37 protein-coding genes and 1 pseudogene (1 of these 38 running past the window's edge) are annotated in these 57,671 nt (G+C 69.8%); 28 read left to right on the top strand and 10 right to left on the bottom strand.

Features of this window, described 5'->3' with window-relative positions; translation table 11 throughout:
* A pseudogene (locus GT045_RS38900) lies at nt 1–438 on the top strand (tyrosine-type recombinase/integrase) (it extends 860 nt beyond the left edge of the window).
* Between the two features lie 585 nt (nt 439–1,023).
* Here GT045_RS38900 and GT045_RS14835 read toward each other — a convergent pair.
* From GT045_RS14835 to GT045_RS14825, 3 genes are all read right to left on the bottom strand, one after another.
* Nucleotides 1,024–7,956, bottom strand: coding sequence for a polymorphic toxin-type HINT domain-containing protein (locus tag GT045_RS14835; RefSeq protein WP_237538587.1), 6,933 nt, complete (start codon nt 7,954–7,956; stop codon nt 1,024–1,026).
* A gap of 133 nt (nt 7,957–8,089) precedes the next feature.
* Nucleotides 8,090–12,331, bottom strand: coding sequence for a LamG-like jellyroll fold domain-containing protein (locus GT045_RS14830; RefSeq protein ID WP_345942653.1), 4,242 nt, complete (start codon nt 12,329–12,331; stop codon nt 8,090–8,092).
* Between the two features lie 480 nt (nt 12,332–12,811).
* Nucleotides 12,812–16,612: a GH92 family glycosyl hydrolase gene (locus tag GT045_RS14825; RefSeq protein WP_202528089.1), complete on the bottom strand. Its 3,801-nt coding sequence runs from the start codon at nt 16,610–16,612 to the stop codon at nt 12,812–12,814.
* Between the two features lie 352 nt (nt 16,613–16,964).
* On the opposite strand from GT045_RS14825, the gene ngcE reads away from it, so the two are divergent.
* The 10 genes from ngcE to GT045_RS14775 all read left to right on the top strand — a co-directional run bounded on the left by ngcE (nt 16,965) and on the right by GT045_RS14775 (nt 30,677).
* Complete coding sequence (gene ngcE, locus GT045_RS14820; protein WP_161294059.1) at nt 16,965–18,410, top strand: N-acetylglucosamine/diacetylchitobiose ABC transporter substrate-binding protein; 1,446 nt, start codon at nt 16,965–16,967, stop codon at nt 18,408–18,410.
* A 30-nt stretch (nt 18,411–18,440) separates the two neighbouring features.
* Nucleotides 18,441–19,367 carry a sugar ABC transporter permease gene (locus tag GT045_RS14815; protein WP_161294061.1) on the top strand — a complete coding sequence of 309 codons (927 nt, stop codon included), beginning with the start codon at nt 18,441–18,443 and terminating at the stop codon, nt 19,365–19,367.
* 5 nt (nt 19,368–19,372) lie between these two features.
* Complete coding sequence (locus GT045_RS14810; protein ID WP_161294063.1) at nt 19,373–20,296, top strand: carbohydrate ABC transporter permease; 924 nt, start codon at nt 19,373–19,375, stop codon at nt 20,294–20,296.
* 204 nt (nt 20,297–20,500) lie between these two features.
* On the top strand, nt 20,501–21,700 hold the full coding sequence (locus GT045_RS14805) for an ROK family transcriptional regulator (RefSeq protein ID WP_161294064.1): 1,200 nt from the start codon (nt 20,501–20,503) through the stop codon (nt 21,698–21,700).
* Between the two features lie 133 nt (nt 21,701–21,833).
* Complete coding sequence (locus GT045_RS14800; RefSeq protein WP_202528097.1) at nt 21,834–22,940, top strand: sugar ABC transporter substrate-binding protein; 1,107 nt, start codon at nt 21,834–21,836, stop codon at nt 22,938–22,940.
* Between the two features lie 199 nt (nt 22,941–23,139).
* Nucleotides 23,140–23,931 carry an ATP-binding cassette domain-containing protein gene (locus GT045_RS14795; protein ID WP_161294068.1) on the top strand — a complete coding sequence of 264 codons (792 nt, stop codon included), beginning with the start codon at nt 23,140–23,142 and terminating at the stop codon, nt 23,929–23,931.
* Nucleotides 23,928–25,208, top strand: coding sequence for a sugar ABC transporter permease (locus tag GT045_RS14790; protein ID WP_161294070.1), 1,281 nt, complete (start codon nt 23,928–23,930; stop codon nt 25,206–25,208). The genes GT045_RS14795 and GT045_RS14790 overlap by 4 nt, the downstream gene beginning before the upstream one ends.
* 198 nt (nt 25,209–25,406) lie before the next feature.
* Nucleotides 25,407–27,335, top strand: coding sequence for a 1-deoxy-D-xylulose-5-phosphate synthase (dxs, locus tag GT045_RS14785; RefSeq protein WP_161334439.1), 1,929 nt, complete (start codon nt 25,407–25,409; stop codon nt 27,333–27,335).
* A gap of 160 nt (nt 27,336–27,495) precedes the next feature.
* Nucleotides 27,496–29,019: an amino acid permease gene (locus GT045_RS14780; RefSeq protein WP_161334438.1), complete on the top strand. Its 1,524-nt coding sequence runs from the start codon at nt 27,496–27,498 to the stop codon at nt 29,017–29,019.
* A 206-nt stretch (nt 29,020–29,225) separates the two neighbouring features.
* A complete protein-coding gene (locus tag GT045_RS14775; protein WP_161295855.1) occupies nt 29,226–30,677 on the top strand; it encodes a glycosyltransferase family 39 protein in 1,452 nt (483 codons plus the stop codon).
* Nucleotides 30,678–31,008: 331 nt separating this feature from the next.
* On the opposite strand, the gene GT045_RS14770 is transcribed toward GT045_RS14775, so the two are convergent.
* Nucleotides 31,009–31,401 (bottom strand): NTP pyrophosphohydrolase, encoded by a 393-nt coding sequence (locus tag GT045_RS14770; RefSeq protein ID WP_161334437.1) that lies wholly within the window; start codon nt 31,399–31,401, stop codon nt 31,009–31,011.
* A gap of 74 nt (nt 31,402–31,475) precedes the next feature.
* Between GT045_RS14770 and GT045_RS14765 the strand changes: the two genes are divergently transcribed.
* On the top strand, nt 31,476–32,492 hold the full coding sequence (locus GT045_RS14765; RefSeq protein ID WP_161290727.1) for a hypothetical protein: 1,017 nt from the start codon (nt 31,476–31,478) through the stop codon (nt 32,490–32,492).
* A gap of 136 nt (nt 32,493–32,628) precedes the next feature.
* Here GT045_RS14765 and GT045_RS14760 read toward each other — a convergent pair whose 3' ends face one another.
* From GT045_RS14760 to GT045_RS14740, 5 genes are all read right to left on the bottom strand, one after another.
* Nucleotides 32,629–34,758 (bottom strand): 3-hydroxyacyl-CoA dehydrogenase NAD-binding domain-containing protein, encoded by a 2,130-nt coding sequence (locus GT045_RS14760; protein WP_161290725.1) that lies wholly within the window; start codon nt 34,756–34,758, stop codon nt 32,629–32,631.
* Entirely contained in the window at nt 34,755–35,972 is a 1,218-nt protein-coding gene (locus GT045_RS14755; RefSeq protein ID WP_161290723.1) for an acetyl-CoA C-acyltransferase, read from the bottom strand. Before GT045_RS14755 ends, GT045_RS14760 begins: the two co-directional genes overlap by 4 nt.
* Nucleotides 35,973–36,421: 449 nt before the next feature.
* Nucleotides 36,422–37,711 carry a ribonuclease D gene (locus tag GT045_RS14750; protein WP_161334436.1) on the bottom strand — a complete coding sequence of 430 codons (1,290 nt, stop codon included), beginning with the start codon at nt 37,709–37,711 and terminating at the stop codon, nt 36,422–36,424.
* A 146-nt stretch (nt 37,712–37,857) separates the two neighbouring features.
* Entirely contained in the window at nt 37,858–38,517 is a 660-nt protein-coding gene (locus GT045_RS14745) for a response regulator transcription factor (RefSeq protein ID WP_161290719.1), read from the bottom strand.
* 511 nt (nt 38,518–39,028) lie between these two features.
* The gene (locus GT045_RS14740) at nt 39,029–39,706 is read right to left on the bottom strand and encodes a DUF3000 domain-containing protein (protein WP_161290717.1); all 678 of its coding nucleotides are present in this window, start codon (nt 39,704–39,706) and stop codon (nt 39,029–39,031) included.
* A 265-nt stretch (nt 39,707–39,971) separates the two neighbouring features.
* Between GT045_RS14740 and GT045_RS14735 the strand changes: the two genes are divergently transcribed.
* From GT045_RS14735 to nusB, 3 genes are read left to right on the top strand one after another with little or no spacing between them, the layout of a single operon-like run.
* Entirely contained in the window at nt 39,972–41,078 is a 1,107-nt protein-coding gene (locus GT045_RS14735; protein WP_161298009.1) for an aminopeptidase P family protein, read from the top strand.
* Between the two features lie 50 nt (nt 41,079–41,128).
* Nucleotides 41,129–41,695 carry an elongation factor P gene (efp, locus tag GT045_RS14730; protein WP_037742222.1) on the top strand — a complete coding sequence of 189 codons (567 nt, stop codon included), beginning with the start codon at nt 41,129–41,131 and terminating at the stop codon, nt 41,693–41,695.
* A 2-nt stretch (nt 41,696–41,697) separates the two neighbouring features.
* Nucleotides 41,698–42,126, top strand: a complete 429-nt coding sequence (gene nusB, locus GT045_RS14725; RefSeq protein ID WP_161298010.1) for a transcription antitermination factor NusB — start codon at nt 41,698–41,700, stop codon at nt 42,124–42,126.
* Nucleotides 42,127–42,430: 304 nt separating this feature from the next.
* Here the strand turns inward: nusB and bldD are convergent, their stop codons facing one another.
* A complete protein-coding gene (gene bldD / locus GT045_RS14720; protein WP_018570201.1) occupies nt 42,431–42,934 on the bottom strand; it encodes a transcriptional regulator BldD in 504 nt (167 codons plus the stop codon).
* A 263-nt stretch (nt 42,935–43,197) separates the two neighbouring features.
* On the opposite strand from bldD, the gene pyrR reads away from it, so the two are divergent.
* The 13 genes from pyrR (at nt 43,198) to metK (ending at nt 57,533) form a co-directional block, all read left to right on the top strand.
* Nucleotides 43,198–43,797: a bifunctional pyr operon transcriptional regulator/uracil phosphoribosyltransferase PyrR gene (pyrR, locus tag GT045_RS14715; protein WP_161298011.1), complete on the top strand. Its 600-nt coding sequence runs from the start codon at nt 43,198–43,200 to the stop codon at nt 43,795–43,797.
* A 90-nt stretch (nt 43,798–43,887) separates the two neighbouring features.
* The gene (locus tag GT045_RS14710; RefSeq protein WP_161298012.1) at nt 43,888–44,865 is read left to right on the top strand and encodes an aspartate carbamoyltransferase catalytic subunit; all 978 of its coding nucleotides are present in this window, start codon (nt 43,888–43,890) and stop codon (nt 44,863–44,865) included.
* A gap of 7 nt (nt 44,866–44,872) precedes the next feature.
* Nucleotides 44,873–46,159 carry a dihydroorotase gene (locus GT045_RS14705; protein WP_161298013.1) on the top strand — a complete coding sequence of 429 codons (1,287 nt, stop codon included), beginning with the start codon at nt 44,873–44,875 and terminating at the stop codon, nt 46,157–46,159.
* Nucleotides 46,156–46,716 (top strand): hypothetical protein, encoded by a 561-nt coding sequence (locus tag GT045_RS14700; RefSeq protein ID WP_161298014.1) that lies wholly within the window; start codon nt 46,156–46,158, stop codon nt 46,714–46,716. The genes GT045_RS14705 and GT045_RS14700 overlap by 4 nt, the downstream gene beginning before the upstream one ends.
* A complete protein-coding gene (gene carA / locus GT045_RS14695) occupies nt 46,713–47,855 on the top strand; it encodes a glutamine-hydrolyzing carbamoyl-phosphate synthase small subunit (RefSeq protein WP_161333164.1) in 1,143 nt (380 codons plus the stop codon). The genes GT045_RS14700 and carA overlap by 4 nt, the downstream gene beginning before the upstream one ends.
* Nucleotides 47,848–51,156, top strand: a complete 3,309-nt coding sequence (gene carB / locus GT045_RS14690; RefSeq protein ID WP_161333165.1) for a carbamoyl-phosphate synthase large subunit — start codon at nt 47,848–47,850, stop codon at nt 51,154–51,156. The genes carA and carB overlap by 8 nt, the downstream gene beginning before the upstream one ends.
* Nucleotides 51,157–51,207: 51 nt before the next feature.
* Nucleotides 51,208–52,314: a quinone-dependent dihydroorotate dehydrogenase gene (locus tag GT045_RS14685; RefSeq protein ID WP_161298017.1), complete on the top strand. Its 1,107-nt coding sequence runs from the start codon at nt 51,208–51,210 to the stop codon at nt 52,312–52,314.
* Complete coding sequence (gene pyrF, locus GT045_RS14680) at nt 52,311–53,156, top strand: orotidine-5'-phosphate decarboxylase (RefSeq protein WP_161333166.1); 846 nt, start codon at nt 52,311–52,313, stop codon at nt 53,154–53,156. The genes GT045_RS14685 and pyrF overlap by 4 nt, the downstream gene beginning before the upstream one ends.
* 299 nt (nt 53,157–53,455) lie before the next feature.
* Entirely contained in the window at nt 53,456–53,779 is a 324-nt protein-coding gene (locus tag GT045_RS14675) for an integration host factor (RefSeq protein WP_003977346.1), read from the top strand.
* Nucleotides 53,780–53,839: 60 nt separating this feature from the next.
* Nucleotides 53,840–54,433 carry a guanylate kinase gene (gene gmk, locus GT045_RS14670; protein WP_161298019.1) on the top strand — a complete coding sequence of 198 codons (594 nt, stop codon included), beginning with the start codon at nt 53,840–53,842 and terminating at the stop codon, nt 54,431–54,433.
* Between the two features lie 53 nt (nt 54,434–54,486).
* A complete protein-coding gene (rpoZ, locus tag GT045_RS14665) occupies nt 54,487–54,759 on the top strand; it encodes a DNA-directed RNA polymerase subunit omega (protein WP_005319902.1) in 273 nt (90 codons plus the stop codon).
* A 114-nt stretch (nt 54,760–54,873) separates the two neighbouring features.
* Complete coding sequence (coaBC, locus tag GT045_RS14660) at nt 54,874–56,076, top strand: bifunctional phosphopantothenoylcysteine decarboxylase/phosphopantothenate--cysteine ligase CoaBC (protein WP_161298020.1); 1,203 nt, start codon at nt 54,874–54,876, stop codon at nt 56,074–56,076.
* Between the two features lie 248 nt (nt 56,077–56,324).
* The gene (metK, locus tag GT045_RS14655) at nt 56,325–57,533 is read left to right on the top strand and encodes a methionine adenosyltransferase (protein ID WP_161298021.1); all 1,209 of its coding nucleotides are present in this window, start codon (nt 56,325–56,327) and stop codon (nt 57,531–57,533) included.
* The last annotated feature ends 138 nt before the right edge of the window (nt 57,534–57,671 follow it).

The following is a 57,671-nucleotide window of genomic DNA, read 5'->3' as shown; positions in this document are numbered from 1 at the left end:
CTTCCCAGCCGTTGCCTCCACTCGCTGAAGCTTCACCACGAACAGCAGCAGCAAGAGTGGGAGGCCGCAGACGCCTCGTGGTAACCCGGCGAACACGTGTTCACCGCAGCGCAGGGTCGACCCATCGACCCGACCAACCTCACCCGTGCCCTCGCCACGCTTCTCCGCAAGGTCGGCCTCCGCCGCATCCGCTTCCACGACCTCAGGCACTCGACCGCCACCCTGCTCCTGGAACAGGGCGTCGAGCTCGTCGTGATCAAGGAACTCCTCGGCCACGCCCAGGTAGGCGTCACCGCCACCGTCTGCGCCCATGTGAGGCTCCGCCTCCAGCGCCAGGCCATCGACACCCTCAGCACCGCCCTCGACGGCCCGACGGTCGCCACGACGGTCAGCGCCGACGGCGGCGAACCACCACCCTGCGTCGCAGCCGTCCGCTGACGTTGCCGTCGACTACTGCCGTCATCCCATGCAGAAGCCCCGCCAGGGCCCACCTGACGGGGCTTCATTTTGCAGTTCGGAATTGCGCGGGAAGGTCGACACCCTCTGGCGGAGCAACGCCCTCACGCCTCCTGCGAGAAACAGGCGAGGCCCCCCGAGTAGAGCTTCGCCTGTTCCTGCGGGCGTCAAGGAGCTACTTACCTTCTCCCCTCAGCAGGATCTGAACCTTTGACGGAAATTGCGGATCATCCACCATTACCGAACAGATCACAGAGTCACGGAACCCCGCGAATTGCATTCGGGCGTATTCATTTGGGTCGTGCAGTACGAGCCACCCGGATGGACACGGGAGTGACACCTCAAAGAGGTTCGCAGGAAGCATCGCAGGTGGAGTCGACTTCCATACCTCGCATTCGACAGGACCGTCGACACTGGCCTGGACGCCGAAGATGAGTGAACTACCCTCTCGATACCAACTGCTTGACGTCGGGTCCCAGTCGCTGACGTCGTCGTCACTTCCCGCGTCCCGCAAGATCAGGCAGCCGTGATCGATTTTCGCCAGGAATGCAACCACAGGGCTATTAGCTACCATTCCTTCTTACTCTTTCCTTGTGAAAGTTGCGAGACAACCCCACCCTGCCGCCTAGCACAGGGCAGACAGTGAGGATACGCCGTCTGAGGAGATCCTGGAGCGACGAGACTGGACGGCGGCTGGTGATCTGGAATCCAGTCCCCGTCCTTGGTGCCGGGGGTCGTGGCATCGCAAGTGTGGCAGCCGTACTTATTTCCGGCTTCGTTGATCAGGTCTCGAACGCCATCTGCTTCAATGTCGCCGTTCTCCAGCCCTACTCCCTCTCGGGCATTCGGACCAGCACCCAGCGTCAGATCGCACTTCTGACCTGGCGATGCATTGTGAACGAGTACCGGCGTAGCCCCCGCCAGCACATAGTACGTGTGGAGGTCGCTGACGGTGAGGTTGTACATGTCCGCGGCGCCGGTGCGCACCGTGACTGCGGTGATCCGTACGTGTTCGTCGGAAGCGGTGATGAGCAGGTGCCCGGGCTTGAGTCTGCCGGCCCGTACCCAGTCATGGGTGGTGTCGTTCCAGAAGGGGTGTAGGGACGTGGTGTGGAGCGTCCGGGTCTTTCCGTCGTGCCCTTGGACACGGACGTTGATCAAGTCGTCGTCATGGTTGACGAAGGAGGCAGTGACCTTGCGCGGACCGCGGTGCTTCCCGTTCGCGGGGTCGGCGCTCTCGACTTGGTCGCCAGGCTTCACCTTGCCGATGGGCTTGGATTTGCCATCTGCCAGGAGGACGAGGGTGCCCGGGTCGAAGCTACAGGGGCCGCCACCCTCTGCCCGCGCGCCTCTCCCGGCCCCACGGCCGGCCACCCGGCCCGCTTGTCCGTTGCCGCCTACCAGGCCGCCTTCGACGCCGGCTCTGATCGCATCGGTAGGGCTGGCCCAGTTTTTCCCGCAATTCCAGTCCTTCTTGCAGGAGTACAACATGCCCATGACTCGCGTGTAGTCCTGAACACCGCTGGTGCCGTCCTCGTTGGGCGCCAGACAATAGAAGTCGGAGTCCTGACAGGTGTAGTCGACCCAGCGGTTGAACTCTGCGGCGACTTCGTTGACATGGGGATTGTCGGCCGGAAAGTAGACGCCCGGGTAGAGCTTGACGTGCCACTCGCCTTGCAACTTGACCATGTTACGAGAGTCGCCATTGGCGGCGGCCGGCAAGGTGTCCGGATAGGCGGCCCCGGGGTTGGCCGGAGCATCTGCTCCTCCCGCACCACGAGGGGCCTTCTTGACGTATTCCTTCTTGCGGCCTCCTGAGCCGGTGCCGCCGATGGGGTAGCCGATCCCGCACTGGTCGGCCATGCATAGGCCGGAAGGGTCGCTGCTGGTGACGGGACTGTTGTTGGCGTAAGCGTACGCGTTCAGACTCTGCGGGTCGGCAGGGGTCATGAGCGGGTCGACGCTGATGAACCGGCCGGTCGTTGGGTCGTACTCACGGGCGCCGAGATGAGTGAGGCCGGTCTCCTTCGAGTCGTCGGTGCCTCCGACAAAGCCCTTGGTCCCGGGCCAGGCGGCCGGCTGGGCTCCGCGGATGCCACCGAAGGGCAGGGTGCGTCGCTGACTGAGTTTCTGCGTGTCCCCTGCGACGGCGAGCTGAGCGGTGCCGTGGTGATCGGCGAGCGTGAAGGAGACGGTGCCGTCATCCTGCTGGACGGCCTGGTTGCCACCACCGAGGTCGAAGTAACGGGTGACCTTCGGCGTGGTGCTGCCCTTTGCCAGCGTGATCTCGGTAGCCCCGAGGTAGAGGGTGGTCTCGGTGGGCGTACGGGCGATCAGCCGGTTGCCGTCCGCGTCGTAGAAGTACGCGGTGCTCTGGCCTGCGGCGGTCACCTTGGCGAGGTGGCCTTCCGGATCCCACGTGAGGTTCTGGTCGTCCCCGTTCAGAGAGCGGGTGGTGGTGTTGCCGGTCTCGTCGTACTCATAACTGTCCAGGACCGTACTGGTGGGACCGGTGGTGGTCACCGAGGACAGGGCGTGCGGCAGAGCCTTCCCGGGATCGGGGTAGGTGTAGGTCCGCTTGGTGTCCTTGGCCGCGTCGCCTGTGGGGTCGTGGATGGTCTCGGTGCGGCGGTTGCCGACCAGATCGTAGGCGTAGGACTGCCAGTAGGGGGCGGGTCCGCCCAGGACGCTGCCGCTGGGAGTGGTGGCGCAGGACGTGGTGTTCTGGGCCCAGGCCTCGGTAAGGCGGAGCAGGTAGTCGTAGGTGAAGCACTGGGTGTCGGTGCCGTCGCGTGAAACGTCCGACACGGACAGGACGTTGCCCGTCTCGTCGTAGTGGTAGCTGTTGCTCTGGTCGACGCCGGCGATCTCCTCCCGGTCCACGCGCGAGGAGGCCAGGCGCTGGGTGCCCCATTCATAGGTGTTGGTGGCCCAGACCTTCTTGCCGCCGCTCTTGGACAGCTCGTACTGCAGGGGCTTGCCGGTGAGGCTGTAGCTCGTCGTCGCCTTTATCCCCTGGCTGCCAGTGACGGCGGTGGGCCGCAAGGTGGCGTCGTCATAGGTGAAGACGGCGGTTGCAGCGGACAGGGCACCGGCCTTCGGGAAGCCGACGCCGCTGGTGAGCCCCGACACGTTGTACGACGTGGTGGAGATATAGGTGCCGGCCAGTTCCTTCTCTGCGGCCGGGATGGTGACCGAGGTGCTCTGCGGCCGGTAGAGGCGGTCGTAAGCGATGATCTTGTTGGTGTAGGCGTTGGTGCCGTCGTAGCGGATGGATGCGGCGAGCTGGCCCTTGGCGCCGCTGACGGTGTCGTACACCCACGCCGCGCGCAGGGTGCCGGTGGAGGACTTCTCCCTCACCTCTGTCTTGCGGCCGAGGTTGTCGTAGCCGTACCACAGGCGGGGTGTGTCGGGACGGTCGTCGGTGGTGCTGTCGGGTCGGGCGTCGTCGGTGGTGGTGAGTTGACCGCGGTCGTCGTAGGTGTTGAGTGTGGTGCCCTTGTCCGGATCGACGGTCTTCGTCTGCCGGCCGAGCTGGTCGTAGGCGTACGACCAGTTGTTGCCGGCAGGGTCGGTGATCTTCTTCAGTTCGCCGCGGGGTGTGTAGTCGTAGCTGGTGGTGTCGTAGGCGGCCTCGACGTTGCGGGCGTGGAGCTGGCGCAGCGCCGTGGTACGGCCTCGTGCGTCGACGAGGGTGGTGGTGGCGGTGCCGCCCTCAGGCGGGATGACGGTGGTGCGGTCGCCGTCGTAGATGGTCCTGGTGGTGGACAGCACGGGCCCGCCGTCGCCGTTGCCGGCAAGTTGCTTGGCTTCGATCCGTCGGCCGAGACCGTCGTAGGAGTAGCGGTTCTGAGTCTCGACGTCGAGCGCGTCTTCCGGTTTGGCCAGGACGGTCGTAGGCGGCTTCACCGAGTAATAGGAACCGAACTCCTTGGCTACCAGGCCGCGTTCGTCGTAGAAGGTGTCGCTCAGCAGGCTGCCGCCGTCAGGACCGGGGGCCTGGCTCTGGCGCGGCCGCAGGAATCCGTCATAGAGGGTGTATGAGGTCAGCTGCGCGCCGTTGTTGCCAAGTGTTCTGGTGGCGATGGCGACCGGCTTGCCGTCGCCGGCGGTGTAGGTGAACTCGTAGGTGGGCGTCTGGCCGGTGAGGCGGTCGGCGAGCCAGACCTTGGTGGAGCGGCCCAGCGCGTCATAGTCGAAGTTGGTCACCTTGCCGTTGGTGTCGGTCTGGCTCTTCGGCAGGTTGCGCAGGGGGTCGTAGGTGACGCTGGAGGTCTGGGCGGTGGTGGCGTCGCCGGGCTTGGCCGGTGGAGTGGTGATGCTGACCTTGGTCGCGAAGCCGGTGGTGGGGTCGGGGGCCGTGGTGGTGGTCCGGCCGTCGGCACGCGCGGTACGCGTGACGGTGCCAGTGGCCGTGACCTTGACGTCCGCGGTCAGGTCGGTGGTGGTGCGCTGGCGTCCGTAGCTGTCGTAGGTGGTGCCGGACTCCAGGTAGACGGCGGTGGTGCCGTCGTACTGCTTGAGCACCGCGGTGCTCGTCGGATCCCCCTTGGTCGGAGCCGCCTCATAAGCGCCACCGTCGTATGCGGACCGCACATCCGAGATCACGTCGTCCGGGCGATTGACCGCGTCGGCACAGGACTTGGCCACCGCCTCTACGCGGGAGGGCAGGGTGAGGATGTTGGCGGTGGAGTTGGTGACGTAGGTGGTGCGGGTGCAAGTGTCGTCGGTCTTGGTGCCGCTGTCCCCGAAGTCGTCGACCTGCGTGGCACGTCCGGCGACGGTGTCATAGGTCGTGGCCGTGGACGTGGTGCGCCAGGAGGTGCCTGCGCCGTCGTCCAGGGAGGTCCAGGTCCTGGAGCCGGCGGTGCCGGTGAAGTTGGCGGTGACGGTGCCCCAGTCCCTCACCTTCTTCGCCGTCTCGTGGTGCCAGGGGCGGTTGACGTTCTTGGCGAGGATCTTGCCGTCGGGACCGGAGTAGGTGACCGTCTTGTAGGTGAAGCCGGTCGACGCTGACTCGTCCGTGATCGGGTCGCCCTCGCCATCGCCGAGAGCGATGCTGACGCTCTTGGCGCCTCCGGCGGTGGTCTTGCGGTCGCCGTCCATGCCGCGCAGGAAGAAGCTGTCCTGCTGGCTCTTCATCGCGGTGTCGCCGCCCTGGCCGCCGGTGCGGACTCGGACGTGCCCGTAACCACGCCACTGGGACCAGGTTTTTTCCTTCTCCTTGGTCAACCCGTCGTCATCGTCGTAGTGCCAGGCCGCGCCGTCCAGGTAGTCGTACCGGGTGACCTGGTCGGGGGCGCCGCCGGTGCGGTCGGTGGCGGTGACGGAGGTGACGACGTACTTGTTGAACCACTTCTGTTCGGCGTCGTCCGTAGAACTGCCGCCGATGTACTGGGGGAAGCAGCGGGTGGTGTTGGTCTCGGGTGTGGGCAGTGTGTCCCAGTGGCATGCCGGGGCCGAGTAGTTGACGTCGATCTGCCCACCGAACTCGTCGGCGACGGTGGACAGACGGTCCTTGATGAACGGCGGGAAGCCGTCACCGGTCTTGTCCAGTCTGTTCGCCAGCTGGGTGTACGCGAAGGTGGCCTTCGGCAGGGCGATCGCCGGTGCGGCGCTGCGGCCCGTGTGCTGAACGGAGTCGAGCAGCAGCTGGTAGTCGGTGTCGGCTGTTCCCCAGCGGTGGTTCAGATGCCAGGAGTCGACATCGTGGTACGCGGTGCCGTTGTAGACCTGGGTGGTGACATCGGTGAGCCGCTTGCGGGTGAAGAAGGTCGGAGAGAAGCGGCCCTTGTCGCAGTCCTTTCCGGCGTCACAGTTCAGGTCCCAGGGCGTGTCGTACCAGTAGAAGGCGTCGGTGGAGATGTCCGTGCACTTGGTACGGGTGTCCGGCAGGCAGCGCTCATCGCTGGTGAAGTCGACCTTGGCCAGGGCCTTGGTGCTGTACACGGACGAGGACGTCAACCCGTATTCGATGCGGTCCAGAGTCCCGCCACGCACATAGGGGGTGTCGTCCTTGGCCTCAAGGTTACGACCGTAGGAGTTGCCCTCTTTGTCGTAGTAATAGGCGATGGCGTCGCCATGCACGTCGACGACGTAGTCGAGGTTCCACCGCCAGGCCTGCTGGCAGTACGAGGCAGCGAAGCTGGAGGCGTGGCAGGGCTCGTCGACGTCGTCACCGAAGACGGGGGCGGTCCAGGTGGAGTCGGTGGTCTCTTTGCCTGCGGCCCAGCCAGGCAGGTGACTGTATCCGAAGTAGTACTGCGTACCGTCCGGTGTGATGAGGCGCCAGTACTCGTTGTCGTTGTCGCCGTTGTCCCGGTCGCTGGACGTCAGGTGGTCGATCTTCGTTCCGTCGTCGTCCTTGAGCTTCCAGGAGTCTTTGCCGGTGGGGACGAGTTCCCCGCCCTTGCCGTTGAAGGTGATGAAGGCGTTGTCGTAGCCCCAGCACAGGTCGCCAGGCTTGCTGCCGTCCGCGTGCTTGACGCCGTCGTCGGCACACGGCTTGTAGCGGCGCTCGATGTATCCGGACCACAGGTCGAAGCCGTCGCCCACCCAGGACGACTGATTGTTGGTGTTGGCCGTGCGCCCGTCGACCGAGCCGGAGGAGTAGGACAGACCCACCTTGGGTGCCAGACCCCCGGGGACCTCGGGAGCAGGCATTTCGTAGGACCAGGTGAAGTCGCCGGTGTTGAGGTTGGTGTTCCAGGTCGCCGAGGGAGAAAGAGACGTCGCCTTGTAGTCGCTCTGGGAGCTTCCAGCACCGGAGACAGCCGCGAGCACCGTGGCGGAGCCGGCGTCGAGGCCCACGCTCTGGGCGGTCAGGGTCTGCCTTTCCGCATCGTTGACCGTGGGGACCGGCTTGCTCGAGCGGCAGCCAGCCTTGTCCGGTGTCGTGAGTGCGCAGGCGGGCAACTCGACCATGGTGAGGCGGGAGGCGTAGCCGCCGCCGTAGGCTCCGGCGAAGGCGGAGTAGTCGAGGTGAGCCTGGACGCGGCCCAAATGTCCGGTCCTCGTAACGGCCTTGGAGGTGGGCTTCGTGACGGGCTTCAGGGTGAGCAGTGTGCCGTCGACGCCCGCCTTCTGCGCCGCGGAGCGGCTGAGCAGGCGTGCCTCGACGTCCCCGCGGAAGGGATTCTTGCGCGCAGTGCCCTGTGTGTCGAGGACCAGCGGCATGCCCTTGGCGCGGACGGCTGGCGCGGCGTTCTCCTCGGCGGCAGCCGGCATGTGCACGACCGTGGATGCTGCCTTGGGCCATGCAGCATCGGGTATCGCCTGCGGGGTCCTCGGCCCCTTCATCAGGGTGCGTGGCTTGACCTTGCCGGTCGTGGTGGCAACCGGGCGCTCGGAGGCGGGCAGGGAGGGCCGTCCCTTGCCGCTGTCCGCGGCAAGAGCGGGCTGCGTGACTCCTTGCAGGAGCGTGCCCACCATGACAGTGGCCGAAGCCAGTGCCAGACGTCGCCGGAAGCCCTGGAAACGTCTGCTCGATCTGCCGTTCATCGTGTCCTTCGTCCTTCGTCCTTCGACTGCGGTGCTCCGCGTGCGTACCGAGCGCACAGTGGGCTGAAGTGAGTGGGATTGCCGGGCAAAGACTTCCGGGGCGGGCCCTCACGCTGTGAGGGCCCGCCGACTGTCAGTCGACGCCGGGTACTTCGGTTGCCATCCCGGGCTGCCCCATGGCCACCGATCTGATCTGCTCGTCCGACAGTGCGCCTTGGAAGGCCCACACGTCGGCGATGGCGCCCGGCCAGTACTCGCTGCCGGTGTTCGTTCCGGTCTTGAGCCTGCCGAGTTGCATCGGCTGCGCAGCCTTGAAGGCCAGTACGTCGTCCGCCCACGAGAACTTGTCCGTGCAGGCGGCGTCGTCGGCGGCGCCGTCACCGTCGTCGTCCTTGCAGGCGACTTCTTCCTGTTCACCGTTGACGTACAGGGTCAGGTGCTTGGAGAAACCGTCATAGACGAGGGCCAGGTGCGTCCAGTCGGTGGGCCAGTAGAACTGGCTGTTGTCGACTTGGGCGACGGTGGCGTTGTCGGCGTCGGTTGAGGCCATCGCGATCCGCCACCGTCCGGGGTCAGACCCTGGCGTGGTGGGTGGTTCGTAGCGGACCGTGAAGGCGCTCTTTTTCGTGCCTGGGACGCTCAGCAGGGTGACGCCCTTGGCGGGGGCCGCTGCCGCTTGTGCCCATGCGGTGACAGTGAAGCTGCTACTGGTGTCCACCGGCACCGTGGCAGTCGTGCCGTAGTCGTTGATGCCGTCAAGAGTCACGCCACCGTCGGCCCTGCCGCCGTCGGCCAGGCCACCGTTGAGGTGATCGACGCCGTACAAGGTCATGTCGTTGTTCGACGAGGACGCGTCCGGAGTGACGAGCGGCAAGCCGGTCGCCTGCTCGAACGTCCAGCGTCCCTTGACCAGAGGCCGCTGTTTGAACAGCTGCTGGACTTCTTGGGCGGACGCGGGCCGGTCGAAGAGCCGGACGTCGTCGATCTGGCCGGGGAAGAACCAGCTGGGTCGGCTTTCGTTGGAGCCGGCGCCGATCTGTAGCGAGCCGCCGGCGTACCAGCTTGCCTGCAGGTCTGTTTCACCTGCTTTGGTGCCGTTGACGTACAGGGTCAGTTTGTTGGCGACGGTGTCGTGCACGCCGACGAGGTGTGTCCAGGTGTCGCCGTAAGCGGTCTGGCCGTCGGCCTGCATGGCGCGGATCGGGGTGGCGGTTGCGGAGTCGTCCGAGAACTCGCTGATCACCCACCGGTCGGAGGTGTTGGAGTAGTAAAGCTCCATACCCGAGCGGTGGGCGCCCGCCTGGGTGGCGACGACCGCCGCATGGTTCGGTCTGGTCTTCGGCAGCTTGGCCCACGCGGAGATGGTGTAGCTGCTGAGGTTGTTCAGAATCGGTCGGCTGGTGGTGGCGTAGTCGTCGACTCCGTCCAGTGTCAGCGCCTTGCCGGCGATGCCCGGCTGTCCGGGCTTGGCCCCGTTCATGAGGGTGGCGTCCGGGACCTCGGCCCTGCCGGTCAGCTCGGTGGCGGTGTCCGGCTCGTCCATCGTGAACACGGCCCGTGCGGGCCGGCCGAGGGTGGAGGACGACTTGCCGTACAGCTGGGTCACCTCGGCCGCGGTGAGGGGCTTGTCGAAGATCTGCACCTCGTCGATCGCGCCGGGGAAGTAGTTCGTCCTCTTGCCGTTGAGGCTCGCCGCACCGAACTGCAGGCCGCGCCGCGCGTCCCAGGGGGTGCTGTAACCGGTCGTGCCCACGAGTTGATTGTCGACGTACAGCTTCAGTTCATCGCTGCCCGCGCTGTAGGTGCCCACCAGGTGGGTCCATTCGCCGGCCTTCACGCCTCCCGGGGTGGAGGCCTTGACCGTGACACTGCCCGAGTTGAGCGTGTCCGAGGTGTGCTGGCTGAACACCCATCGGTCCAGGCCCGCGGAGTAGTAGAGCTCGAACCCGGGTGAATTGTCGCCGGGTTGGGTGAGCGCGACGGCCGCGTGGTCGGGGAGGGTATCGAGCTTGACCCAGGTGGAGACCGAGAAGCTCGTTGAGGTGTCGATGACGGGGATGTCGCTGACGGCGTAGTCGTCCACGCCGTCGAACGACACTGCTGTGCCCTTGGCACCGGCGACTTGCGGCGTGGCGCCTCCGTTCAGACGCACCGTTCGTTGCGGTGCCGTGCCCGAAGCGCTGGATACGCCGGCATCGTCGTCCAGTTGCCACATCGCGCGTTCAGGCTGTCCTGCCTTGACGCGGAACTGGTAGGTGCGGATCTCGCTGGCGTTTCCTGCTGCGTCGAACGCCTTGGCGGTCACGCGGTTCAGTCCCGGCTTGGCCGGAAGAAGTCTCGCGATCCTCGCCGCCCCTCCTGAGGTGGTGAGGGTGTTCTTGGACGACGGATCTTCGTTGATGCCGAAGTAGTACTTCACGACGTCGCTGTTGGCACCCTTGAACTCGAAGGTGCCGTACTTGCCCATACCGTCGAGCCATGGGTCATCGGGATTGCTGTCATCCGGCTGCGGATACTCGCCTGAGGTGATCGTCGGTGCTGCCGGCACGGAGGTGTCGTAGACGAAGTAGCAACTGGTCGCGCCCCCGGCGTACGACCAAGGCGAGTACTGGGCGCCGTCGTAGGAACGGACGTACCAGTTCACCGATCTTTGAGGCGGAATCGACGAGGGCAACGACACCACGAAGCGCTCACCGGACCGCTTGTACGTGGTCAGCGCCGGCTTCCAACGCGCGATCAGACCCTTGCCGTCTCCTGCGTCCCACTTCGCCTGGAACTGGACAGCGATGTTGTCACCATCAGGATCAGTCACGTCGTTCGCGTAGATCTTGCCCAGGGTGCGCACCCTGGGTGCAGCCGACGGCGACTTGCACGAGCCGCCGTATTCCATCTCCAGCTGTGACGCCCTGATCTGCTGCGGCGGACGGTTGTACTTCACCCGCAGATAGGCGTCGTCGGAGAACCGTTTCCAGCCGTAGGCGTCGGATTCGTCGTCGGCGCGCAGACCGAACGTCATGGTCGACCACTTCGCGTCCGCTGCCCGCTGCACGGCCGACTTCACGTCGAACTCGGCGTCCCTCGCCGCGCACCCCTCGAAGCCGTAGGCGAACGGCGTCGTCCTCAGATGGTCGATCCAGAAACCGGACGCGTTCTGGGAGTCCCAAGTGGTCGAGGAGGAAATCGCTTTGGTCCGCCACAGCTCCACACCTCGCGCGTTGCAGGACGCCGACCACGTGTTGCGCACGACGAACTCGGCGGACAGGACGTCCTTGCCGGCGTACTTCGAGACCGGGATCTGGTAGAAGAGGCGCTTGGTGTCGTAGGGCTTGCAGTAGTACCAGGCGCAGTAGCCCAGGCCGGCGTCCGGGTCACCGTTGAACTTCCACTGTGGGGATGACGCCCAGTACTTCGACGCCACGGTCCAGGCCGTGGCCTTGGGGGTGTCCCACTTCGGGTCGATGTACACCGGATACACCGTGTCCTTGCCGTGCAAGACCTCGGTGTCCGGCGTCAGCACCAGCTCGTCCTGGCCGGCGGCGACCTCCACTCCGACCGGCGCCAGCTTGCCCGACTCCGCCGCGCCGGGCTCTCCCTCATCGCCGGCCCTGCCCACCGCTTCCGAGGCAGCCTGACGTGGCGCAGTCGCTGTCTTCTGCGCCGAGGCGCCGGCGCTGGAGTCCCACATCAATGGCTGCGCCGCCTCGAACACCGTGCCACCCGCGCCGTTGTCTACGGCCCGAAGACCTCCGGCACCGGTTTCCTTCACCTCCATGCCGCTCGCGTCCAGCTTGAGGCGAAGTTGCGTCAGTTCCTTGCTGGAAGCGGCCTCGGCCGACTTCACGACGAGGAGCTGGGTGAAGCCGTCCTGCTGTGCGCCCAACCGCAGATCGACTCCTGGGAGCACGTCTGCGTAGGTCGCGGTGTCGTCCCGCAGCTGCGGGGCAGGCAGCTGCCCCGGCCAGGAGAGAGACAGTTCGCGTCCCGCCTTCGTCATTCTGACCATCGGACCGTCGCCGCCTCCGGAGAATTCCAGGCCGACGGTCGTGGCCTTCGGTGCCACCATCCCGTTCCCTGCTGGGGCCAGGTCGGTGTCGATGGCTTTCCACATCCCGTCGACACGCACCCGGACGGGGCGCAGATGCTCGCGTGCCTCCAACTTGCCGTCGGGAGTAGCGAAGACCTCGCTGCTCTCCGCTCTCAGGGAGGCGACCTCGACGGACCGGCCCAGTTGCTTGGCCCGGGCTACTGCTTCCGCCTCTGTGGCTGCGGAGGCGGTGCCGGCGGCGTCCGTACCTGCGACCTGCGACGCCGGGACGGCCGCTTCGGTGCTGTCGGCTGCCAGCGCGTCGGATGGTGGGAGAAGGCCCAGCGTCACTGCGGCGCACACCACCGCTGTAGTGACGCCCCATCGTCTACCCACAGGCATGACACACCCTCCCCCCAGGGCCTCCCCAGGCCCTGTCCCCGCTGTAACCGACCCTTTACCGTTTGTGCACATGACCGTAAACGGGGGGCCAAGCGCAGGTCTAGGCAGTGAAAAACGGACATCGCGCGTCAGGGAGACCAAAGGGAGTCAGAGCAACCAGTGACAAGAAACACACGGGCTGTGACTCTGGATGGGGATCACGTTCAGCGGTGACGCCCTGACCGACTTGGACACTGAAAGAGATCCCAGCCGGACGGGCCAAGCCGCTCCTGCACTCCGTCAGAGACGCCGGCCACTCACCGGCCCCCGCAGGGCCTCCACCCGGATCAGCCCCGTCGTGGCTTTCCGCCCTGCCGGACCACATCCAGCAGGGCGGAATCGCCCGGCCGCACCCGACGTCCGGGTGCGGGCCGCCTCCGTACCGTCCCGTCAGGCCAGCAGTTCCACCTCCGCCAGGGTCGACTCGCCGTCCAGGAGCAGCCGGTACTTCGCGTACGTTCCCGGGGCGGCGACGGTGAAGGCCCGGGTCTGGCGGTCCCAGGCGAACGTCTCACCGGAGCGGCGGTCCAGGGTGTGCCAGGTCGTGCCGTCGGCGGAGCCCTGGAGGGTCCAGCCGGTCGGTGCCCTGGTGTGGTCGGCGCCCGACGTCAGGGTGTACTGGACCGGCCGCACGCCGTCCGGGGCCGGCAGGCCGGCCGAGGTGAGCGTCGCGCTCGTCGCCGAGGTGTCGTCGAAGAGCGCGCCCTCACCCTTCAGGACGTCCGCGCGGGGTGTCGGCACCCGGTCGTCCTGGGTGACGGAGACCGGTGCCGCGTCCGGGCCCGTGCCCCACGCCGACGGCCTGGAGCCCATGAAGAAGTCCAGCACCCCGCCCTTGGACAGCAGTGAGTGCGGCAGCGAGGTCGACGTCCACGGGCGTCCGTCGAGCATCACGCCCTGGACATAGACGTTCTTCGCGCTGTTGTGCGGCGCCCGCACCACCAGGTCCCGGCCGTTCTCCAGGTGCACGGTCACCTTCTTGAACAGCGGGGAGCCGATGGAGTACTCACCGCTGCCCATGACCAGCGGGTAGAAGCCGAGCGCGGAGAAGAGGTACCAGGCCGACTGCTCGCCGTTGTCCTCGTCGCCGTGGTAGCCCTGCCCGATCTCGCTGCCCGTGTAGAGCCGGGAGAGCGCCTCCCGGACATGTGCCTGCGCCTTCCAGGGCTCGCCGGCCGCGTCGTACATGTAGATGACGTGGTGCGCGACCTGGTTGGAGTGGCCGTACATGCCCATCCGGACGTCCCGGGCCTCCGTCATCTCGTGGATGACGCCGCCGTAGGAGCCCACGTAGTCGGGGGAGGCCGTCTCGGGGGTGGCGAAGTACTCGTCGAGCTTGTCGGCGAGACCCTGCCGGCCGCCGTACAGGTTCGCCAGGCCCCGGCTGTCCTGCGGGGCGGTGAAGGCGTAACCCCAGCCGTTGGTCTCCGTGTAGTCGTAGCCCCACACGCGCGGGTCGTACCGCGTGGACGCCACGCGCCAGTCACCCTCGGCGTCCCGGCCCTGGAAGAAACCGGCCTTGGCGTCGAACAGCCGCACGTAGTCCCGCGCCCGGTTGAGGAAGTACGCCGACTCCTCCTTGTAGCGTTTCTCGCCCGTCTTGCGGTAGAGCGCCTCGCCCATCCTGGCGATGCCGTAGTCGTTGACGTATCCCTCCATCGCCCACGACAGGCCCTCGCCCGTGTCGGTGGAGGTGTACCCGAGGAACGGCGAGGTGCTCATGCCCTTGCGGCCCACGCCCGAGGAGGGCGGGACGACGGTGGCGTTCTTCACGGCCGCGTCGTACGCCGCCTTCGCGTCGAACTTCACGCCCTTCACGTAGGCGTCGGCGAACGCCACGTCCGAGGACGTGCCGGTCATCAGGTCGGCGTATCCGGGGGAGGACCAGCGGGAGGTCCAGCCGCCGTCCTTGTACTGCTGCACGAACCCGTCGACCATCTCGCCCGCCTGGGACGGGGTCAGCAGCGAGTACGCCGGCCATGTGGTCCGGTAGGTGTCCCAGAAGCCGTTGTTGACGTACACCTTGCCGTCGACGATCTTCGCGCCGGTGTGGGTCGGGGTGTCCGGGCCCGGCATGGCGGAGAACGGCGAGGCGTACCGGTCCCGGCCGCCGACCTTCTCGAAGCCGGAGTTCGGGTAGAGGTACAGCCGGTAGAGGCCGGAGTAGAGCGTGGTCAGCTGGTCGGTGGTCGCGCCCTCCACCTCGACCTTGCCCAGCAGCCTGTCCCAGGCGCGCAGGGCACGCGCCTCGACGGTGTCGAAGGAGGCACCGCCGACCTCCTGGCGCAGGTTGTCCTTCGCCTGGTCGACGCCGATGAGCGAGGTCGCGAGGCGCAGGGTGACCGTGCGGTCGGCGCCCGCGGCGAACCGCAGATAGCCCTTCACCCCGCTCGCCGTACCGTCCGTGACCGGCTTGTCGAACTCGCCGTACACGAACAGCCGGGTGGCGCCCGTGGACAGGCCCGACTTCACGTCCGAGTAGCCGGTGACGGTCCCGTGCTCCTTGTCCAGGGTCAGGCCGGCCTGCTCGGTGACGTTGTCGAACAGCACGCTCGCGTCGTCGCCGGGGTACGTGAAGCGCAGCACCGCCGCGTGATCGGTCGGCGTCATCTCCGCCTTGAGGCCGTTCTCGAACCGCACCCCGTAGTAGTACGGCCGCGCGGTCTCGTTCTCGTGCCGGAAGGGCATCTCCCGGGCCGCACGGGCGGTGTCCGGGGTACCGGACGCGGCCGACGGCATCACCTGGAACGTCTGCCGGTCGCCCATCCACGGGCTCGGCTCGTGGCTCGCGCTGAACGCCTGGATCGTCGGCAGGTTGTCGGCGTTGTTCGCACGTGCGTACTCGTACAGCCAGCTCAGCGAGGACGCGTTGGTCACCGGCGTCCAGAAGTTGAAGCCGTGCGGCAGGGCCGTCGCCGGGAAGTCGTTGCCGCGCGAGAAGCTGCCGCTGGAGTTGGTGCCGCGGGTGGTCAGCGCGTAGTCCGCCAGGTGCGCCTTCGGCTTCTCCGGCGCCAGCGGCCGGAGCGAGACGTCGTCGAGCCAGCCGCGGAACTTCGCGGGGCCGTCGGGGGAGTCGTAGGCCACCAGGATCCGGTCGACGGTCCGGCCCGCCGCCACCGAGCCGATGCGCGCCGCCACGTTGTTCCACTGGTTGACGTACAGGGCCTTCGAGTCGCCCTGCCCGCGCGGGGACAGCGGGAAGCCGTGCTGGTCGACGGCGCCCAGGCCGCTCAGGTAGGTGCCGTCGGTGAAGGCCAGGTCGACGGAGACGTACGTCGCGTCGTAGTCGCGGTCGCCGTCCGCCATCGACGGGAAGACGCGGTACGACAGCGCGGTGTCGCGGCCGACCCGCACGTTCACGTCGAAGACCTTGTTGAACGAGTACGCGCGGCCGTCCGCCGTGTGCCGGCCGGCGTAGCGCAGCGCACGCCTCCCGGTGAACCCGGCGCCCGACTTGGCGGTCGGGGAGCCGCTCGGGCCCTTGTCGACGAGGGTCAGCATGTCCTGCGGCACCGGTCCGCCGCCGCCCCCGGTGGAGAACTGCACGTCGGCGAGTTGCAGGATGTCCGGGGCGCCGTTGTTCTCCGTCACCTCCAGCCGGAAGTGCTGGTACTCCACCGGTTCGGTGAGGTCGTACGCCTTCGTCTGGAAGCGCTCGGAGAAGTTCTCGCCCGACCGGCTGTCGACCGGCTTCCAGTCCTTGCCGTCGGCGGAGCCCTCCAGGGTCCAGGCCCTGGGGTCGCGCGCGTCGAAGTCGTTGGCCGAGGTGAGCGCGTACGTCGCTATCCTGACGGGCTTGTCCAGGTCGAACTCCACCCAGCCGGTGGTCGCGAACGCCAGCCACTTGGTCCCCGGCTCGCCGTCGACCAGGTTCTCCTTGACCTCGCCCGCGCCCGGGTTCTCCGCGCTCGCCCGGACTTCGGTGACATGGTCGGTGACGTTGCCCGGGATGCCGGTGCTGTAGCCGCCGTCGACGCCCGAGGCGCGCTTGCCGCCGTCCGGGCCGGTGTCCACGGTGTTGAGCCAGTCCGGCGCCGGCTCGCCCGCCTCGAACGAGGATGCGAACTCCCGGTCGGCCGCCGGAGCCCTGGCCGGCAGGGCGACCGCGGCGCCCTGCGCGCCGACGGCCATGACAAAGGCGGCCGTGAGGACGGCCGCCGTACCCCATCTGTGCCGAGTTCTCCGCTGCATCTACGGATTTCCCCTCCTGCGCCACCTGCGGACAACGTTGTCAAATACTGGGCGCAGGAACCAGTAGGTGGTCAAGTGGCCCGTGATGTCAAGGGTGTTGGGTATGGCATTCAGGGAGTTATGTCGCGAATTCTTCCGTCGGCCTGTTCTCGGGGCCTCCATATTTCCGCGAGGTCTCAACTCGGAAAAGACCCATCCCGAACCATGCATTCGATCTTGCTCAGGCGCCGGAAAGTGGACTATACCTGTCGGCACTTCCAGCACGACCCTGCACGGCCCAGCACTACCCGACAGCGGTGCCGGGGAGGATCCGGTTCACCGCCTGAGTCCTGGAGAGGGCGAGGACTTGAGCATGGGATCCACCTCGAACCACGGTGCCGAAGGCGTCGGCCGGCGTGATCTGATCAAGCGGTCCGCGGCACTCGGTCTGGTCGCCACCCCGGCGATGGGCCTGCTGTCCGCGTGCGCCAGCAGCGGCGGCGACGGTCAGGAGAAGGCGAAGACGGGGAAGAAGTCGGCCAAGAACCCGCTCGGCGTCAACGACACGGCCAAGATGGAGTTCGTCCTCTTCGACGGCGGCTTCGGCAAGGAGTACGCCGAGGACGCCGTGAAGATCTACCAGAACGCCTTCCCCAAGGCCACGGTGAAGTTCTCCGCCACCCAGAAGATCCAGTCCACCCTCCAGCCCCGCTTCAACCAGGGCAACCCGCCCGACCTCATCGACAACTCGGGTGCCGAACAGATGGACATGGGGGTGCTCGTCGGCAAGAACCAGCTGGCCGACCTCACCCCCCTGCTGGACGCGCCGTCGTACGACGACCCGGCCAAGAAGGTCCGCGACACCCTGCGTCCCGGCATCGTGGAGATGGGCCAGTTCGACGGCGATCCGGTCTGGATCCTCTACTACGCCTACACGGTGTACGGCGTCTGGTACTCGCAGAAGGCCCTGGACTCGCTCGACGCGGAGTACCCGAAGACCTGGGACGAGATGCTCCAGGTCTGCGCCAAGGCCAAGAAGCAGGGCATCGCGGGCTGGACGTACGCCGGCAAGTACCCGTACTACGTCCCCTTCTCGCTCTACCCGATGATCGGCAAGGTCGGCGGCCGGGAGGTGCTCGACGCCATCGACAACCTGGAGCCGAACGCCTGGAAGCACCCTGCCGTCAAGGCGTGCTTCGAGGCGTACTACGAGCTGTACAAGAAGGGCTACATCCTCCAGGGCACCCCGGGGCTGGACCACATCCAGTCGCAGACGGCCTGGGCTAAGGGCAAGGCGCTGTTCATCCCGAACGGCTCCTGGGTGGAGAACGAGTCCGCCAACGTCATCCCGAAGGACTTCGACCTGGCCGTCTCCGCCCCCACCGGGCTCGACGGCAGCGACAAGCTGCCGTTCGGCACGATCTGGGCCAGCGGCGGTGAGCCGTTCGTCGTCCCGGCGAAGGCCGCGAACACCGAGGGCGGGATGGAGCAGCTGCGCATCATGCTCTCCGAGGCGTCCTCGAAGAACTTCACCGCCAAGGTCAAGTCGCTGACCGCGTACAACGGCGGCACCTCCGGCATCGCCCTCACGCCGGGCCTGAAGTCGGGCGTGGCGGCGCTGAAGCTGGCCGGGTCCAACGTGGTGAACCCGCGGCTCCAGGACTGGTACGTGCAGCTGCAGAAGGAGAAGATCGGCGTCGCCGGTCTCGGCGAGATGATGGCGGGCCGGCTCGCCCCGGCCGAGGCCATCAAGAAGATCCAGGGCTTCGCCGACGAGGCGGCCAAGGACAGCTCGATCAAGCACTACAAGCACCAGTAACCAGCACCCTTACAACGCACCGGAGTGGCGATGCAGCACGGCAAGTACCGGTTCATCGTGGGGTTTCTGGTCCTGCCCCTGGGACTGTACGCGCTCTTCGTGGTGTGGCCGTTCATCCAGTCCATCTATTACTCGTTCACGGACTGGACCGGCCTGAGCCCCGAATTCAAGATGGTCGGCTTCGACAACTACAAGAGGATGCTCGACGACGACATCTTCTGGAAGTCGTTGCAGCACAGTCTGCTGTTCGCCCTGGTGCTCCCACTGGTGACGATCAGTCTGGCGCTGTTCTTCGCCTTCATGATCAATGTGGGCGGGCGCCGGAGGAGGGGCGGGCCCGTGATCTCAGGGGTCCGGGGCTCGTCCTTCTACAAGATCGTCTACTTCTTCCCGCAGGTCCTCTCGATCGCCATCGTCTCGCTGCTGTTCGCCTTCGCGTACAACCCGGACAGCGGCGCGATCAACTCGGTCCTGCGCGGCGTCGGCCTCGACCACCTCCAGCCCCTGTGGCTGGGAGACCCCGGTCTCGCCCTGTGGTGCGTGATGGCGGTCCTGGTGTGGTCCACCGTCGGCTTCTTCGTGGTCCTGTTCTCGGCCGGCATGGCCTCCATCCCGGCCGAGATGTACGAGGCGGCCCTGCTCGACGGCGCCAGCCGCCTCACCACCTTCTTCCGCATCACCCTGCCGCTGCTGTGGGACACCGTCCAGTCCGGCTGGGTGTACATGGGCATCCTCGCGCTGGGCGCCGAATCGTTCGCGGTCGTACAGATCATGACGACCGGCCCGGGCGGCCCCGACTACTCGACCACGGTGATGGTCCTGTACGTGTACCAGAAGGCGTTCCGGGACGGTCAGGCCGCCTACGCCACGACCATCGGCGTCGCCCTGCTCGTCGTCACGCTCGCCTTCGCGGCGGTCGTGATGCGGCTGGGCCGTCGCGAGCGGCTGGAGTTCTGAAAGCGATGAAGACGACCGACACCCCCGCCCCGCCGCCGGCCGAGCCCGGCGCCGCCGTCTCGAAGATCGACCTGCCGGCCCCCGGGCCCGGCCGGCGGAAGAAGGAAGGCGGCGTCCTCAACGTCTTCTCCCACGGCGTGCTGGTCATCTGGGCGATCATGGTGGTCATGCCGCTGCTGTGGGCGGTGATGACGTCCTTCAAGGACGACAGCTCCATCTTCGGCTCGCCCTGGTCGCTGCCGGACAGGCTGCACTTCGACAACTGGTCGCGGGCCTGGACCCAGGCCAACATGAGCGACTACTTCCTGAACACCGTCCTGGTGGTCGGGGGCTCGCTCATCGGCACCCTGGTGCTCGGTTCCATGGCGGCCTACGTCCTCGCCCGCTTCGACTTCCCGGGCAACCGCTTCATCTACTACCTGTTCGTCGGCGGCATGAGCTTCCCGATCATGCTGGCGCTGGTCCCGCTGTTCTACGTCGTGAACAACATGGGCCTGCTGAACACGATCCACGGCCTGATCCTGGTCTACATCGCCTACTCGCTGCCGTTCACGGTCTTCTTCCTCACGGCCTTCTTCCGCACCCTTCCCACCTCGGTCGCGGAGGCGGCCTTCGTGGACGGCGCTTCGCACACGCGTACGTTCTTCCAGATCATGCTCCCGATGGCCAAGCCGGGCCTGATCAGCGTGGGCATCTTCAATTTCCTCGGGCAGTGGAACCAGTACATGCTGCCCACGGTCCTGAACACCGACCCCGACAAGCGCGTCCTGACCCAGGGACTGGTGCAGCTGGCGGTCAGCCAGGGGTACAAGGGCGACTGGTCCGGACTGTTCGCCGGCCTGGTCATGGCCATGCTGCCGGTGCTCGCCGCCTACGTCGTCTTCCAGCGGCAGGTGGTCCAGGGCCTCACCGCGGGGGCGCTGAAGTAGCGGCGCGGGCCCGGGCGGGGCACGCCCCGCACGCGTACGGACGCACACCCTCCCGGTCGCCGGGAAGGTGTGCGTTCCTGTGTCGTGGGACCCGGAAACGGTTCAACCTCTTGACGTGAGTCACCCCGAACGGCTCAGCTTAGAGTTCACTAGTTGGACATACACGGGGCCTCGCCGAAGCGGCCCCGCGCTCAGGAGGTCGTCGTGGAGACTCCAGGGTCGCAGTCGTCACTGCACCGGGCCAACCTGGAGCGGGTCGTCCGGGCCGTACGCCTGGCCGGGTCCCTCACGCAAGCGGAGATCGCGCGGACGACCGGTCTGTCGGCCGCGACCGTCTCCAACATCGTGCGGGAACTGAAGGACGGCGGAACCGTCGAGGTCACACCCACCTCGGCCGGCGGGCGGCGGGCCCGCAGCGTCAGTCTGAGCGGGGACGCCGGCATCGTGATCGGCGTGGACTTCGGGCACACCCACCTGCGCGTCGCGATCGGGAACCTCGCCCATCAGGTACTGGCCGAGGAGGCCGAGCCGCTGGACGTCGACGCCTCCGCCGACCAGGGCTTCGACCGGGCCGAAGAGCTGGTCAACCGCCTGGTCGCGGCCACCGGCGTGGACCGGACCAAGGTGGCGGGCGTGGGGCTCGGCGTGCCGGGCCCGATCGACGTGGAGTCCGGGACCCTGGGATCCACCGCGATCCTGCCCGGCTGGGGCGGCACCAAGCCCGCCGAGGAGCTGCGCGAGCGGCTCGGCGTGCCCGTCCACGTGGACAACGACGCCAACCTCGGCGCCCTCGGCGAACTGGTCTGGGGTAGCGGCAAGGGCGTGCGCGACCTGGCGTACATCAAGGTCGCGAGCGGTGTCGGCGCCGGCCTGGTGATCGACGGGAAGATCTACCGCGGGCCCGGCGGCACGGCCGGGGAGATCGGGCACATCACCCTCGACGAGTCCGGCCCGGTCTGCCGCTGCGGCAACCGGGGCTGTCTGGAGACGTTCACCGCGGCGCGGTACGTGCTCCCGCTGCTGCAGCCCGGCCACGGCCCCGACCTGACCATGGAGGGCGTCGTACGGCTGGCCAGGGACGGCGACCCGGGCTGCCGCCGGGTGATCGCCGACGTCGGCCGCCACATCGGCAGCGGGGTGGCCAATCTCTGCAACCTGCTGAATCCGAGCCGGGTGGTCCTCGGCGGCGATCTCGCCGAGGCGGGTGAGCTGGTCCTCGGGCCCATCAGGGAGTCCGTGGGCCGCTACGCCATCCCCAGCGCCGCCCGTCAACTGTCCGTGCTTCCGGGGGCCCTTGGGGGCCGCGCCGAGGTGCTCGGGGCACTCGCCCTCGCCCTCAGCGAGATGGGCGATTCGACCCTTTTGGAGGGGGCGCTGCCGGTGGCGGCCCCTGCCTTCACTTAGAGAACGGATGGCACCGTTGCCATCTCGTTAAGGATTTACTTCTTGACGTCGCACGTGTGGCCGAGTTGACTTCCAGCCACCTCGGCCGCAACGACGCGGCCTCGTCAGGGAGGTTTCCAGAGTGAACACGCGCATGCGTCGTGCCGCCTTTGCTTTCTGTGCCACCGCCATGGCCGCCTCGCTCGCCGCTTGCGGCAGCGCCAAGGAGTCCGGCGACAAGAGCGACGGCGGGACCAAGACCGCCAAGGGTGACGACATCACCGTCGGTCTGCTCCTGCCGGAGAACCAGACCGCTCGCTACGAGAAGTTCGACAAGCCGATCATCGAGAAGCAGATCTCGGAGCTGACGAACGGCAAGGGCAAGGTCGAGTACCTCAACGCCAAGCAGGACGCGACCCTCCAGTCGCAGCAGATCGACACGATGATCACCAAGAAGGTCGACGTGCTGATCCTGGACGCGGTCGACTACAAGGCCGTCGCGCAGGGCGTCAAGAAGGCGAAGGAGGCCGGCATCCCGGTCGTCGCCTACGACCGCCTCGCCGAGGGCCCGATCTCCGCCTACACCTCCTTCGACAACGAGGAGGTCGGCAAGACGCAGGGCGAGGCCCTGCTGAAGGCCCTGGGCGCCAAGGCCAAGTCCGGCAAGGTCGTCATGATGAACGGCTCCGTCACCGACCCGAACGCCGCCCAGTTCAAGAAGGGCGCCCACGACGTCCTCGACGGCAAGGTGAGCATCGGCAAGGAGTACGACACCAAGGAGTGGAAGCCGGAGAACGCCAACGCCAACATGCAGGGCGCGATCTCCTCCCTCGGCAAGGACAAGATCGTCGGCGTCTACTCCGCCAACGACGGCATGGCGGGCGGCATCATCACCGCGCTCAAGGGCGCGGGCCTCAAGACGCTTCCCCCGGTCACCGGCCAGGACGCGGAGCTGGCGGGCGTGCAGCGCATCGTGGCGGGCGAGCAGTACATGAGCGTCTTCAAGTCGTACCCGCAGGAGGCCGAGACCGTCGCCAAGATGGCCGTCTCCATCGCCAAGACCGGCAAGGTCGACGGCTCGCTCAAGACCACCACGGTCGACAGCGGCACCGAGAAGGGCGTCCCGGCCGTCATCGTCCCCGTCGTCTCCCTGACGAAGGACAACATCAAGGACACGGTCGTCAAGGAGGGCTACTACACGGTCGGTGACATCTGCACCGGCAAGTACAAGGCCGCCTGCGACAAGATCGGTCTGAAGTAACACTCCCGGGGCCGCCCCTCGCGACGGCCCCGACAGACCTGCGCGGGAGCCGCGCGCCCACCCGGCGCCCGACCCGTGTCAGCACGTCCGGCGCCCCGCCGCCGACAGCCCCGCAGCACAACGGCGGGGCGCCGGACGAACGCCCCCTCACTTCTTATGTTCAACCTCCCGCCGGGGTCAGGCTCAGGCGGCGAAGGAGATGGTTCACGTGTCCGCTACGCCCGTGCTGGCGTTGCGCGGGGTCTCCAAGCGATTCGGTGCCGTCCAGGCGCTCACCGACGTAGAGCTTGAGGTCCACGCCGGAGAGGTGGTCGCCCTCGTCGGCGACAACGGCGCCGGTAAGTCCACCCTTGTCAAGACGATCGCCGGCGTGCACCCCATCGATGACGGTGTCATCGAGTGGGAGGGCCGCAAGGTCACGGTCAACCGGCCGCACGACGCCCAGAACCTGGGCATCGCGACCGTCTACCAGGACCTCGCCCTGTGCGACAACATCGACGTCGTCGGCAACCTGTTCCTCGGCCGTGAGATCAAGCGCCGCGGTGTCCTGGACGAGGTCGAGATGGAGCGCCGCTCGCGCGAGCTGCTCCAGACCCTGTCCATCCGCATCCCCAGCGTGCGCATCCCGATCGCCTCGCTCTCCGGCGGTCAGCGCCAGGTCGTGGCCATCGCCCGCTCCATGCTCGGCGAGCCCAAGCTGGTCATCCTCGACGAGCCGACGGCCGCCCTCGGCGTCGAGCAGACCGCGCAGGTCCTCGACCTGGTCGAGCGGCTGCGCGAGCGCGGTCACGCGGTCATCCTCATCAGCCACAACATGGCCGACGTGAAGGCCGTCGCGGACAAGGTCGCCGTCCTCCGGCTCGGCCGCAACAACGGCGTGTTCGAGGTCAAGACCACCTCGCAGGAAGAGATCATCTCCGCCATCACCGGAGCCACGGACAACGCCGTGACCCGTCGTGCGGCGCGCACCAACGCGGAGGCTCAGCAGTGAGCATCGACAAGTCCCAGGCCGCGCCCGTCGACGCGCCCGCCGTGGCGGCCGACGCCGCCCCCGCCGTCGACCCCCGCCTGCTCGTGCGCGAGCAGGGCTTCGCGGGCTACCTGACCGAGTTCAAGCGCAAGATGCGCGCCGGCGACCTCGGCGCCCTGCCGGTCGTGGTCGGCCTCATCGCCATCTGCGCGATCTTCCAGAGCCTCGACTCGGCCTTCCTCGGCGCGGAGAACCTCAACAACATCTTCGTCGCCATGGTGGCGACCGGCATGATGTCGGTCGGCATCATCTTCGTGCTGCTGCTCGGCGAGATCGACCTCTCCGTCGGCTCCGTCTCCGGTGTCTCCTCGGCCATCACCGCCGTGATGAGCGTCACCCACGGTGTCAACGAGTGGGTCGCCGTGCTCGCCGCCCTCGCGGCCGGCGCGGTCATCGGCGCCCTGCACGGCTTCTTCTTCGCCCGCATCGGCGCCCCCGCGTTCGCGGTCACCCTGGCCGGCCTGCTGTTCTGGAACGGCTTCATGCTCCAGATCCTGGGCTCCAACGGCACCATCAACATCGACGACGACGGCGTGGTCGGCAAGCTCACCACGTACTACTTCTCGGACGTGGCCGCCGCCTACCTGCTGGCCGTCGTCGCGGTCGCCGGGTACTTCCTGTCGGCCTTCCTCGGCAACCGCCGTCGCGCGCTCGCGGGCATCCCGTCCCGCCCGCTGAGCGACATCGTGCTGCGCACCGTGCTGCTCGCGGTCGCCGTGTTCGCCGTCGCGGTCATGTTCAACCAGTACAAGGGCCTGCCGCTCGCGGTGCTGCTCTTCGCGATCGTGCTGGTCGGGAGCGACTTCGTGCTGCGCCGCACCGCGTACGGCCGCAAGGTCTTCGCGCTCGGCGGCAGCGTCGAGGCGTCCCGCCGTGCCGGTATCAACGTCACCCTGGTGCGCGTCTCGGTCTTCGCCATCGCGGGCTTCTTCGCCGCGGTCGGCGGACTGTTCTGGGCCTCCAAGATCGCCGCCGCCAACCAGAGCGCCGGCTCCGGCGACCTGCTGATGAACGTCATCGCCGCGGCCGTCATCGGCGGCACCAGCCTCTTCGGCGGCCGGGGCCGCACCTGGAACGCGCTGCTCGGTGTCCTCGTGATCACCTCGATCCAGTACGGCCTCGCCCTGCGGGGCATCGCCACCCCGATCCAGTACATGATCACCGGTGGGGTGCTGCTCGCCACGGTCATCATCGACTCGGTGACCCGCAAGACCCAGAAGTCGGCCGGCCGCGCCTGAGCGCAGCCCGACCCGCACCGGCCGTGCCCGGCACCGTCCCACGGTGCCGGGCACGGCCGTGTCCGACCCGGGGCCCGCAGGGGTACAGCCGTTCGCGTGAGCCCGCATCCACCGCCCGGCCGTCGGAGGCGCGGGCGGAACATTAGACTCGTCCAAGCCCGGCAACAGCTCGATCAGCTCTACTGCAAGGAGGCACGGGTGCCGCTGCTGACCCGTATCACGGGACCGCGCGATCTGGACCGGCTCAGCCTGGAGGAGCTGGACCAGCTGGCCGGGGAGATCCGGACCTTCCTCGTCGACGCGGTCTCCAAGACCGGCGGCCACCTCGGCCCGAACCTCGGTGTGGTGGAGCTGACCATCGCCCTGCACCGGGTCTTCCACTCGCCGAAGGACAAGGTGCTGTGGGACACCGGCCACCAGTCCTACGTGCACAAGCTGCTCACCGGCCGGCAGGACTTCTCGAAGCTGAAGATGAAGGGCGGCCTGTCGGGCTACCCCGCGCAGAGCGAGTCCGAGCACGACGTCATCGAGAACAGCCACGCCTCGACCGTGCTCGGCTGGGCCGACGGCATCGCCAAGGCCAACCAGCTGCACGAGCGCGACAGCCGCGTCGTCGCCGTGATCGGCGACGGGGCCCTGACCGGCGGCATGGCCTGGGAGGCGCTGAACAACATCGCCGAGGCCAAGGACCGCCCGCTCGTCATCGTCGTCAACGACAACGAGCGCTCCTACGCACCCACCATCGGCGGCCTCGCCAACCACCTGGCCACCCTGCGCACGACCGACGGCTACGAGCGCTTCCTCGCCCGGACCAAGGACATCCTCGACCGCACCCCGGTCGTCGGCAGGCCGCTGTACGAGACGCTGCACGGCGCCAAGAAGGGCCTGAAGGACTTCATCGCCCCGCAGGGCATGTTCGAGGACCTGGGCCTGAAGTACGTCGGTCCGATCGACGGCCACGACATCGAGGCGCTGGAGTCGGCGCTGGCCCGCGCCAAGCGGTTCGGCGGGCCGGTCATCGTGCACTGCCTGACCGAGAAGGGCCGGGGCTACCAGCCCGCCCTCCAGGACGAGGCCGACCGCTTCCACGCCGTGGGCAAGATCCACCCCGACACCGGGCTGCCGATCGCCTCCTCCGGCGCCGACTGGACCTCCGTGTTCGGCGAGGAGATGGTCAAGCTGGGCGAGGAGCGCGAGGACATCGTCGCGATCACCGCGGCCATGCTCCAGCCGGTCGGCCTGGACAGGTTCGCCAAGCGCTTCCCCGAACGCGTGTACGACGTCGGCATCGCCGAGCAGCACGGCGCGGTCTCCGCGGCGGGCCTCGCCTACGGCGGGACGCACCCGGTCTTCGCCGTGTACGCCACCTTCCTCAACCGCGCCTTCGACCAGGTCCTCATGGACGTCGCCCTGCACAAGTGCGGGGTGACCTTCGTCCTGGACCGGGCCGGTGTCACCGGCACCGACGGCGCCTCCCACAACGGCATGTGGGACATGTCGATCCTCCAGGTCGTGCCCGGCCTGCGGCTCGCCGCCCCGCGCGACGCCGACCAGGTCCGGGCCCAGCTGCGCGAGGCCGTCGCCGTCGAGGACGCGCCGACCGTCGTGCGCTTCTCCAAGGGCGCCGTCGGCCCCGCCGTACCCGCCGTGAGCCGCGTCGGCGGCATGGACGTGCTGCGCGAGCCCGGCACGGACCGCCCGGACGTGCTGCTGGTCTCCGTGGGCGCCCTCGCCCCGATGTGCCTGGAGATCGCCGCTCTGCTGGAGAAGCAGGGCATCTCCACCACCGTCGTAGACCCCCGCTGGGTCAAGCCCGTCGACGAGGCCATGGCCCCGCTGGCGGACCGGCACCGGGTCGTCGTCACCGTCGAGGACAACAGCCGGGCCGGCGGCGTCGGCTCCGCGATCGCCCAGGCCCTGCGGGACGCGGGGGTGGACGTGCCGCTGCGCGACTTCGGCATCCCGCCCCGCTTCCTCGACCACGCCTCCCGCGCCGAGGTCCTCACCGAGATCGGGCTGACCGCGCCCGACATCGCCCGCCAGGTCACCGGGCTCGTCGCCCGGCTCGACGGCAGGTACAGCGGCACGGCCGGCACCGTGGAGTCCGTGGAGCCCGCCCGCGACTAGAACGCGGCCGAAAACCGCCCCCGCGGGCCGGTTCCGCGCCTCCTCCCGGTGGCGGAACCGGCCCGCGTGCGTGAACCTGCCTGTGCCGGGGAATACGCTCCCCGTCCCTCTCGATCATGTTGAGCCATATCGAGGCCTCACAAGCGTGGGAGGCAGGCACGTGAGCAACGCGCTGTTCCGGACGAAGAACGTCGAGCAGTCCATCCAGGACACCGAGGAACCCGAGCATTCGCTCAGGAAGTCGCTGACCGCCCTCGACCTGACCGTCTTCGGTGTCGGTGTCATCATCGGTACCGGCATCTTCGTCCTCACCGGCACGGCGGCCAGGAACACCGCCGGTCCCGCCGTTTCGCTGTCCTTCGTCGTGGCCGGTGTCGTCTGCGCCCTCGCCGCCCTGTGCTACGCCGAGTTCGCCTCCTCGGTCCCCGTCGCGGGCTCCGCGTACACCTTCTCCTACGCCTCGCTCGGCGAACTCCCCGCCTGGATCATCGGCTGGGACCTGGTCCTGGAACTGGCGCTCGGCACGGCGGTGGTCGCGGTCGGCTGGTCCGGCTACATCCACTCGCTGCTCGACAACGCGGGCTGGGACCTGCCCGCCGCGCTGTCCGGCCGGGACGGCGCCACGGGCTTCGGCTTCGACATCCTCGCCGCGGCCCTCGTCCTGGCGCTCACGGTCATCCTCGTCGTCGGCATGAAACTGTCCGCGCGCGTCACCTCCGTGGTCGTCGCGATCAAGGTGGCCGTGGTCCTCGTCGTGATCATCGCGGGGGCTTTCTTCGTCAAGAGCGGGAACTTCGACCCGTTCATCCCGAAGGCCCGGTCCGCGGAGGCGGCGGGGAACCTCAAGGCCCCCCTGATCCAGCTGATGTTCGGCTGGGCGCCCTCCGACTTCGGCGTCATGGGCGTCTTCACCGCGGCGTCCGTGGTGTTCTTCGCGTTCATCGGCTTCGACGTCGTCGCCACCGCCGCCGAGGAGACCCGCAACCCGCAGCGCGACGTCCCGCGCGGCATCCTGGGCTCCCTGGTCATCTGCACCGTCCTGTACGTCGCCGTGTCGATCGTCGTGACCGGCATGCAGAAGTACAGCGCGCTGTCGATCAAGGCGCCGCTCGCCGACGCCTTCAAGGCCACGGGACACCCCTGGTACGCGGGCCTGATCAGCTTCGGCGCCGCCATCGGTCTCACCACGGTGTGCATGATCCTGCTGCTCGGCCAGTCCCGGGTCTTCTTCGCCATGAGCCGCGACGGACTGCTGCCCCGGTTCTTCTCGCACACCCACCCGCGGTTCCAGACGCCGTACCGCTCCACCATCCTGCTCGGCGGGGTCATCGCGGTTGTGGCCGGCTTCACCAGCCTCAGCGAACTCGCCGAACTGGTGAACATCGGCACGCTGTTCGCGTTCGTCGTCGTCGCCCTCAGCGTCATCATCCTGCGCAGGACCCGCCCCGACCTGCCGCGCGCCTTCCGCACCCCGTGGGTACCGGTCGTCCCGATCCTGTCCGTGTGCGCCTCGCTGTGGCTGATGCTCAACCTGCCCGCCGAGACGTGGATCCGGTTCGCCGTCTGGATGATCATCGGCTTCGTCGTCTACTTCCTCTACGGCCGCTCGCACAGCCGTCTGGGTCAGCGCGAGGCGGCCGCGGCCGAGCAGGACGCGCGCACGCCGCGGGGATCCGCCGACTAGGCCCGGACGCCGACCAGGCCCCGACGCCGACCAGGTCCGGACGGCGACAAGGCCCGGTCGGCGGGACGCCGCGGGGGTCCGCCGTCCAGGGCCGGGCGGTGGGACGCCGCGGGGCTCCGGCGACCCAGGGCCGGGCGGCGATACTCCCGCTCCGGTCCCGTATGTCCCGCACCGGCCGGGGCCCCGGGGCCGGATAGCGTGCTGGCATGCTCGCCGCCCCGCTCGCCCCCGCCCGGACCGCGGTCACCCGGACGGCGTACTGGGCGCGGCTCGTGCCCCTGCTGGCCGCGCTGGCCTGCGTCACCCGGATCCCCTCCTTCGCGCAGCCGCTCTGGAACCCGGACGAGGGCTTCCTCGCCGTACAGGCCCGGCTGCTGGCCCAGGGCGGCCGGCTGTACGAGACGGTGGTGGACCGCAAGCCGCCGGTGCTGCCCTGGCTGTACCAGGGCGCGTTCGCGCTCTTCGGCTCCGGCTCGCTGACCCCCCTGCGGGTGCTCGCCGTCCTCGCCCAGCTGCTCACCGCCGCCCTGCTGGCCTCCGTGGCCCGCCGCCGCTGGGGCGACCGGGCCGGCCGCACCGCCGGAGTGCTCTACCTGCTGGTCTCGGTCGGACTCAACCCCGAGGACGCGCAGGCCGCCACCTTCGAGGTGTTCATACTGCCCGGCACGGCCGCCGCCCTGTGGTGCGCGGACCGCGCGCGCTGGGGTCTGGCCGGGGCCGCCGTGGCCGCCGCCTTCCTGACCAAGCAGACCGGGGGAGCGGCACTGCTGCCGGTGCTCTGGCTGCTGCACCGGCAGGGCGGCGGGCTGCGGGCCGGCCTGCCACGGCTCGCGGCCGGGTTCGCCGCGCCCGTGCTCGGCGCGGCGCTGGCGACGGACCCGGCCGGCTTCCTGTTCTGGACGGTGACCGGCTCCACCGCGTACGCCTCCGTCACCGGCTCCGAACTCCACGTCCTGGTCCGGGCGCTGACCAACGCGGCGATCCTGGCGGCGGCCTCGGCGGGCCTGCTGCCGCCGGTCGCACGGGCCCTGCGCGGCGCCCGCGGCCACGTGCCCGAGCTGTGGCTGTGGCTGGCCGCCTCGGCCGGCGCCGTGCTGCTCGGCTGCCACTTCTTCGGCCATTACTACCTGCAACTCACCCCGCCGCTCGCCCTGTTGGCCACCGCCGCGCTGCACGTCCTGCCCCGTGAGCGGTACACGGCCGCCGTCCTCACCTCGGTCTGCTCCTGCGCCCTCTTCGTCGGCTGGGGCCTGCTCGCCCCCCGCCCCGAACTCGCGCACGCCGAGCGGCTGGCGGCGGCCCTCGCGCAGCGCACGGCTCCCGCCGACCGGGTCCTCGTGTGGGGCATGCACCCGGAGACCTACTGGCTGGCCGGCCGCACCCCCGCCACCCGCTACCTCACCGCGGGACTGCTCACCAACTACAGCGGCGGCCGGGACGGCCCCCGGGTGGGGGAGAAGTACGCGGTCGCGGGCACCTGGCCGGTCTTCCGCCGGGAGATGACCACGCACGCCCCCGCCCTGGTCGTCGACGACTCCCGCGGCAAGCCCTACGCCCCCGGCCGCCTCCCGACGCTGCGCCGCCTCCTCGCGGCGGGCTACGAGGAGGCCGGCCGGGTGGACGGAGCGGTCCTGTACACCCGGGCACCGGGGCCGTAGCGGCGGCTGCCCGGAAGCGGGGACGGGAACGCCTGCGGCGGTCAGGCTGCGGCTACGGCGGTCAGGCGGCGGCTACGGCTGCGGTGCGGGCGGGCTACGGATGCGGCTGCCCGGGCGCGGGGGCGGGAGCGCCTGCGGCGGAGAGGCGGCTGCTGCGGCTGCGGGGCGGTGCCGGCGGACGCGGCTGCGGCTGCGGTGCGGGCGGGCTGCGGACGCGGCTGTGGGTGCGGATGTGGGCGTGGGTGCTGTCGCGGCCGTGGGTGTCGTGCGGTCGTGGCTCGTGCCCGTGTCCGTCGGTGTTCCCAGGCCGTGGTGCCGGGGTCGCCGGGGTTCAGCCCCAGACCGCGCGCGGGCCCGTCACCTCCGCGCCCAGCTCCGTGACCCGGCGCCGCAGTTCCCGGTCGGCGGTCACCACCAGACGGCTGCGGCCGGCGTTCTCGGCGGCCAGTTCCACGATCCGGTCGTCCCCGCTGCCCGGCGCCGGCTCCACCCGGACGCCCGGCACCGACGCCACACCACGGGCCGCGCCCTCGACCACGAGCACGATTTCCACCGGCCCCGCACATCCCGGCAGGCCCTCACCGGCCAGCCGGTCCCGCAGCCGCTCGGCCGCCGCCGCGCGGTCCCGCCACCAGCCGTCGGGCCGGGAGCCGACGACGTTCGCGCCGTCCACGACGACGAGCCGCGGGGCGGGGGACGGCACGGGTGGCACGGGGTCGCTCATGCGTCCAGGGTCCCACGGCCCGGGGACCGGGGGCCGGGCCCCACGGCACGCGCCGAGCGGCTTAAAGTGAACCGGTGAACGGCGACTGGCTCCTTCGCGGCCGAGACGGCCGCCTCAGTGTCTACCAGCTGTCGGGTGACGCCGTCCTGTGCCGGGCCGAGCGTGGCCCCCACGGACCCTGGTCCGCACCCCGCAAGGTGGGCGGCGAACAGCGACTGCACCCCGTCCTGGCGGCCGGCCAGGGCGCCGACGGCTACACCCACCTGGTCTCCTGGCGGCCCACCGTCGCGGGCGAGGCCGGGCTGGTGCACTCCACGCACTTCCGCCCGCACCTGGCGGCCCTGGACTGGCATCCGATCGGCCACCCGAACAGGAAGGGCGACCGCACCGGCACGCCCGCCGTCGCGGTGGACACCCAGGGCCGCGCCCACGTCTTCGTCCCGAACAGGGGCGGCGGGGTGAGCATGATCATGCAGAAGGAGAAGGGCGGCTGGGACCCCTGGCGTGACCTGAAGGGCCGCGAGGTACGGGACGGACTCGCCGCGGTCACCGGGGAGTCCGGGAGGGTCGAGGTGTACGCGGCCGTCCCGCAGGGCCTGCTGTACTGGCGTCAGGAGAAGCCGGGCGCCCAGCCCGTGCTCCAGGAGACCCTGCAGGCACCGGTCCGCCCGGGCACCCTGCGTGCCCTGGCCACCTCCCCGGACAGCACGACCGTCTTCTACACCGACACCTCCGGCGATCTGTGCGCCTGGCGCGCGGGCGGCAAGCCGGTCACCGTGCTGCCCGCCGCGGGTCCCGGCCCGGTGTCGGCGATCCGCTGCGAACTGGACGGCCACGACTGCACGCTGCTGGTCCAGCGGACGGCGAGCCGGCGGGTCGCCTTCGCCGCCTATCCGACCGAGCAGGAGTCGGCCGGGGCCTGGTGGACCGAGTCGGGCCCCGAACTGCCGCTGGACGCCCTGGTGTCCCTGACGACGGACGAGACGGGCCGGGTGGTGGCGGCAACGTTGTCCCCGTCGACCGGCCGGCTCCAGCTGACCCGCCGCAAGGACGAGCCGGGGCTGGCGCTGGAGGCGTGGCGGGAGGTCTGAGCGGCCGGCACCCGCCGCGCGGACATCCTCCGGTGCGCGCCCCGGTCACAGCGGCACCGCCCGCCGGTCCGGGTGACGACGCCGATGCCCGGCACACCACGAGGTGTGCCGGGCATCGTACGACCGTGCGCGTGCCTTACGCCGGGACGCTCGCCACGCCCTGGTCCAGGAACTTCTTGCCGTTCACGCGCTCCGAGACGCCCTCGCGGTCCAGGTACGGCGTGATGCCGCCCAGGTGGAAGGGCCAGCCGGCGCCCGTGATCAGGCACAGGTCGATGTCCTGGGCCTCGGCGACGACGCCCTCGTCGAGCATGAGCCCGATCTCCTGCGCCACCGCGTCCAGCACCCGCGCGCGCACCTGCTCCTCGGTGAGCACGGAGTCGCCCTGCTTGAGCAGCGCGGCGACCTCCGGGTCCAGCTCCGGCTTGCCGCTGTCGTAGACGTAGAAGCCGCGCTTGCCCGCCTCGACGACCGCCTTGAGGTTCGGGGAGACCGTGAAGCGGTCCGGGAAGGCCCGGTTGAGGGTCTCCGAGACGTGCAGGCCGATCGCCGGGCCCACCAGCTCCAGCAGGACCAGCGGGGACATCGGCAGACCGAGCGGCTCGATCGCCTTCTCGGCGACCTCGACCGGGGTGCCCTCGTCGATGACGTTCTGGATCTCGCCCATGAAGCGCGTCAGGATGCGGTTCACGACGAACGCCGGGGCGTCCTTGGTGAGGACCGCGGTCTTCTTCAGCTTCTTGGCCACGGCGAACGCGGTCGCCAGCGAGGCGTCGTCGGTCTTCTCACCGCGGACGATCTCCAGCAGGGGCAGGATCGCGACCGGGTTGAAGAAGTGGAAGCCTACGACCCGCTCGGGGTGCTTCAGCTTCGACGCCATCTCCGACACCGACAGGGAGGAGGTGTTGGTGGCGAGGATCGCGTGCGCCGGGGCGACCGCCTCGACCTCCGCGAACACCTGCTGCTTGACGCCGATCTCCTCGAACACGGCCTCGATGACGAAGTCCGCGTCCGCGAAGCCCTCGGCCTTGTCCAGGACACCGGTCACCAGCGCCTTGAGGCGGTTGGCCTTGTCCTGGTTGACGCGGCCCTTGCCGAGCAGCTTGTCGATCTCGGCGTGGACGTAGCCCACACCCTTGTCGACGCGCTCCTGGTCGATGTCCGTCAGGACGACGGGTACTTCGAGGCGGCGCAGGAACAGCAGCGCGAGCTGGCTGGCCATCAGACCGGCACCGACGACACCGACCTTGGTGACCGGACGGGCCAGGTTCTTGTCCGGGGCGCCGGCGGGACGCTTGCCGCGCTTCTGGACGAGGTTGAACGCGTAGATGCCCGAGCGCAGTTCGCCGCCCATGATCAGGTCGGCGAGGGCCTGGTCCTCGGCGTCGTAACCCTGCTGGAGGTCGGCGTTCTTGGCGGCGGCGATGATGTCCAGGGCGCGGTAGGCGGCCGGGGCGGCGCCGTGCACCTTGGAGTCCGCGATGAACCGGCCCTTGGCGACGGCCTGGTCCCAGCCCTCGCCGCGGTCGATCTCCGGCCGCTCGACCGTGATCTCGCCCTTGAGCACCTGGGCGGTCCAGATCAGCGACTGCTCCAGGAAGTCGGCGCCCTCGAAGACGGCGTCGGCGATGCCCAGTTCGAAGACCTGGCGGCCCTTGAGCTGCTTGTTCTGGTTGAGCGAGTTCTCGATGATGACCGAGACGGCCTTGTCGGCGCCGATCAGGTTCGGCAGCAGGGTGCAGCCGCCCCAGCCGGGGACGAGGCCGAGGAAGACCTCGGGCAGCGAGAACGCCGGGATCGCCTTGGAGACGGTCCGGTAGGAGCAGTGCAGGCCGACCTCGACGCCGCCGCCCATCGCGGCGCCGTTGTAGTAGGCGAAGGTCGGGACCGCGAGCGCGCCGAGGCGCTTGAAGACCTCGTGGCCGCCCTTGCCGATGGCGAGCGCGTGCTCGTGCTCCTTCAGCAGCTCGACGCCCTTGAGGTCGGCGCCGACCGCGAAGATGAACGGCTTGCCGGTGATGCCGACACCGACGATCTCGCCGTCGGCCGCCTCCTTCTCGACCTGGTCGAGGGCGGTGTTCAGGTTCGCCAGCGACGCCGGGCCGAAGGTGGTCGGCTTGGTGTGGTCCAGGCCGTTGTCCAGCGTGATCAGCGCGAAGCGGCCGGCGCCGGACGGCAGGTCGAAGTGGCGTACGTGCGCACTGGTGACGACCTCGTCGGGGAACAGTTCGGAAGCCTGCTGCAGAAGCTCGGCGGTGGTGCTCACTTGTCCCCCTCGAAGTGCGGGTTCTCCCAGATGACCGTCGCGCCCATGCCGAAGCCGACGCACATGGTGGTCAGGCCGTAGCGGACGTGCGGCTGCTCCTCGAACTGGCGGGCCAGCTGCGTCATCAGACGGACGCCGGAGGAGGCCAGCGGGTGACCGAAGGCGATCGCGCCGCCGTACTGGTTGACGCGCTCGTCGTCGTCCGCGATGCCGTAGTGGTCGAGGAAGGCCAGCACCTGGACGGCGAAGGCCTCGTTGATCTCGAACAGGCCGATGTCGGAGATCGACAGCCCCGCCTGGGCGAGGGCCTTCTCCGTGGCCGGGATCGGACCGTAGCCCATGACCTCCGGCTCGACGCCCGCGAAGGAGTACGACACCAGGCGCATCTTGACCGGCAGGTCGTTCTCGCGGGCGAAGTCCTCGCTCGCGATGATCGACGCGGTGGCGCCGTCGTTCAGTCCGGCCGCGTTGCCCGCGGTGACCCGGCCGTGCACACGGAACGGCGTCTTCAGGCCGGACAGGTTCTCCAGGGTGGTGCCCGGGCGCATCGGCTCGTCGGCCGTGACCAGGCCCCAGCCGGTCTCGCCGGCCTCGGCGTTGGTGCGGCGCACCGAGATCGGCACCAGGTCCTGCTGGATCTTGCCGTCGGCGTACGCCTTGGCGGCCTTCTCCTGCGAGCGCACCGCGTACTCGTCGGTGCGCTGCTTGGTGATCTGCGGGTAGCGGTCGTGCAGGTTCTCCGCGGTCATGCCCATGAACAGGGCGGACTCGTCGACCAGCTTCTCGGAGACGAACCGCGGGTTCGGGTCCACGCCCTCGCCCATCGGGTGACGGCCCATGTGCTCGACACCACCGGCGATGACGGCGTCGTACGCGCCGAAGGCGATCGAACCGGCGGTGGTCGTCACGGCGGTCAGGGCGCCGGCGCACATGCGGTCGATGGAGTAGCCCGGGACGGACTGCGGCAGACCGGCCAGGATGCCGGCCGTGCGGCCGAGGGTCAGACCCTGGTCACCGATCTGCGTGGTCGCGGCGATGGCGACCTCGTCGATCTTCTTCGGGTCCAGACCGGGGTTGCGGCGCAGCAGCTCCCGGATCGCCTTCACGACGAGGTCGTCGGCACGGGTCTCGTGGTAGATGCCCTTCGGGCCCGCCTTGCCGAACGGGGTGCGGACGCCGTCGACGAAGACGACGTCCCTGACGGTACGAGGCACGATGGCTCTCCTCCAGGGTGCGGGGTGGCACTGCTGCGATGCGCTGAGCGCGCGCTCAGGACCCATGCTACTTATGAGTAACGTAACTGCCCAGCCCCGCCGCCCCGAGCGGTGAACGTCACATCGCCGGCCGGCGCGCGTCCGCCTTCGGCAGCGGCACCCCGTACCCCGCGACGCCCCCGGATCTTGGCGCGATCTCGACGTTCCCTCGACGCGTCGGCGGCCTGAGAGAGGCGCAGGCGGCCGGTGGGAAAAGGGGAAGGGAAGGGGCGGAGGGGGACGGGAACAAAGGGGGAGGGGAGCGGGAGAGGGCACGGGCGAGGCGGCCGGGAAGAAGGACGAGAGTTCACGTCCGCCGACGACGATCGGGCCCTGTGCCGGCCGAGTGCTCTTGGGTGATCGGGCCCTGTGCCGGCCAGGCGTTCTTGGGTGATCGAGCCCCGTGCCGGCTAGGCGTTCTTGGTGGCCAGCGCGTCGACCAGCACGGGCGTCACCAGTTCGACCTGCCACGGACGCGCGCCGTACCCGGCCAGCGCGGCGCTCACGGAACCGGCGTCGACGACCGCGGGCGGTTCCCAGCAGATCCGCCGGACCGTGTCCGGGGAGATCACGTTCTCCTGCGGCATGGTGAGCCGCTCGGCAAGGGCCGACACCCCCGCCCGGGCCGCGGACAGCCGGGCCGCCGCGGCCGGATCCTTGTCGGCCCACGCCCGCGGTGGCGGCGGCCCGGTCACGGGCTGTCCCGGCTGCGGCAGCCCGGAGTCGGGCAGGGCCTTGGCCCGGTCCACCGCCGCCTGCCACTGCTCAAGCTGCCGCCGTCCGGTCCGGTGCCCGAAACCGTTCAGCGCGGCGAGGGCGTGCACGGAGCCGGGCAGGGCGAGCGCGGCCTCCACGATGGCGGCGTCGCTCAGCACCTTCCCGGGCGAGACGTCCCGGCGCTGGGCGATGCGGTCCCGGGTCTGCCACAGCTCCCGCACGACGGCGAGCTGCCGGCGCCGGCGCACCTTGTGCATCCCGGACGTACGGCGCCAGGGGTCCTTGCGCGGCTCGGCCGGCGGGGCCGACGCGATCGCGTCGAACTCCTGCAGGGCCCACTCCAGCTTGCCCTGCCGGTCCAGCTCCTTCTCCAGGGCGTCCCGCAGGTCGACGAGCAGTTCGACGTCGAGCGCGGCGTAGCGCAGCCACGGCTCGGGCAGCGGACGGGTCGACCAGTCGACGGCGGAGTGGCCCTTCTCCAGCACGTAGCCGAGGACGCCCTCCACCATGGCGCCGAGGCCGACCCGGGGGAAGCCGGCGAGCCGGCCGGCCAGCTCGGTGTCGAACAGGCGGCTCGGAATCATGCCTATCTCACGCAGGCACGGCAGGTCCTGGGTGGCGGCGTGCAGCACCCACTCGACGCCCGACAGCGCCTCGCCGAGCCCGGACAGGTCGGGGCAGGCGACGGGGTCGATCAGCGCGCTCCCGGCGCCCTCGCGGCGCAGCTGCACCAGATAGGCGCGCTGGCCGTAGCGGTAGCCGGAGGCGCGCTCGGCGTCCACGGCGACCGGACCGGAGCCGGCGGCGAAGTCGGCGATCACCCGGGCGAGGGCCGCCTCGTCGGCGACGACGGGCGGAATGCCCTCGCGGGGTTCGAGCAGCGGAGTCGGCGCCCCCATCACAGAAGATCCGGCGTCGTCCGGAGGGGTGCCTCCGGTGGTGCGCAGGGAACTGTCTGCTGCGGTGTCTTGGGCGTCGGTCACCTGTCAAGGGTATCCGTGTACGGACGGCGCCCGTCGACGGAACGTTCCGTCGACGGGCCCGGGAGGGGCGTAAACCAGTCAGCTCGGGGTGTGGCTGGTGCGCGGGTGCGAACGCCGGGTTCCGCCGAAGGGGGCATCCGCTGGGCTCAGTGGATGATCCCGGTGCGCAGGGCCACGGCCACCATGCCGGCCCGGTCCCCCGTGCCCAGCTTGCGGGCGATGCGGGCGAGGTGGCTCTTCACGGTGAGGGCGGACAGGCCCATGGAGACGCCGATCGCCTTGTTCGACTGGCCCTCCGCGACCAGCCGCAGCACCTCGACCTCGCGTCCGGACAGTTCCCGGTAGCCGCCCGGGTGGCTCGGGGCACCCGGGGGGCGGCGGTGCATGCGCGCGGCGGCGCCGAGGGGGGCGGCACCCGGGCGGCTGGGGAGGCCGATGTTGGTGCGGGTGCCGGTGACGACGTAGCCCTTGACCCCGCCGGCCAGGGCGTTGCGCACCGCGCCGATGTCGTCGGCGGCGGACAGCGCGAGTCCGTTGGGCCAGCCCGCGGCGCGGGTCTCGGACAGGAGGGTCAGGCCGGAGCCGTCGGGCAGGTGGACGTCGGCGACGCAGATGTCGCGCGGGTTGCCGATGCGGGGACGAGCCTCCGCGATGGACGAGGCTTCGATGACATCACGCACGCCGAGCGCCCACAGGTGACGGGTGACGGTGGAACGGACGCGCGGGTCGGCCACGACCACCATGGCGGTCGGCTTGTTCGGGCGGTAGGCGACCAGGCTTGCGGGTTGCTCAAGGAGAACGGACACCAGGCCTCCTGGGTGGGGGACGGGGCCGGCTTGTGGGGAGGAAGCCGGGACGAACCGTGCTTTCAAGGTCACAGTCGTCTTCGGCAGCAAACTCGTCCGCCTTTAGAGAATGATCACGATCTAGTGAGTAACAATCTGTGCAATTCGGACACGCGATCGATCATCCGAAGATCGAGTCGGTTCGGGCGAGTGCGATTCGAGTACGGAAAGTGGCCGTATCGACAAAGAGATGGTCAACAAGGCGTCCGCGATGATCATCCGGCGGGGCTCGGGAGGGGCGAGGCTCGGGAGGGGCGAGGCTCGGCGGGCCCGGCGAGGCTGGGGGCGAGACTCGGGAGGGAGCGAGGCTCGGCGGGCCCGGCGAGGCTCGGGGGGCGAGACACGGGAGGGAGCGAGGCTCGGTGGGCCCGGCGAGGCTGGGGGGCGAGACTCGGGAGGGAGCGAGGCTCGGTGGGCCCGGCGAGGCTCGGCGGGCCCGGCGAGGCTGGGGCCTCGGGGGGCTAGGAAGGGCTCAGGGTGACTGCGGGCCCCTGCGCTGCGGCAGGGTCACCACCGACGCGTCCCCCGGACCGGCCGGCGGCAGGCCCGCGACCTGCGCCAGCAGATCGCACCAGGAGAGCAGGTGGGCGGCGGTGTCCGGCACCCCGCCCAGTCCCTCGCGGGGTGTCCACGACGCCCGGATCTCGATCTGCGAGGCGGCCGGCCGCTCGGCCAGCCCGCCGAAGTAGTGCGAGCCGGCCCGGGTGATCGTGCCGCTGGGCTCGCCGTAGCCGAGACCGCGCGCCTGCAGCGCCCCGGTCAGCCACGACCAGCACACCTCCGGCAGCAGCGGATCGGCGGCCATCTCCGGCTCCAGCTCGGCACGCACCAGCGTCACCAGCCGGAACGTGCCCCGCCACGCCTCGTGCCCGGCCGGGTCGTGCAGCAGCACCAGCCGGCCGTCGGCCAGCTCCTGCTCGCCGTCGACCACCACCGCCTCCAGCGCGTACGCGTACGGGGCGAGCCGCTGCGGGGCGGGCGTCGGCTCCACCTCGACCTGCGGCCGCAGCCGGCTGCTGCGCAGGGCTTCCACCGCGGCCAGGAAGGCCGGCGGCCCAGGCTTGCCAGAGCGCCGGTCCGCATCTTCGGTGTCCTTCACGTCGCCCATTCCATCAGCGCTGTCCGACATTCGTCCGTGAGCCGCAGCCATGCGGGGAAGAGTAAGGGGAAGCGGGCCCTCGTGCAGGGCAAGACACCCGCTACACCGCACGCGGCTGACGTGTGCGGCGGGCGGCCGACCCTACCGCGCGGACCCGGTGGACCCCCGCCCCGCGCCGTCCCGACACCCTGCGGCGTATGCCTCAGCGCCCCGCAGCGCACCCCTCAGCACCCCCGGCGTATGCGTCAGCACCCCGCGGAACCCCACTCGGCCCTCTCAATCGGCACAAATCGCCCAGAACTCCTACGCTCATCTCATGTCAGAGGTGTACGCGAACCGCCGATCCCGGCTGCGGGACCACGTCAACGCGGCCGGCACCGCGGCAGCGCTCGTCACCCGCCCGGCCAACGTCCGCTACCTCGCCGCCGCAGCCCCGCAGGGAGCCGTCCTGCTGCTCGGCCGGAGCGAGGACCTCCTGGTGTGCGCCGGCCCGCCGGAGGACCGTCCCTACGAAGGCAGGCCGGACGAGCACGTGCGCCTGCACGTCCTCGCCGCGAACGGCGGTGACGCCTCGGTCGCGGCGGCCGGCCTCGCCGCGGCCCAGGGAGCCGACTCCCTGGCGGTCGAGGAGCACCACCTCACCGTGGCCCGGCACAGAGCCCTCGCCTCGGTCGCCCCCGGGCTCCGCCTCACCGACATCGGCGGCGCCGTCGAGCAGCTGCGGGTGGTCAAGGACGAGGAGGAGATCTCCTGCATCCGCATCGGCGCCGAGATCGCCGACCAGGCCCTCGGCGAACTGCTGGAGTCCATCCTGGTCGGCCGCACCGAACGGCACCTCGCGCTGGAGCTGGAGCGGCGCCTGGTGGACCACGGCGCCGACGGCCCGGCGTTCCCCACCTCCGTGGCCACCGGCCCGCACGCCGGCCGCCGGGGGCACCGGCCCACCGACCGGCGCGTGGAGGAGGGGGACTTCCTCTCCGTCTGCCTCGGCGCCACCTACCGCGGCTACCGCTGCGAGATCGGCCGTACGTTCGTCATCGGCACCTCGCCGGCCGACTGGCAGATCGAGCTGTACGACCTCGTCTTCGCCGCTCAGCGGGCCGGACGGGAGTTCCTCGCACCCGGCGCCGCCTACCGCGACGTGGACCGCGCGGCACGGCAGGTACTGGACACCGCGGGCTATGCGGAGGCCCTGCCACCGCTGATCGGACACGGGGTCGGACTCGAAATCGACGAGGACCCGCAGTTGGCGCCCGCGGCCATGGGTAAACTGGACGCTTGCGTGCCGGTCACCGTCGAACCGGGGGTCCACCTCCCGGGCCGGGGCGGTGTCCGGATCGATGACACGCTCGTCGTGCGCCCCGAGGCGGACGGCGGACCCGAGCTACTCACCATCACGACCAAGGAGCTGCTCGCGCTGTAGGAGTGCGTGCCCCCGTGGTCGTCCACGTCAGTCCAGGAGATTCCGCAACCGTGGCTTCCACGAACGACCTCAAGAACGGATTGGTGCTCAAGCTCGAAGGCGGCCAGCTCTGGTCCGTCGTCGAGTTCCAGCACGTCAAGCCTGGCAAGGGCCCGGCCTTCGTGCGCACCAAGCTGAAGAACGTGCTCTCCGGCAAGGTGGTCGACAAGACCTTCAACGCCGGTGTCAAGGTCGAGACGGCCACTGTCGACAAGCGCGACATGCAGTTCTCGTACATGGACGGCGAGTACTTCGTCTTCATGGACATGGAGACGTACGACCAGCTGATGGTCGACCGCAAGGCCGTCGGCGACGCCGCCAACTTCCTCATCGAGGGCTTCACGGCCACCGTGGCCCAGCACGAGGGCGAGGTGCTCTTCGTCGAGCTGCCGGCCGCCGTCGAGCTGGTCGTCCAGGAGACCGAGCCGGGTGTCCAGGGCGACCGCTCCACCGGTGGTACCAAGCCCGCCACCCTGGAGACCGGCCACCAGATCCAGGTCCCGCTCTTCATCACCACCGGTGAGAAGATCAAGGTCGACACCCGCACCAGCGACTACCTCGGCCGGGTGAACAGCTAACCGTGGCTGCCCGCAACACGGCCCGCAAGCGCGCTTTCCAGATCCTCTTCGAGGGCGATCAGCGCGGCGCCGACGTCCTGACGGTCCTCGCGGACTGGGTCCGGCTGTCCCGGTCCGACACCCGGCAGCCGCCGGTCAGCGAGTACACGATGCAACTGGTCGAGGGCTACGCGGAGCACGCGACGCGGATCGACGAGCTGATCGCCCAGTACGCCGTGGGCTGGACGCTGGACCGCATGCCGGTCGTCGACCGCAACATCCTGCGGCTGGGCGCGTACGAGCTGATCTGGGTCGACGAGACCCCGGACGCCGTCGTCCTGGACGAGATGGTGCAGCTGGCGAAGGAGTTCTCGACGGACGAGTCGCCCGCCTTCGTCAACGGCCTGCTGGGCCGGCTGAAGGAGCTGAAGCCGACGCTGCGGCGCGCGTAGCCGCACAGCCCGCCCAGAGGGGCGCAGAGGACTGCCGTACGGCGGCTGCGGGTCTCCCGTGGCGCGTCGCGCAGTTCCCCGCGCCCCTCAGGCATGTCCGCGCTGCGGTGCCGGGCGCGTCCGCCCATGGCGCACGTCCGCCCCAGGCGGACCCCGGCCTCGTCACCGGCGTCCGAGGCCCGGCCGCGCGTGCCGACGCCGGTGCCGGGCGGGCGCGGCCTCGTCGCAGAACGCCGCCGGGGTGGCCGGACCATGAAGGTCCGGCCACCCCGGCGGCACGTTTCTGCTGAGTCCTGGGAGGGGGCTACGCCTCTTCGTGCGAGGCCACCGCGCGGCGCGCGTCCGCGTCCAGCACGCCCCAGCTGATCAGCTGCTCGGTGAGGACCGAGGGGGACTGGTCGTAGATGACGGCGAGTGTGCGCAGGTCGTCCTGGCGGATCGACAGCACCTTGCCGTTGTAGTCGCCGCGCTGGGACTGGATCGTCGCCGCGTAGCGCTGCAGCGGGCCCGCCTTCTCGGCCGGCACGGTGGCCAGCCGCTCCAGGTCCAGGACCAGCTTCGGCGGCGGCTCGGCGGCCCCGCCCGGCGTGGTGCCCGGCAGGAGTTCCTGGACCGGGACGCCATAGAAATCGGCCAACTCGGCAAGACGCTGGACGGTCACGGCGCGGTCGCCGCGCTCGTACGAACCGACCACCACGGCCTTCCAGCGCCCCTGGGACTTCTCCTCGACACCGTGGAGGGAAAGGCCCTGCTGGGTGCGGATGGCCCGGAGCTTGGCCCCGAGCTGTTTGGCGTATTCGCTGGACATATGGCTCCCCGGACACTGTGTCGACGCGGCCGGCTGTCTTCCCGCCGCGCGGCTGGTAACTCACTGTGAGGTTACGCAGCGTGACTCTCATGCGTCAAGCCGAATGGTCCACACCGACTCTTCCGTGGTAGTGGCCGTCCACTAGGCCAAGCGGGTGACAGGGGGGAGGCCGGGAGGCGGTGCGCGACCTGCTACCGTGGATGGCGCAAATCCGACGTCCTTTAAGATCCGTCCCGTGAGGCGGAGAAGGGGGTCCGTTTCGTATGGACAAGCACGACAGGCACGGCAGGCAGGACCTGCACGCGCATCCTCAGGCGTCCGATGCCCGGCCCGTTCTCGAAGGTCCCGACATCGCGCGGGTGCTGACCCGCATCGCCCACGAGATCGTCGAGCGCGCCAAGGGCGCCGACGACGTGGTGCTCCTCGGCATTCCGACCCGGGGCGTCTTCCTCGCCCAGCGGCTCGCCGCCAAGCTGGCGCAGATCACCGACCGCACGGTCCCCGTCGGCTCGCTCGACATCACGATGTACCGCGACGACCTGCGCATGCACCCGCCGCGTGCGCTGGCCCGTACCGAGATCCCCGGTGACGGCATCGACGGCCGGCTGGTCGTCCTCGTCGACGACGTGCTCTTCTCCGGGCGCACCATCCGTGCCGCCCTCGACGCGCTGAACGACATCGGGCGCCCGCGCGCGGTGCAGCTCGCGGTCCTGGTCGACCGGGGCCACCGTGAACTGCCCATCCGCGCCGACTACGTCGGCAAGAACCTCCCCACGTCGTTGCGGGAGACGGTCAAGGTGCAGCTCGCCGAGGAGGACGGTCGCGACACCGTGCTCCTCGGTGCGAAGCCGGCCGGTCACTAGCGAGCCGGGCACCCGGCCGCCCCCGGCGTGCCGACCGATGCCCGGTATGTCGTAATTCTCCCGAATGAACTGCCTTACGGAGCCTGACAGATGCAGCGTCATCTCATCTCGGCCGCCGATCTCACCCGCGACGACGCCGTCCTGATCCTCGACACCGCCGAGGAGATGGCCCGGGTCGCCGACCGGCCGATCAAGAAGCTGCCGACCCTGCGCGGCCGGACGATCGTCAACCTCTTCTTCGAGGACTCCACGCGCACGCGGATCTCGTTCGAGGCCGCCGAGAAGCGGCTGTCCGCGGACGTCATCAACTTCACCGCCAAGGGATCCTCGGTGTCCAAGGGCGAGTCCCTCAAGGACACCGCGCAGACCCTGGAGGCCATGGGCGTCGACGCCGTGGTCATCCGGCACGGCGCCTCCGGGGCCCCGTACCGGCTCGCCAACTCCGGCTGGATCGACGCCGCCGTCATCAACGCCGGCGACGGCACGCACCAGCACCCCACCCAGGCCCTGCTGGACGCCTTCACCATGCGCCGCCGGCTGATCGGCCGCGACGCCGGGCTCGGCCAGGACCTGTCCGGCAGGCGGATCACCGTCGTCGGCGACGTCCTGCACAGCCGGGTCGCCCGCTCCAACGTCGACCTGCTGCACACCCTCGGCGCCGAGGTCACCCTGGTCGCCCCGCCCACCCTCGTCCCGGTCGGCGTCGAGAAGTGGCCCTGCGAGGTGTCGTACGACCTCGACAGCACGCTGCCCAAGAGCGACGCCGTGATGATGCTCCGCGTCCAGCGCGAGCGCATGAACGCGGCCTTCTTCCCGACCGAGCGCGAGTACTCCCGCCGCTACGGCCTGGACGGCGACCGCATGGCCCGGCTGCCCGAGCACGCCATCGTGATGCACCCCGGCCCCATGGTCCGCGGCATGGAGATCACCGCCGAGGTCGCCGACTCCGGCCGCTGCACCGCCGTCGAGCAGGTCGCCAACGGCGTCTCCATCCGGATGGCCGTCCTCTACCTGCTGCTCGGCGGCAACGAGCCCGCCGTCACCCCCGCCCGTACCGAGGAGAAGTAGAAAACCCATGAGCAAGATCTTGATCCGTGGTGCGAAGGTGCTCGGCGGCGCGCCGCAGGACGTGCTGATCGACGGGGAGACCATCGCCGGGACCGGTGCCGGGCTGTCCGCCGAGGGTGCCGAGGTCGTCGAGGCCGGCGGCAAGGTGCTGCTGCCGGGCCTGGTCGACCTGCACACCCACCTGCGCGAGCCGGGCCGCGAGGACTCCGAGACCGTCCTCACCGGCACCCGCGCTGCGGCGAGCGGCGGCTACACGGCCGTCTTCGCCATGGCCAACACCTTCCCCGTCGCCGACACCGCCGGCGTGGTCGAGCAGGTCTGGCGGCTCGGCCAGGAGCACGGCTACTGCGACGTGCAGCCCATCGGCGCCGTCACCGTCGGCCTGGAGGGACGCAAGCTCGCCGAGCTGGGCGCGATGCACGAGTCCGCCGCCGGTGTCACCGTCTTCTCCGACGACGGCAAGTGCGTCGACGACGCCGTGATCATGCGCCGCGCGCTGGAGTACGTGAAGGCGTTCGGCGGCGTCGTCGCCCAGCACGCCCAGGAGCCCCGGCTGACCGAGGGCGCCCAGATGAACGAGGGCGTCGTCTCCGCCGAACTGGGCCTGGGCGGCTGGCCGGCCGTCGCCGAGGAGTCGGTCATCGCGCGCGACGTGCTGCTCGCCGAGCACGTCGGCTCCCGCGTCCACATCTGCCACCTGTCGACGGCCGGCTCCGTGGAGATCGTCCGCTGGGCCAAGTCCCGGGGCATCCAGGTCACCGCCGAGGTCACCCCGCACCACCTGCTCCTCACCGACGAGCTGGTGCGCACCTACGACCCCGTCTACAAGGTCAACCCGCCGCTGCGCACCGAGCGCGACGTCATGGCCCTGCGCGAGGCGCTCGCCGACGGCACGATCGACATCGTCGCCACCGACCACGCCCCGCACCCGCACGAGGACAAGGACTGCGAGTGGGCCGCCGCCGCCATGGGCATGGTGGGCCTGGAGACCGCGTTGTCGGTGGTCCAGGAGACCATGGTCGACACGGGTCTGCTGGACTGGGCCGGCGTCGCCGACCGCATGTCCGTCAAGCCCGCGCAGATCGGACAGGCCACCCGGCACGGCCGTCCCGTCTCGGCTGGTGAGCCCGCCAACCTCACCCTCGTCGACACGGAATACCGTGGCCTGGTGGACCCCGCGGGCTTCGCCTCACGCAGCCGCAACACCCCCTACCAGGGACGTGAGCTGCCGGGCCGTGTGACGCACACGTGGCTGCGGGGCAAGGCCACGCTCGTCGACGGGAAGCTCACGTGACACCTGTAATCCTGCTGGCCGAGGCACGGAAGTCCGCCGAGGTCACCGACTGGGGCGGCCGCATCGGCTGGCTCGTCGGACTGGCCCTGTTCATCGCGCTCGTCTACTGGCTGATGCGCGAGGGCTGGAAGTGGCGCGGCACCCTTCAGGGTGACCTCCCGGCGCTGCCCACCGCGCCGGAGGAGACCGGCCCGGTGAAACTGGGCATGAGCGGCCGCTACCACGGCTCCACCACCGCCGGGCAGTGGCTGGACCGGATCGTGGCCCACGGCCTGGGCACCCGCAGCCGGGCCCGGCTCACCCTGACCGACGCGGGGCTCCTCGTCGAGCGCCCCGGCGCCACCGACTTCTTCGTCCCCACGGCCGCACTGCGCGGCGCCCGGCTGGACAAGGGCATCGCCGGCAAGGTCCTCACCGAGGGCGGACTGCTGGTGGTGACCTGGGCGCTGGGCGACAAACTGATCGACTCCGGCTTCCGCTCCGACCACGCGGCCGAGCACGCCGACTGGGTCGACACCCTGAACCAGATGACCAACGACACGGAAGGCGCGCGATGACGACCTCCACCAGGGGAGCCGCGAAGGCTCCCGCCGTACTCGTCCTGGAGGACGGCCGCATCTTCCGCGGTCGCGCCTACGGGGCCGTGGGGGAGACCTTCGGCGAGGCCGTGTTCTCCACCGGCATGACCGGCTACCAGGAGACCCTCACCGACCCGTCGTACGACCGCCAGATCGTCGTCGCGACCGCCCCCCAGATCGGCAACACCGGCTGGAACGACGAGGACGACGAGTCGGGCCGCATCTGGGTCTCCGGCTACGTCGTGCGCGACCCCGCGCGCGTGCCGTCCAACTGGCGCTCCAGGCGCTCCCTGGACGACGAGCTGGAGCGGCAGGGCGTCGTCGGCATCTCCGGCATCGACACCCGCGCCCTCACCCGCCACCTGCGCGAGCGCGGCTCGATGCGCGCCGGCGTCTTCTCCGGCGAGGCACTCGCGGCCGACGCCGAGCTGCTGGAGCGCGTACAGGCCCAGCCGCACATGAAGGGCGCGAGCCTCTACGAGGAGGTCGCCACCAAGGAGGCGTACGTCGTCCCCGCGGTCGGCCAGAAGAAGTTCACCGTCGCCGCCGTCGACCTCGGCATCAAGGGCATGACCCCGCACCGCATGGCCGAGCGCGGCATCGAGGTGCACGTGCTGCCGGCCACCGCCACCGCCGAGGAGATCTACGCCGTCGAGCCCGACGGGGTGTTCTTCTCCAACGGCCCCGGCGACCCCGCGACGGCCGACGGCCCGGTGGCCCTGATGACCGCCGTCCTGGAGCGCCGGACGCCGCTGTTCGGCATCTGCTTCGGCAACCAGATCCTCGGCCGCGCCCTCGGCTTCGGCACCTACAAGCTGAAGTACGGCCACCGGGGCATCAACCAGCCGGTCCAGGACCGTACGACCGGCAAGGTCGAGGTCACCGCGCACAACCACGGCTTCGCCGTGGACGCGCCGCTCGACAAGGTCAGCGAGACGAGGTTCGGCCGCGCCGAGGTCTCGCACGTCTGCCTGAACGACGACGTCGTGGAGGGGCTCCAGCTGCTCGACCAGCCGGCCTTCTCCGTCCAGTACCACCCCGAAGCGGCAGCGGGCCCGCACGACGCCGCCTACCTGTTCGACCGCTTCGTTTCCCTGATGGAGGGCCAGCGTGCCTAAGCGCACCGATATCCAGTCCGTCCTGGTCATCGGCTCCGGCCCGATCGTCATCGGCCAGGCCGCCGAGTTCGACTACTCCGGCACCCAGGCGTGCCGCGTGCTCAAGGCCGAGGGCCTGCGCGTCATCCTGGTCAACTCCAACCCGGCGACGATCATGACCGACCCGGAGATCGCCGACGCCACCTACGTCGAGCCGATCACCCCCGAGTTCGTCGAGAAGATCATCGCCAAGGAGCGCCCCGACGCGCTGCTGCCCACCCTGGGCGGCCAGACGGCCCTGAACACCGCCATCTCGCTGCACGACAGCGGCGCCCTGGCCAAGTACGGCGTCGAGCTGATCGGCGCCAAGCCCGAGGCGATCCACAAGGGCGAGGACCGCGACCTGTTCAAGAACGTCGTGGAGGAGGTCCGGCGCAAGACCGGGCACGGCGAGTCCGCCCGCTCGGTGATCTGCCACACCATGGACGACGTCCTCAAGGGCGTCGAGACCCTCGGCGGCTACCCGGTCGTCGTCCGCCCGTCCTTCACCATGGGCGGCGCCGGCTCCGGCTTCGCCCACGACGAGGAGGAGCTGCGCCGCATCGCCGGGCAGGGCCTGACGCTCTCGCCGACCACCGAGGTGCTCCTGGAGGAGTCCATCCTCGGCTGGAAGGAGTACGAGCTGGAGCTGATGCGCGACAAGAACGACAACGTCGTGGTCGTCTGCTCCATCGAGAACTTCGACCCCATGGGCGTGCACACCGGTGACTCCATCACCGTCGCCCCGTCGATGACGCTGACCGACCGCGAGTACCAGATCCTGCGGGACATCGGCATCGCCGTCATCCGCGAGGTCGGCGTCGACACCGGTGGCTGCAACATCCAGTTCGCCGTGAACCCCGACGACGGCCGCGTGATCGTCATCGAGATGAACCCGCGCGTCTCCCGCTCCTCGGCGCTCGCCTCCAAGGCGACCGGCTTCCCGATCGCCAAGATCGCCGCCAAGCTGGCCGTCGGCTACACGCTGGACGAGATCCCGAACGACATCACGCAGGAGACCCCGGCCTCCTTCGAGCCCACGCTCGACTACGTGGTCGTCAAGGCCCCGCGGTTCGCGTTCGAGAAGTTCCCGCAGGCCGACTCCACGCTGACCACCACCATGAAGTCGGTCGGCGAGGCCATGGCCATCGGCCGCAACTTCCCCGAGGCCTTCCAGAAGGCGCTGCGCTCGCTGGAGAAGAAGGGCAGCCAGTTCACCTTCGTCGGCGACCCCGGCGACAAGGAGGCCCTGCTGCGCGAGGCCGTACGCCCGACCGACGGCCGGATCAACACCGTCATGCAGGCCATCCGCGCGGGCGCCACCCCCGAGGAGATCTTCGAATACACGAAGATCGACCCCTGGTTCGTGGACCAGCTCTTCCTGATCAAGGAGATCGCGGACGAGCTGGCCGAGGCGCCCGAGCTGACCGCCGACCTGCTCGCCGAGGCCAAGCGGCACGGCTTCTCCGACCAGCAGGTCGCCGAGATCCGCGGCCTGCGCGAGGACGTCGTCCGCGAGGTCCGGCACGCCCTCGGCATCCGCCCGGTCTACAAGACGGTCGACACCTGCGCCGCCGAGTTCGCCGCGAAGACGCCGTACTTCTACTCCTCCTACGACGAGGAGACCGAGGTCGCGCCCCGCGAGAAGCCCGCGGTGATCATCCTGGGGTCCGGTCCGAACCGCATCGGCCAGGGCATCGAGTTCGACTACTCCTGCGTCCACGCCTCCTTCGCGCTGTCCGACGCCGGGTACGAGACCGTGATGGTCAACTGCAACCCGGAGACCGTCTCCACCGACTACGACACCTCCGACCGGCTGTACTTCGAGCCGCTCACGCTGGAGGACGTGCTGGAGATCGTCCACGCGGAGTCCCTCGCCGGCCCCGTCGCCGGTGTCATCGTCCAGCTGGGCGGCCAGACCCCGCTCGGCCTGTCGCAGGCGCTGAAGGACAACGGGGTGCCGGTCGTCGGCACGTCCCCGGAGGCCATCCACGCCGCCGAGGACCGCGGCGCCTTCGGCCGCGTCCTCGCGGAGGCGGGGCTGCCGGCCCCCAAGCACGGCACGGCCACCACCTTCGCCGGGGCCAAGGCCATCGCCGACGAGATCGGCTACCCGGTCCTCGTGCGCCCGTCGTACGTGCTCGGCGGACGCGGCATGGAGATCGTCTACGACGAGACCCGCCTCGCCTCCTACATCGCCGAGTCGACCGAGATCAGCCCCTCCCGGCCGGTCCTCGTCGACCGCTTCCTCGACGACGCCATCGAGATCGACGTCGACGCCCTCTACGACGGCGAGGAGCTCTACCTCGGCGGCGTGATGGAGCACATCGAGGAAGCCGGCATCCACTCCGGCGACTCGGCGTGCGCCCTGCCCCCGATCACCCTCGGCGGCTTCGACATCAAGCGGCTGCGCGCCTCCACCGAGGCCATCGCCAAGGGCGTCGGCGTGCGCGGTCTGATCAACATCCAGTTCGCCATGGCCGGCGACATCCTCTACGTCCTGGAGGCCAACCCGCGCGCCTCCCGCACGGTCCCCTTCACCTCGAAGGCGACCGCGGTGCCGCTCGCCAAGGCCGCCGCCCGGATCTCCCTGGGCGCGACCATCGCCGAGCTGCGCGCGGAGGGTCTGCTGCCGAGGAACGGCGACGGCGGCGAGCTGCCGCTGGACGCGCCGATCTCCGTCAAGGAGGCCGTGATGCCGTGGTCGCGCTTCCGCGACATCCAGGGCCGCGGCGTCGACACCGTGCTCGGCCCGGAGATGCGCTCCACGGGCGAGGTCATGGGCATCGACTCCGTCTTCGGCACGGCGTACGCCAAGTCGCAGGCGGGTGCCTACGGCCCGCTGCCCACCAAGGGCCGCGCCTTCATCTCGGTCGCCAACCGCGACAAGCGCTCGATGATCTTCCCGGCGCGCGAGCTGGTCGCCCACGGCTTCGAGCTGCTCGCCACCTCCGGCACCGCCGAGGTCCTCAAGCGCAACGGCATCAACGCCACGGTCGTGCGCAAGCAGTCCGAGGGCACCGGCCCGAACGGCGAGCGGACCATCGTCCAGCTCATCCACGACGGCGAGGTCGACCTCATCGTCAACACCCCGTACGGCACCGGCGGCCGGCTCGACGGTTACGACATCCGCACGGCGGCGGTGGCCCGCTCCGTGCCGTGCCTGACGACCGTCCAGGCGCTGGCGGCGGCGGTCCAGGGCATCGACGCCCTCAACCACGGCGACGTGGGCGTCCGCTCGCTCCAGGAACACGCGCAGCACCTGACCGCGGCCCGCGACTAGCAGCCCCGAGGGGGACACCGGAAACGGTGTCCCCCTCTTCATGAGGACACCATGTACCAGAACTTCTTCCGTCTCGTCTTCTCCCGCATGGACCCGGAGAAGGCACACCACCTGGCCTTCCGCTGGATCCGGCTCGCCGTGCGCGTCCCCGTGCTGCGCACGTTCCTCGCGGCCGTGCTCGCGCCCCGCCACAAGGAGCTGCGCACCGAGGCGTTCGGGCTGCGCATGCACGGCCCGTTCGGGCTCGCCGCCGGCTTCGACAAGAACGCCGTCGCCGTCGACGGGATGTCGATGCTCGGCTTCGACCACGTCGAGATCGGCACGGTCACCGGTGAGCCGCAGCCGGGCAATCCCAGGAAGCGGCTGTTCCGGCTCGTCGCCGACCGGGCGCTGATCAACCGCATGGGCTTCAACAACGACGGCTCGCTCGCCGTGGCGGCCCGCCTGGCGACCCGGGAGCCGGTCTTCCGGACCGTCGTCGGCGTCAACATCGGCAAGACCAAGGCCGTCCCCGAGGCCGAGGCCGTCGGCGACTACGTGAAGTCGGCCGAGCGGCTCGCGCCCTACGCGGACTACCTGGTCGTCAACGTCTCCTCGCCGAACACGCCCGGCCTGCGCAACCTCCAGGCCACCGAGGCGCTCCGCCCGCTGCTCGGCGCCGTGCGCGAGGCCGCCGACCGCACGGTGGCGAACCGCCGGGTCCCGCTGCTGGTGAAGATCGCCCCCGACCTCGCCGACGAGGACGTCGACGCGGTCGCCGACCTCGCCGTGGAGCTGGGCCTGGACGGCATCATCGCCACCAACACCACCATCGCGCGCGAGGACCTCGGCCTGCGGTCCGCCCCCGCGCTGGTGCAGGAGACCGGCGGCCTGTCCGGCGCCCCGCTCAAGGCGCGCTCCCTGGAGGTCCTGCGCCGCCTGTACGCGCGGGTGGGCGACCGGATCACCCTGGTGGGCGTCGGCGGCGTCGAGACCGCCGAGGACGCCTGGCAGCGCATCCTGGCCGGGGCCACGCTGGTCCAGGGCTACAGCGCCTTCATCTACGAGGGCCCCTTCTGGTGCCGGTCGATCCACAAGGGCCTCGCCGCCCGCCTGCGCACCAGCCCGTACGCCACCCTCGCCGACGCGGTCGGCGCCGACGTGAGGAAGTCCGCATGAGCCCGCTGGATCCCTTCGGCGCACGGCTGCGCCGCGCCATGGACGAGCGCGGCCCGCTGTGCGTCGGCATCGACCCGCACGCCTCGCTGCTCGCCGAGTGGGGCCTGGACGACGACGTCGCCGGCCTGGAGCGGTTCAGCCGTACGGTCGTCGAGGCCATGGCCGACCGGGTCGCCGTCCTGAAGCCGCAGATCGCCTTCTTCGAACGGTTCGGCTCCCGCGGCCTCGCCGTGCTGGAGCGGTCGGTCCAGGAGGCGCGGGCGGCCGGCGCCCTGGTCCTGATGGACGCCAAGCGCGGTGACATCGGCTCGACCATGGCCGCCTACGCCGAGTCCTTCCTGCACCCGGACGCCCCGTTGTTCTCCGACGCGCTGACCGTCTCGCCGTACCTCGGCTACGGCTCGCTCAGCCCGGCCGTCGCCCTGGCCCGGGAGAGCGGCACCGGCCTGTTCGTGCTGGCGCTGACCTCCAACCCGGAGGGCGGCGAGGTGCAGCACGCGGTCCGCGGGGACGGCCGGAACATCGGCGCGACCATGCTGGCCCACCTGGCGGGCGAGAACGCGGGGGAGGAGCCGCTGGGCTCCTTCGGCGCGGTGGTCGGCGCCACCCTCGGCGACCTGTCCTCGTACGACCTGGACGTCAACGGCCCGCTCCTGGCCCCCGGCATCGGCGCCCAGGGCGCGCGGCCGGCCGACCTTCCCGGCGTCTTCGGCGCCGCCGTGCGCAACGTCGTGCCCAACGTCAGCCGGGGTGTTCTGCGTCACGGTCCCGACGTCGGCGCGCTGCGCGGGTCGGCCGAGCGGTTCGCGCAGGAGATCCGGGCGGCCGTCGGGGCGGTCTGAGCCGCGAGCCGGGTGCCCGGCCGAGCGGCGTCACACCGGCTGGAGTGTGAATACATCCTCAAATCGAGGGCAGTATGTCTGCTATGTCCGGCCTGATCAAGGCTGACCAGGACTTTTCCGCTGTTCTCGCTGACTCTGGCGGACTTGCCCGCTAGTCTCCGAGCAGTGGGGGCACCTCCCTCGCCCCTCAGGCAGTGGGGGAGAACGGGCAGCGTGTTGCTCGTAGCTCCCCAGGTGTGGGGCGACTAGGTTCCTCACCGGTCCGTATCCGACAGTTCGACATCCGAGGTGACGTAGGCGTGGCTCTTCCGCCCCTTACCCCTGAACAGCGCGCAGCCGCGCTCGAAAAGGCCGCCGCGGCTCGCCGGGAGCGGGCCGAGGTCAAGAATCGACTCAAGCACTCCGGCGCCTCCCTGCACGAGGTCATCAAGCAGGGCCAGGAGAACGACGTCATCGGCAAGATGAAGGTCTCCGCGCTGCTGGAGTCCCTGCCGGGCGTCGGCAAGGTCCGCGCGAAGCAGATCATGGAGCGTCTGGGCATCTCCGAGAGCCGCCGCGTACGCGGTCTCGGTTCCAACCAGATCGCCTCCCTGGAGCGTGAGTTCGGCAGCACCGGTTCCTGAGTCCGCCTCCGGGCGGACAGGGAGTCCCGGGCACTCCGGGATTGCTGGAATAATCGCTGCATGGCAGTAACACTCCGGGGGACGACCCCCGAGCCCCCGGACGCACGTCCGCGGCTGACCGTGCTCTCCGGCCCCTCGGGGGTCGGCAAGAGCACGGTCGTCGCTCATATGCGCAAGGAACACCCCGACGTCTGGCTCTCGGTCTCCGCGACCACCCGCAAGCCGCGCCCCGGTGAGCAGCATGGAGTCCACTACTTCTTCGTCACCGACGAGGAGATGGACAAGCTGATCGCCAACGGCGAGCTGCTGGAATGGGCCGAGTTCGCCGGCAACCGCTACGGCACGCCCCGCGCGGCCGTGCTGGAGCGGCTGGAGAACGGTGAGCCCGTCCTGCTGGAGATCGACCTCCAGGGCGCCCGGCAGGTCCGGGAGTCAATGTCCGACGCCCAGCTGGTGTTCCTGGCCCCGCCCTCCTGGGAGGAGCTCGTGCGCAGGCTGACCGGCCGGGGGACCGAGTCGCCCGAGGTCATCGAGCGCCGCCTGGAGGCGGCGCGGACCGAGCTGGCGGCCGAGCCGGAGTTCGATACGACCTTGGTCAACACCTCCGTCGAGGACGTGGCCCGCGAGCTGCTAGCCTTGATGGACGTTGTGTGATCGTGACCGTGATCACGATGTCTGATTCTTACCCATCCATCGGAAGGTAGAGCGTGTCCTCTTCCATCACCGCGCCCGAGGGCATCATCAACCCGCCGATCGACGAGCTCCTCGAGGCGACCGACTCGAAGTACAGCCTCGTGATCTACGCGGCCAAGCGTGCCCGCCAGATCAACGCGTACTACTCGCAGCTCGGTGAGGGCCTCCTCGAGTACGTCGGTCCGCTCGTCGACACCCACGTGCACGAGAAGCCGCTCTCGATCGCCCTGCGGGAGATCAACGCCGGTCTGCTGACCTCCGAGGCCATCGAGGGCCCGGCGCAGTAGTACCTTCAGATCGCGATTGACTTATCCACAGGCCCGGCAGTCATCCTGCCGGGCCTGTGGTGTGTCATGGAGTCGTACGTTTTCGTCGTACGTTGTCGAGTCCGGGGAGACACGGTGGACAAGCCGAGGGTCGTGCTGGGGGTCAGCGGTGGCATCGCCGCCTACAAGGCCTGTGAGCTGCTGAGAAGGTTCACGGAGTCGGGCCACGACGTCCGCGTGGTGCCCACCGCCTCCGCGCTGCACTTCGTCGGCGCCGCCACCTGGTCCGCGCTGTCCGGCAACCCGGTCGCCACCGACGTCTGGGACGACGTCCACGAGGTCCCGCACGTCCGCATCGGCCAGCAGGCCGACCTCGTGGTCGTGGCCCCGGCCACCGCCGACATCCTCGCCAAGGCCGCCCACGGCCTCGCCGGCGACCTGCTGACCAACACGCTCCTCACCGCCCGCTGTCCGGTGGTCTTCGCCCCGGCGATGCACACCGAGATGTGGGAGCACCCGGCCACCCAGGAGAACGTGGCCACGCTGCGCCGCCGCGGCGCGGTCGTCGTCGAGCCCGCCGTCGGGCGCCTCACCGGTGTCGACACCGGCAAGGGCCGGCTGCCCGACCCCACCGAGATCTTCGAGGTCTGCCGCCGCGTGCTGGCCCGCGGCGGCACCACGCCCGACCTGGCGGGGCGGCACGTCGTCGTCTCCGCGGGCGGCACCCGCGAGCCGCTCGACCCCGTCCGCTTCCTCGGCAACCGCTCCTCCGGCAAGCAGGGCTACGCCCTCGCCCGGACCGCGGCCGCCCGCGGCGCCCGTGTGACGCTCGTCTCGGCCAACACCGCGCTGCCCGACCCGGCGGGCGTCGACGTCGTCCGGGCCGGCACCGCCGTGCAGCTGCGCGAGGCCGTCCTGAAGGCCGCGGCGGACGCCGACGCCGTGGTCATGGCCGCCGCCGTCGCCGACTTCCGCCCGGCCGCCTACGCCGCCGGGAAGATCAAGAAGAAGGACGGCCAGGATCCCGACCCCATCGTCCTGGTGCGAAATCCGGACATCCTCGCGGAGGTGTCCGCCGAACGGGCCCGGCCCGGACAGGTGATCGTGGGCTTCGCCGCCGAGACCGACGACGTCCTCGCCAACGGCCGCGCCAAGCTCGCCCGCAAGGGCTGCGACCTGCTCGTGGTGAACGAGGTGGGCGAGCGCAAGACCTTTGGTTCCGAGGAGAACGAAGCCGTGGTGCTGGGCGCCGACGGCAGCGAGACACCGGTGCCGTACGGCCCCAAGGAGGCCCTCGCCGACACCGTCTGGGACCTCGTCGTAGGACGACTGGGCTGACGTCCGGCACGCGGTCGGGCGAACCCGTCGGCGGGCCGCGACCGGCTCAAATCGGGTGTGGCGGCCCTGGCCAAGGCCGCTCGCCATTGTGCAGAATGCCCGTGCCGCAGGTCACAGCGCTCCCGAGAGGCGAGACGGTGGCCCGTCGGACGAGTGCGACCGATAAACTGTTCACGGTCGACGCCGGGCGCAGCCCCGTGTCCTCCGCAAATGATCAGCCAGCAGCCGCTGCAACCACAGGGAGCGTTGTGTCCCGTCGCCTGTTCACCTCGGAGTCCGTGACCGAGGGTCACCCCGACAAGATCGCTGACCAGATCAGCGACACCATTCTCGACGCGCTTCTGCGCGAGGACCCGACCTCCCGGGTCGCGGTCGAGACCCTGATCACCACCGGCCTGGTCCACGTGGCCGGCGAGGTCACGACCAAGGCCTACGCCGACATCGCGACCCTCGTCCGCGGCAAGATCCTGGAGATCGGCTACGACTCCTCCAAGAAGGGCTTCGACGGCGCCTCCTGCGGCGTGTCGGTGTCCATCGGCGCGCAGTCCCCGGACATCGCGCAGGGTGTGGACGCGGCCTACGAGGCGCGGGTCGAGGGCGACGAGGACGAGCTGGACCGGCAGGGCGCGGGCGACCAGGGCCTGATGTTCGGGTACGCGTCCGACGAGACGCCCACCCTGATGCCGCTGCCGGTCTTCCTGGCGCACCGCCTGTCCAAGCGCCTGTCCGAGGTCCGCAAGAACGGCACCATCCCCTACCTGCGCCCGGACGGCAAGACGCAGGTCACCATCGAGTACGACGGCGACAAGGCCGTCCGCCTCGACACGGTGGTCGTCTCCTCCCAGCACGCCTCCGACATCGACCTGGAGTCGCTGCTCGCCCCCGACATCCGCGAGTTCGTCGTGGAGCCGGAGCTGAAGGCGCTCCTGGACGAGGGCATCAAGCTCGACACCGAGGGCTACCGCCTGCTGGTCAACCCGACCGGCCGCTTCGAGATCGGCGGCCCGATGGGTGACGCCGGCCTGACCGGCCGCAAGATCATCATCGACACCTACGGCGGCATGGCCCGCCACGGCGGCGGTGCGTTCTCGGGCAAGGACCCGTCCAAGGTGGACCGCTCGGCGGCGTACGCGATGCGCTGGGTGGCGAAGAACGTCGTGGCGGCGGGCCTGGCCTCCCGCTGCGAGGTCCAGGTCGCCTACGCCATCGGCAAGGCCGAGCCGGTCGGCCTGTTCGTGGAGACCTTCGGCACCGCCAAGGTCGACGCCGAGAAGATCGAGAAGGCCATCGACGAGGTCTTCGACCTCCGTCCGGCCGCGATCATCCGCGACCTCGACCTGCTCCGCCCGATCTACGCCCAGACGGCCGCCTACGGCCACTTCGGCCGCGAGCTGCCCGACTTCACCTGGGAGCGCACGGACCGCGTGGACGCCCTGCGCGCCGCCGTGGGCATGTAGGACCCCCGCACCACGCATCGCCGAGGCCCGGCCGCCCCACGGGGAGGCCGGGCCTCGGCGTACCCGGGGCGGCCCGGGGACCGGCACCGGCCTGGCCGCCGCAGACGGGTGGCCGCAGACGGGTGGTCCGGAGCGGGG

Source organism: Streptomyces sp. SID486 (assembly GCF_009865385.1).
Classification (GTDB): domain Bacteria; phylum Actinomycetota; class Actinomycetes; order Streptomycetales; family Streptomycetaceae; genus Streptomyces.
This window is presented reverse-complemented; position numbering and strand designations above follow the sequence as displayed.

Excerpts from the sequence above, each read along its gene's own strand:
- GT045_RS14835 (WP_237538587.1), bottom strand. The coding sequence starts at position 7,956 with ATGAACGGCAGATCGAGCAGACGTTTCCAGGGCTTCCGGCGACGTCTG.
- GT045_RS14825 (WP_202528089.1), bottom strand. The coding sequence starts at position 16,612 with ATGCAGCGGAGAACTCGGCACAGATGGGGTACGGCGGCCGTCCTCACG.
- ngcE (WP_161294059.1), top strand. The coding sequence starts at position 16,965 with ATGGGATCCACCTCGAACCACGGTGCCGAAGGCGTCGGCCGGCGTGAT.
- GT045_RS14815 (WP_161294061.1), top strand. The coding sequence starts at position 18,441 with ATGCAGCACGGCAAGTACCGGTTCATCGTGGGGTTTCTGGTCCTGCCC.
- GT045_RS14810 (WP_161294063.1), top strand. The coding sequence starts at position 19,373 with ATGAAGACGACCGACACCCCCGCCCCGCCGCCGGCCGAGCCCGGCGCC.
- GT045_RS14800 (WP_202528097.1), top strand. The coding sequence starts at position 21,834 with ATGCGTCGTGCCGCCTTTGCTTTCTGTGCCACCGCCATGGCCGCCTCG.
- GT045_RS14795 (WP_161294068.1), top strand. The coding sequence starts at position 23,140 with ATGGTTCACGTGTCCGCTACGCCCGTGCTGGCGTTGCGCGGGGTCTCC.
- GT045_RS14775 (WP_161295855.1), top strand. The coding sequence starts at position 29,226 with ATGCTCGCCGCCCCGCTCGCCCCCGCCCGGACCGCGGTCACCCGGACG.
- GT045_RS14770 (WP_161334437.1), bottom strand. The coding sequence starts at position 31,401 with ATGAGCGACCCCGTGCCACCCGTGCCGTCCCCCGCCCCGCGGCTCGTC.
- GT045_RS14740 (WP_161290717.1), bottom strand. The coding sequence starts at position 39,706 with ATGGCTGCGGCTCACGGACGAATGTCGGACAGCGCTGATGGAATGGGC.
- GT045_RS14735 (WP_161298009.1), top strand. The coding sequence starts at position 39,972 with ATGTCAGAGGTGTACGCGAACCGCCGATCCCGGCTGCGGGACCACGTC.
- bldD (WP_018570201.1), bottom strand. The coding sequence starts at position 42,934 with ATGTCCAGCGAATACGCCAAACAGCTCGGGGCCAAGCTCCGGGCCATC.
- pyrR (WP_161298011.1), top strand. The coding sequence starts at position 43,198 with ATGGACAAGCACGACAGGCACGGCAGGCAGGACCTGCACGCGCATCCT.
- GT045_RS14710 (WP_161298012.1), top strand. The coding sequence starts at position 43,888 with ATGCAGCGTCATCTCATCTCGGCCGCCGATCTCACCCGCGACGACGCC.
- GT045_RS14705 (WP_161298013.1), top strand. The coding sequence starts at position 44,873 with ATGAGCAAGATCTTGATCCGTGGTGCGAAGGTGCTCGGCGGCGCGCCG.
- carA (WP_161333164.1), top strand. The coding sequence starts at position 46,713 with ATGACGACCTCCACCAGGGGAGCCGCGAAGGCTCCCGCCGTACTCGTC.
- GT045_RS14685 (WP_161298017.1), top strand. The coding sequence starts at position 51,208 with ATGTACCAGAACTTCTTCCGTCTCGTCTTCTCCCGCATGGACCCGGAG.
- pyrF (WP_161333166.1), top strand. The coding sequence starts at position 52,311 with ATGAGCCCGCTGGATCCCTTCGGCGCACGGCTGCGCCGCGCCATGGAC.
- gmk (WP_161298019.1), top strand. The coding sequence starts at position 53,840 with ATGGCAGTAACACTCCGGGGGACGACCCCCGAGCCCCCGGACGCACGT.